Origin of the sequence: Pseudomonas sp. MG-9 (assembly GCF_018729515.1) — a bacterium.
GTDB classification, from domain to species: Bacteria; Pseudomonadota; Gammaproteobacteria; order Pseudomonadales; family Pseudomonadaceae; genus Aquipseudomonas; species Aquipseudomonas serboccidentalis.
Map to the genome: position 1 here is coordinate 454,119 of NZ_JAHHZH010000003.1, position 57,671 is coordinate 511,789.

The following is a 57,671-nucleotide window of genomic DNA, read 5'->3' on the forward strand; positions in this document are numbered from 1 at the left end:
AACAGGCGCACAGTCTCGGAATCGTAGCCGAAGAAGTAACCGTCCTTGCCGTAGCGGATGCCCGACAGCAGCTTGATCGCCTGCGCCCGCGCTTCGTTGTCACCGGGGGCGGCTGCGTCGTACAGCGGCTTGATCGCGGTCATGGCCACGGCAACGTAACTTTGCAGCGTGGCCTTGGCGTCGACGAGCAGGCGTTCGCGGGTCTGCTCGACCTCGGTGTGCGCCTGTTGCTGGAGGATGAACAGCGTGGTCAGGCTGATGACCAGCGCAAAGAGCAACACCGGCAGGACGGCAAGGGACAGGACTTTGGCCTTGAGACTCAAGCGCATTGGGGGGCTCACTCTTTTGGTTTTATTGGCGTGGTTAAAGGCGTTAACGGCACGCGCAAGCAAAAGTTGAACCCAAAAAAAGATCGCAGCCTTCGGCAGCGCCTACAGAGATTGGTGTAGGAGCTGCCGAAGGCTGCGATCTTTTGATCTTCAGCTTTTAATCAGAGGACCATCGCGGCCACCCAGCCGAACGCCAGCAGCGGCAGGTTGTAGTGCAGGAAGGTCGGCACCACGGTGTCCCAGATGTGGTGATGCTGGCCGTCGATGTTCAGGCCGGAGGTCGGGCCGAGGGTCGAGTCCGAGGCGGGCGAACCGGCATCGCCCAACGCCCCGGCGGTGCCGACAATGCAGACGATCGCCAGCGGGCTGAAGCCCAGTTGCACGCACAGCGGCACAAAAATCGCCGCCAGAATCGGCACGGTGGAGAACGACGAACCGATGCCCATGGTCACCAGCAGCCCCACCAGCAACATCAGCAGCGCGCCGACGCCTTTGCTGTGGTTGATCCACGACGCCGACGATTCGACCAGGGTCTGCACCTGCCCGGTGGCCTTCATCACTTCGGCGAAACCGGACGCGGCAATCATGATGAAACCGATCATCGCCATCATCTTCATGCCTTCGGTGAACAGGTCATCGGTCTCGCGCCACTTGACGATGCCGGACACCGAGAAGATCAGAAAACCGACCAGCGCCCCGATAATCATCGAGTCCAGCAACAGTTGCACGATGAACGCCGCCGCAATCGCCACACCGGCAATCATCAGGCTCAACGGGTTGTACTGCACCGCCACCTGCTCGACCTGCTCGATCTTCGCCAGGTCGTAGACGCGCTTCTTGCGATAGCTGATGAACGCCATCGCCAGGCCGAACACCATGCCCAGCGCCGGAATGCCCATGGCGTGGGTGACGTTGATGCCACTGATGTCGACGCCGCTGCGCGCGACGTTGGCCAGCAGGATTTCATTGAGGAAGATGTTACCGAAACCCACCGGCAGGAACATGTACGGGGTGATCAGGCCGAACGTCATGACGCAGGCGATCAGGCGGCGATCGAGTTGCAACTTGGTCAGCACATATAAAAGCGGCGGCACCAACAACGGAATGAACGCAATGTGGATCGGCAGGATGTTCTGCGAAGCAATCGCCACCACCCAGAGCAGGCCGATCAACAGCCATTTGACGTTACCGCCACCGGTCGCATGTTGCCGATCAACCATCGCCAGCGCCTTGTCGGCCAATGCATGGGCCAGGCCGGACTTGGCAATCGCCACGGCGAAAGCGCCGAGCAACGCGTAGGACAACGCCACGGTCGCCCCGCCGCCCAGGCCGCTGTTGAACGCCTTGAGCGTGGCGTCGATGCCCAGGCCACCGGTCAGGCCACCGACCAACGCACCGACGATCAGGGCGATCACCACGTGCACACGGGACAGGCTGAGGATCAGCATGACGCCGACCGCAGCAATCACTGCATTCATTTCACTACCTCAAAAACACGGCGATAAAACCATCACCGCCAGACAGAATGAGTCCGCCCACGGAGCACCGGCGGATTTGCAAAGAGGGTCTTATTAGAAGGGCGCGCACTGTGCCGCAGAGTGGCGGCGGTGTCAAAGCGAGCGGCTGAACTGAATGTAACTATCAACGCAGAACCCTGTGGCGAGGGGGCTTGCCCCGTTCGACTGCGCAGCAGTCGCAATACAAGTGAACTCGTTTTGGCTGCAGGAATTCGGGGCCGCTTTGCGACCCAACGGGGGCAAGCCCCCTCACCACAGGTATCTGATCGCCTGCATGAGTATCGCTGACATGCGGCAATCGGCCCTATTGCGCTGCCAACATAAAGAAAGCCGAAACGCAGCCGTTACAGTGCAAAGTCTCAGATATTTATCGAATAAGGACGTCGCCATGTCGCTCAGACAACTTTCCATTCAATGGAAAATCACCCTGCTCGCCGGCCTTTGCCTGGCGGGCATCGTGACCCTGCTGGTGGGTCTTTCGCTGTACCGCATGGAGCACAGCTCCGAGCTGGTGAAAGCTTCGAGCATGGAGATGCTGACCGAGTCGGCCCAGGCGCGCATTGAATCGCAAGGTGAAGTGCAGGCTGCCGGCATTCGCCAGCAGTTCATGGACGCCTATCAATACGGCCACGGGTTCTCGCGTCAGGTGCTGTTTTTGCGTGAACAGGCAGAAAAGCGCTTCCTCGATGCCTTCGACCTGCGCGAAGACATGACCCGTCAGGTCAAATCCGCGCTGCAGGCCAACCCGGAACTGCTCGGCCTGTCGCTGGTGTTCGAAGCCAACGCGCTGGACGGCAAGGATGAACTGTTCGCCGGTCAGGCCGAGCTGGGCAGCAACGACAAGGGCCGTTTCGCCCTGTACTGGTCGCAACCGACCCCGGGCAAAGTCACCTCGATGGCCCTGCCGGAAAGCGACATGGCCGACACCAGCACCGGCCCCAGCGGTCAGGCCGCCAACGCCTGGTTCACCTGCCCGCGCACCACGCTCAAGCCGTGCGTGATCGAACCGTACTTCTACGTGATCGACGGCCAGAACGTGCTGATGACCAGCATCGTCTTCCCGCTGATAGTCAATGGCAAAGTCATCGCCTCGCTGTCGGTGGACATCAACCTCAACAGCCTGCAAGCGATCAGCCAGGGCGCGAGCAAGAAGCTCTATGACGGCCAGACCGCCGTGAGCATCATCAGCCCCACCGGCCTGCTCGCCGGTTACAGCCCGGACGCCGGCAAGCTGAGCAAGCGTCTGGATGCCGTGGACACCGTCAGCGGCGCCGAACTGCTGCGTCAACTCACGGCCAGCAGCAGCGTCAGCAGCCTGCACAGCAACGGCCAGCTGAAAGTGCTGTCGCCGTTCCAGCCGATCCCCGGCGGCCCGTCGTGGGCCGTGTTGCTCGACGTGCCGGAAAAGGTTCTGGTCAGCCGCGCCGAAGCGCTCAAGCAGCAACTGGATGCGAGCAACCATTCAGGCACCCTGATCGAACTGAGCCTCGGCGTGCTCGCGGCATTGGTCGGCCTGCTGCTGGTGTGGCTGATGGCGCGCAGCGTGACCCGGCCGATCCTCGGCGTGGCCAACATGCTCGAAGACATTGCCAGCGGTGAAGGTGATCTGACCCGCCGCCTGGCCTACGACAAGCAGGACGAACTCGGTCAACTGGCCGGTTGGTTCAACAAGTTCCTCGACAAGTTGCAGCCGATCATCGCCGAAGTGAAACGCTCGGTGCAGGACGCGCGCAACACCGCCGACCAGTCCTCGGCCATCGCCACCCAGACCAGCGCCGGCATGGAGCAGCAATACCGCCAGGTCGATCAGGTCGCCACCGCGTCCCACGAAATGAGCGCCACCGCGCAAGACGTCGCCCGCAGCGCCGCGCAGGCTGCCGAGGCCGCCAAGGATGCTGATCGCGCCACGCGTCAGGGCCTGACCGTGATCGACCGCACCACCGCGAGCATCGACACCCTCGCCGCCGACATGAGCGCGGCGATGGTCCAGGTCGAAGGCCTGGCCGCCAACAGCGAGAAGATCGGCACCGTGCTGGAAACCATCCGCGCCATCGCCGAACAGACCAACCTGCTGGCGCTCAACGCGGCGATCGAAGCGGCGCGTGCCGGTGAAGCCGGGCGTGGTTTTGCCGTGGTCGCCGACGAAGTGCGCAACCTCGCCCGCCGCACGCAAGAGTCGGTGGAAGAAACCCGTCAGGTGATCGAACAACTGCAGACCGGTACCCAGGACGTGGTCGGTTCCATGGGCAATAGCCATCGCCAGGCTCAGGGCAGTGTCGAACAGGTCGGGCAAGCGGTGACCGCACTGCGCCAGATCGGCGATGCGGTGACGGTGATCAGCGACATGAACTTGCAGATCGCCAGCGCGGCGGAGGAACAGAGCGCAGTGGCCGAGGAGATCAACAACAACGTGGCGACCATTCGCGACGTGACTGAATCGCTGTCCGGGCAGGCCAACGAGTCGGCGCGGGTGAGCCAGTCGCTGAACAGCCTGGCGAATCAGCAGCAGAGTCTGATGGATCAGTTCCGCGTCTGACAGTTCCCCGCTATTTCACTGTAGGAGCTGCCGCAGGCTGCGATCTTTTGATCTTGTTTTTTAAAAATCCAAAGTCAAAAGATCGCAGCCTGCGGCAGCTCCTACAGGGATTAGCGGCGTGGCAACTCGATCACCACCTTCAACCCGCCCCACTCGCTCTCGCCCAACACCAGCAACCCGCCCCACGTCTCGACGATATCCCGGACAATCCCCAGCCCCAAGCCATGCCCGTGGGTTTGTTCATCCAGCCGCGTGCCCCGGCTGAACACCTGAGCGCGCTGCTCTTCGGGGATCCCCGGGCCGTCATCTTCCACGCTCAGGGCAAAGCCGTCGGTACGCTCGATCACACTCAAGCGCACCTCGGCGTCTGCCCATTTACAGGCGTTGTCCAGCAGGTTGCCGAGCAGCTCCAGCAGATCCTCACGATCCCACGGCAGTTGCAGCCCCGGTGGCGCGACGTAGCTCAAGCTCAAGTGCTCGCCGTGGATCATGTTCAGCGTCGCCAACAGTCCCGGCAGTTCCGCATCGCAATCGAACAGTGCACCGGGCAGCGCATCACCGGATAACCGCGCACGATTGAGTTCACGATTAAGCCGCTGCTGCACCTGTTCCAGCTGTTCCTTGAGGATCTTGCGTAACTCGGGATGGGCATCGAGTTTTTCGCTCGAAGCCAGACTCAACAGCACCGCCAATGGCGTTTTCAAGGCATGGCCCAGATTGCCCAGTGCATTGCGCGAGCGCTTGAGGCTGTCTTCGGTGTGCGCCAGCAAATGGTTGATCTGCGCCACCAGCGGTTCCAGCTCGACCGGCACCTGATCGTCGAGTTGCGAACGCTGGCCCTGCTGCAACTGGGCGATCTGCTCGCGGGCGCGTTCCAGCGGGCGCAAGGCGCGGCGCACGGTGATGCGCTGCAGCAGCAGGATCAGCAGCAAACCGGTCAGCCCGAGGCCGAGGCCGATCTGACGCATGCGCTGAAAACTCTCGCGCACCGGGGTGTAATCCTGGGCGACGCTGATCGAGATCGACTGCCCGAGGCGCCGGTAATCGGAACGCAACACCAGCAACTGCTGACCGTCCGGGCCCAGTTGCAGGTTGCTGTGCAGGCCAGGATGCTCAAGCAGCGGCAAGTCCTGATCCCACAGCGAACGCGAACGCCAATGGCTGTCGGCAAAATCGATGCGGAAGTAATGCCCGGAAAACGGTCGCTGATACGCCGGCGACAGGTGTCGCTCATCCAGCTGCAAACCTTGCGGGCCACGCACCAGCGCCACCAGCAGACTTTCGCTGTCGTTGCGCAGGCCGGCTTCCAGATAACGCTGCAGCCCCACTTCGAACAACCACAGGCTGGTTTGCGCCAGCACCAGGCCGACGATCACCATCACGCTGATCAACCCCAGGCTCAAACGGCGCTGGATCGACCTCACGAAGCTTGCCCGCCGAACAGGTAACCCTGGCCGCGACGGGTTTCGATCACGGCTTTGCCCAGCTTGCGCCGCAGGTGATTGACGTGGACTTCAAGGACGTTGGAATCACGCTCGGTCTCGCCGTCGTAAAGGTGCTCGGCGAGGTGGGTTTTCGACAGGATCTGTTCCGGGTGCAGCATGAAATAACGCAGCAGGCGGAATTCGGCGGCGGTCAGTTGAATCTCGCTGCCGTCGCGAATCACACACTGGCGACCCTCATCCAGATGCAGGCCGGCCGCCTTCAGCGTTGGCTGGTTGGCCTGGCCCTTGGAACGACGCAACAGCGATTGCACCCGCAGGTGCAGCTCTTCGGGGTGGAACGGTTTGGTCAGATAATCGTCGGCACCGGCCTTCAGGCCTTCGATGCGCTCGGCCCAGGAATCGCGGGCGGTGAGGATCAGCACCGGGGTCGACAGCCCACCGGCACGCCATTGCGCCAGCACCTCCAACCCGGGCACGCCGGGCAGGCCGAGGTCGAGAATGATCAGGTCATAGGGCTCGCTGCTACCCTGATAGACCGCATCGCGCCCGTCCGCCAGCCAGTCCACCGCATACCCCTGACGCTGCAGACCGGCGAGCAATTCGTCGGCCAGCGGCACGTGGTCTTCCACCAGAAGTAAACGCATCGTTCAATCTTCCTTGTCTTTCACTAATTCGCCGCTGTCGGCCTTCAGGTGCAGTTCGCGCGCGACGCCCTCGACGGTCAGCAGTTCGACTTCATAAACATAGACGTCGTGCTTTTCCTCCAGCTCGACTTCCAGCAGTTTGGCCCCCGGATAGCGATCCAGCGCCTTTTGCAGCACTTGCTCCAGCGGCAGGATCACACCCTGCTGCCGCAGGCGCAGGGCTTCGTCCTGGTCCAGGTCGCGGGCCACCGCCACCGAGCAGAATGCCAATAGCACCAGGGCCAGGCGGCTCCCGGTGCGTGGCTGTAACAAATACGGCTTCATTAAGTATCCTGATGATCCCTGAGCACTTGCCCACTGACCGCATCCAGTTCCAGGTCCCACTTCAGCCCTTGCGGGTCACGCATTTCGATCTGGTAGATGTACTTGCCGTACTGCTCTTCCAGCTCGGTATCGGTGATGGTCGAACCCGGGTGTCTGGCCAGCGCCGTGGCGTTGAGCTTCTCGAAGGAGACGATAGTACCAGCGTCGCGCAGGCGCAGGGCTTCATCGGGGCCAAGATCGCGGGCGTGGGCGAGGCTGGCGGTCAGGCCGATGATCGTGGCAATGGACAGGGCAGTCAGGGTTTTCATGGGTGTCTCCGTATTTTTATGTGCAGCTACGGTGGGCACCTTAGCGGGATGAACTTAACTGAAACTGAATTGCCATCATTGCCCTGGCTCAACACATTTTCCCCTGTAGGAGCTGCCGGAGGCTGCGATCTTTTGATCTTGCTTTTAAAAGTCAAAAGATCGCAGCCTCCGGCAGCTCCTACAAAAGCGGCAACATGTGCTTATAATTGTTCGCTTGCTAACGATCGAGACCGGTATGACCGCCATCCACATCAAGTTCCCCGCCCTCACCCTCAAGGCCGGCCCCCGGGCCATGGCGCGTATTCGTGCCCAGGGCCTGAACGCCGCTGACGTCGGCACACTGCCCGGTGCGGCAGGTGGTCCGAAGGCGTTGGGGATTCAGGGGCTGGATCTGGCGCTGTTCGGCGAATGGCTGCCGAGCGCGCCGCGTGAGCGCTCGCTGATCGGTGCGTCGGTCGGCTCCTGGCGCTTCGCCAGCGCCTGTCTGCCGGACGCCGCCGAAGGCATCCGCCGGCTCGGCCAGCTGTACGCCGAGCAGAATTTCAACAAGGGCGTGACCATGGCCGAGATCAGCCAGAGCTCGCAGCGCATGCTCAATGACCTGCTCGACGGCCGCGACGCCAGCATCCTCAACAACGCCGACTACCGCCTGAACATCATGGTGGTCAAAAGCCACGGGCGCCTGGCCGACGACCATCGCGGCCGCCTCGGTCTGGCGCTGGGTTCGGTGATTGCCGATAACCTGCGCGGCCGCGCACGGCTGTCGCGACACTTCGAACGCCTGATCATTCACGACCCGCGCCTCGCCCCGCCGGTCAATGCGCTGCATGACTTCCCGTCGCGCTTCGTCGCCCTCAATGCGAGCAACCTGCGTCAAGCGCTGCTGGCCTCCGGTTCGATCCCGATGGTCATGGAAGGCGTGCGCGACCTGCCGGGCGCCGGTGCCGGCACGTTCCGCGATGGCGGCCTGCTCGACTATCACCTCGACCTGCCCTACAGCGGCGACGGCATCGTGCTCTATCCGCACTTCACCGACCGGGTGATCCCCGGCTGGTTCGACAAGACCCTGCCCTGGCGCCGTGCCTCGGTCGAGCGCTTGCAGGACGTGCTGTTGCTCGCGCCGTCGAAGGAGTACCTGGCGCGCCTGCCCTACGGCAAACTGCCCGACCGCAACGACTTCAAGCGCTTCATGGGCGATGCGCCGAGCCGGCAGAAATACTGGCACGCGGCGATGGACGAGAGCCGGCGACTGGGCGACGAATTTCTCGAGCTGAGCGCCAACGGTCGCCTCGCCGAGCGCTTGCTGACCCTTTAGTCAGTGTTTTCCCGCATCGCCAAACACAAGCTGGTAAACTCGCCGCCTGCCCGAATCGCTGCGGCGAACGCCACCTGAACAGAGCCGAAAATACTGTGGAAATCTTCAAGGAATTTACATTCGAGTCCGCCCACCGCCTGCCGCACGTACCGGACGGCCACAAGTGCGGTCGCCTGCACGGTCACTCGTTCAAGGTAGCGATTCACCTGAGCGGCGACCTCGATCCGCACACCGGCTGGATCCGCGATTTCTCCGAGATCAAGGCGATCTTCAAGCCGCTGTACGAGCGTCTCGATCACAACTACCTGAACGATATTCCCGGCCTGGAAAACCCGACCAGCGAAGTGCTGGCCAAATTCATCTGGAATGAACTGAAGCCACTGCTGCCGGAACTGAGCGCGATCCGGATTCACGAGACGTGCACCAGCGGTTGCATTTATCGCGGTGAGTGATTCAACACCGATTCCCTTGTAGGAGCTGCCGCAGGCTGCGATCTTTTGATCTTGATTTTTAAGATCAAAAGATCGCAGCCTGCGGCAGCTCCTACAGGAAATGGTGTTGGTCAGGAAAATAGAGAACAGCCTTCACGGCTGTTTTTTTATGCCTATGCTTTTTGGCTCAAACCCGCCAAGAGGACAGGCCGATGACGGACTGGCTGCTGGATCAGGTCTTTGACTTCAACGGGCATCAAGTGCGCCATGCCGTGCGCGGTGACGGCCCGCCGCTGGTGTTCGTGCATGGCACACCGTTTTCGTCCTACGTGTGGCACCGCATCGCGCCGTATTTCTTTACCAGTCACCGGGTGCATTATTTCGACCTGCTGGGTTACGGGCGCTCCGCGCAACCGGAGGCCGATGTCTCGCTCGGCGTGCAGAATCAGCTACTGGCGCAGTTGCTCGATCACTGGAACCTCCAGCGCCCGGACGTCGTCGCCCATGACTTCGGCGGCGCCACCGCGTTGCGCACGCATTTGCTCAATGGCAAGGACTACCGCAGCCTCACGCTGATCGATCCGGTGGCGCTGACGCCGTGGGGTTCGCCGTTCGTGCAGCATGTGCGCCAGCATGAAGCGGCGTTCAGCGGGCTGCCGGATTACATCCAGCGCGCCATCGTCCCGACGTATATTCGCGGGGCGATTCACCGCGACATCCCCGACGCCGAACTGGCGCCCTACGTGCAACCGTGGCTCGGCGATCCGGGGCAAGCGGCGTTCTATCGGCAGATCGCGCAGATGGACGAGCGCTACACCCGTGAGGCCGAAGGTTTGTACCCAACGATTCGCTGCCCGGTGCAGATTCTTTGGGGCGAAGACGATCAGTGGATTCCCGTCGAGCGTGGCCGCGCGTTACAGCAGATGATCCCGGGGTCACGATTTCACCCGATCCCCGACGCCGGCCACCTCGTTCAGGAAGACGCCCCCGAAGCCATCGTCGCCGCCCTGCTGCGCTTCCTCTGACCCAACACCTATCCACCTGTAGGAGCTGCCGAAGGCTGCGATCTTTTGATTTTGCTTTTTAAAACAAGATCAAAAGATCGCAGCCTTCGGCAGCTCCTACATTGGGCCTCGGTCTGTTCAGGTGCACTGTTTTCGCGCCTGCCGACGCGACTCGTCTATACATAACCCGCGCCACCCGGCATTTGGCACGACCACTGCAACCCTCCCCCGCGTCTCCTCCCTTCCAGCAAGGACCGCCCCATGACGCAGAACGATCCTGGTAACGATTACCCGCTCAGCGAAGTCCCCATGCATGCCCGCAAAGGCCTGGCCTCCACGGCCATGGTCTTGCTCGGTTTCACGTTTTTCACCGCGACCATGTTTGCCGGCGGCAAGCTCGGTGTGGCGTTCAGTTTCAGCGAGATGCTTGTGGTGATCATCGTCGGCAATCTGCTGCTCGGGCTGTACGCGGCAGGCCTGGGGTACATCGCCTTCAAGAGCGGTCTCAACTCGGTGCTGATGGGGCGGTTCTGTTTCGGTGAGGTCGGCAGCAAGCTCAGCGACCTGATCCTCGGTTTCACCCAGATCGGCTGGTACGCCTGGGGCACCGCGACCGCTGCCGTGGTGATTGGCAAATACTTCGCCCTGGATCAAGGCACGGTGCTCGGCCTGATGGTGCTGTTCGGCCTGATGTTCTGCGCCACGGCGTATGTCGGTTATCGCGGCCTGGAGATCCTGTCGTACATCGCGGTGCCGGCAATGATGTTGCTGTTGATGCTGTCGATGTGGGTGGCAACGGTGAAAGTCGGCGGCCTCGAAGGTTTGCTCAGTGTGGTGCCGACGGGTTCGCTGGATTGGTCGACCGCCATCACCCTGGTGTTCGGCACCTTCGTCAGCGGCGCGACCCAGGCGACCAACTGGACACGCTTCTCGCGTTCGGCGCGGGTGGCGGTGCTGGCCAGTCTGATCGGTTTCTTCGTCGGCAACGGCCTGATGGTGCTGATCGGCGCCTACGGTGCGATCGTCTATCAACAGCCGGACGTGGTTGAAGTGTTGCTGCTGCAAGGGTTCGCCATGGCCGCGATGGCGATGCTGTTGCTCAATATCTGGAGCACTCAGGACAACACCATCTACAACTTCGCCGTCGCCGGTTGCAACCTGCTGCGCACCGGGCGACGCAAGACCGTGACTCTGGCGGGCGCGGTGATCGGCACCCTGCTCGCCTTGCTGGGCATGTACGACATGCTGGTGCCGTACCTGATTCTGCTGGGCACGGTGATCCCGCCGATTGGCGGAGTGATCATGGCCGACTTTTTCTTCCGTTGGCGCGGGCGCTATCCGCGTCTGGCCGACGCACGGCTGCCGGCGTTCAACTGGCCGGGGCTGGGGGCTTACGCGGTCGGCACGCTCGCTGCGTTCCACTCGCCGTGGGTCGCGCCGCTGGTAGGGATTGCCGCCGCCGCGCTAACGTATGTCATCGTCACCGGCCTGCTCGGCGCCCGTCGCGCCACTGCGCCACTACAAGACCTATAAGAAGGATTCGCCTGATGCACATCATCAACGCCCGACTGCGCAACCAGGACGGTTTGCACGAATTGCACCTGGAGGACGGTCTGATCCGCAGCATCGGTCGCCAGACCGAAGCCCCGACCCTCAACCCCGGCGACCTCGACGCCGGTGGCAATCTGGTGGTGCCGCCCTTCGTCGAACCGCACATCCACCTCGATGCCACCCTGACGGCCGGCGAGCCGCGCTGGAACATGAGCGGCACGCTGTTCGAGGGCATCGAGTGCTGGGGCGAGCGCAAGGTCACCATCACCGAAGAAGACACCAAAACCCGCGCCAAGAAGACCATTCAGGCGCTGGCCGCCCATGGCATCCAGCACGTGCGCACCCACGTCGACGTCACCGACCCGCAGCTCACAGCGCTCAAGGCGATGCTCGAAGTGCGCGAAGAAACCCGGCACTTGATCGACCTGCAAATCGTCGCGTTCCCGCAGGAGGGCATCGAGTCGTTCCGCAACGGTCGCGAGCTGATGGAGGAAGCGATTCGCTTGGGCGCCGATGTGGTCGGCGGCATCCCGCATTTCGAGTACACCCGTGATCAGGGCGTCAGCTCCGTGAAGTTTCTGATGGACCTGGCCGAGCGCACCGGGTGCCTGGTGGACGTGCACTGCGACGAAACCGACGACCCGCATTCGCGCTTTCTCGAAGTGCTCGCCGAAGAAGCGCGCAGCCGCGACATGGGCGCACGGGTTACCGCCAGCCACACCACGGCGATGGGCTCTTATGACAACGCCTATTGCGCTAAACTGTTCCGCCTGCTCGGGCATTCCGGGATCAGTTTTGTCTCGTGCCCGACCGAAAGCATTCACCTGCAGGGGCGCTTCGACAACTTCCCCAAACGCCGTGGCGTGACCCGGGTCAACGAGCTGCTCGAAGCCGGGATGAACGTGTGTTTCGGCCAGGACTCCATCGTCGATCCATGGTACCCGCTGGGCAACGGCAACATCCTGCGTGTGCTCGAGGCCGGGCTGCACATTTGCCACATGCTCGGCTACCGCAACCTGCAGAACGCGCTGGACCTGGTCACCGACAACAGCGCCAGGGCCATGCACCTGGGCGACCGTTACGGTCTGGAACAGGGCCGCCCGGCCAACCTGCTGATTCTGTCGGCAGACAGCGATTACGAAGTGATCCGCAGCCAGGGTCTGCCGTTGTATTCGATTCGCGGCGGCAAGGTGCTGATGAAGCGGCAGATGCCGGTGGTGGAGTTCAGCAGCCATGTGAATTGATAGAGCGCCCCTGTAGGAGCTGCCGCAGGCTGCGATCTTTTGATCTTGTTTTGAGAATCAAAGTCAAAAGATCGCAGCCTGCGGCAGCTCCTACAGACCTCGCGTCCACCACGCAACCCTGCTCGCGAAAACGATTACCGCTTCAACCCATCAATCGCGCCGTACCGAACAGTCTGACCCGCACCAATTCCCCCCGCTCTTCCTCAAGCAAAACAGGCGCCGTCCCGCCCGGCATGACCACGTGCACCTCACCGCTCACCACCCAGCCCACCGCCCATGCAGCACAGGCCACCGCACTGGCACTGGTGCCGGAAGACGCCGTCGGCCCTTCCCCGCGCTCGAACACCCGCGCGACGATACGTTGCGCTGATTCGCGCGCGGCCCATTGCAGATTGACGCCCGCCGGGCACGGCTGGCCGGCGCCGGTGGGCATGGCGTAGGCGATTCGGGTCAGGCCTTCTGCCCATGGCGATTGGCGCATTTGTGAGTTGTTCGGCAACGCGGCGACGTCGGTCAGCAACGTCACGCAATGCGGGTTGCCGAGGCGCACGAACTGGCTGTGCTGCCACGCGGGATCGAGCTGGGCCAATGGCGCAACGTGGCTGACTTCATGACCATTGAACTCACGGTTTTCAACAGTCTGTGCCCCCACCGCCGATGGCCCGAAACCCGGTTGACCGAGGTCCAGCCAGAAGCCGTTAACGCCTTCGACTTCGGCCAGTTTCACCGAGGTTTGCACGGCATCGCCCTTGTCGTGATGCACCCTTAGCAACGCGCCTTCCGCGGGCATCAGCCCCTGCTCAAGCAGGGATTGGGAAAAGATCGTCAGGCCATTGCCACTGCGCTCGGCCAGGGTGCCGTCGGTGTTGACGATCAGCACGTCGAATGGCGCTGCCGACTGAAACGGCCCAATCAATAAGCCATCGCTGCGGTGCGATTTGCTCCCCGCCGGACGCTGCCCCTCAGGCCAGTCGCAACACAGGGCAATGGTTGCCTGGCTCCACGCCTGTCTCGACAACGCACACTGCGCGGCACTGATCGGCAAATCGATCCCCGCCTCGCGAAGTGCCTCAGGCGAAATCACCCCGTAAATATTGCCCCGCGCGTCATAGAACTGCGTCATCACCGGCCTCACTCACCTTGTCAAAGCCATCACTGTAAACCGCGATCCCCTGTAGGCGTTCGCCTGCTCGCGAGAGCGCAGTATCAGGTTAGACAATGTCGCCTGAACCACCGCTTTCGCGAGCAGGCTCGCTCCCACATTTAATAGCGGGCGCTCACAAATCTGCTGTCATGCGCAGATCCCTGTGGGAGCGAGCTTGCTCGCGAAGGCGGCGTGTCAGTCGCCATATTCACTGCCTGATGCACTGCATTCGCGAGCAAGCTCGCTCCCACAGGTTAGGATGTCGGCTGCACTTCCCCGAGTCTTGCGATCGAACCTCGATGCGCGAGCATTGTCATTCGGGGACGCGACGTTTTTTGCCAAGGATCGATATGACCAGCCTCAACCCCCAAGACACCTTCGTCCCCGGACGCCTGCAACAGATGTCGACGCGCATCGCTTTTTTCATCGCCGGGCTGGGCATTGCCGCGTGGGCGCCGCTGGTGCCGTACGCCAAGGCCCGGGCCGGACTCGATGAAGGCACGTTGGGCCTGCTGTTGCTGTGTCTGGGGGTCGGTTCGATTCTGGCGATGCCGCTGGCGGGGATTCTCGCCACGCGGTTCGGCTGCCGCAAAGTGGCCACCGGCGGCACGCTGCTGATTTGCGCGGCGTTGCCGTTGCTGGCGACGGTGTCGTCGATTCCGGCGTTGATCGCCACCCTGTTCATGTTCGGCGCCGGGCTCGGCACAGTGGATTCGACGGTCAACCTGCAAGCGGTGATCGTCGAACGCGCCAGCGGCAAGCACATGATGTCGGGCTTTCACGGCTTGTTCAGCCTCGGCGGGATTGTCGGCGCGGCGGGTGTCAGTGCCCTGCTCGGCCTCGGGCTGACGCCGCTGGCGGCGATGCTAGTGGTGGTGGCGGTGTTGATCGGCGCGCTGTTCAAAGCGGTGCCGCACATGCTGCCGTACGGCAGTGAAAGCTCGGGACCGGCGTTCGCCATTCCCCACGGCATTGTGCTGTTCATCGGCGGCATGTGCTTCATCGTGTTCCTCACCGAAGGCGCGGCGCTGGACTGGAGCGCGGTGTTCCTGGCGCAGGAACGCGGAATCGACACGGCCTACGCGGGGTTGGGTTACGCCGCCTTCGCCCTGACCATGACGGCCGGACGCCTGATGGGTGACCGGATCGTGCGCAGTGTCGGTGCCACGCGGATCATTCTGTTCGGCGGTCTGTTAGCGGCGGCGGGCCTGTTTCTCGCGACCTTCGCCCCGAGCTGGGAGGCGGCGCTGGTGGGTTATGCGCTGGTCGGCGCTGGCTGCTCGAACATCGTGCCGGTGCTGTACACCGCCGTGGGCAAGCAAACGGTGATGCCGGAAAGCATCGCGGTGCCGGCGATCACCACGCTGGGTTACGCAGGGATTCTGGCGGGGCCGGCGGTGATCGGCTTCGTCGCCCATGCCAGCAGTTTGAGTTTTGCTTTCGGGTTGATGGCGGTGCTGTTGGTGGCAGTGGCGATCGGCGGCAAAACACTCAAAGTCTGAACCGCGTCGATTGTGGTGAGCTGAAATCAACGCCGCCGTACTGCCCGTCCACCTGGGGGTCATTGCCGTTGAAGTTGCCATCGGCATTGTGCCCTCATCCCGGGATCATCGTGATCTGGAAATCACCTCACTCATGTATTGATGCAGATCGCGAAAATCCTTAACACTCCAGGCATGCGGCGCGATCTTTACGCCGTTGTCCTGCAAGGTTTTGGGAATCAGGTTGCCGTTGGGGCGAAGGATTATCGAGGACACGATAACGCCCGGATAATCATTCAGGCGCTTCTTGAACGCGGAGGTTGTCAGGTCAGGTGTCGGCGGATTGCTTTTATTGGCCAATGGCCCTGTCGCCTTGATATCTGCGCCGTGGCACACGGCACAGCGCTGTGTATAGAGATTCTTGCCGTTGGCATTTTCCGCGAAGGACAGGGATGTTTGAGTGATTGATAAAAAAACGAGTAAAGCGATGAATGTTGTTTTCATTTTTAAAGGGGTCAGAGACTGAAACGAACGGCGTACAGCTAAGCACACATCTGGAAACGTTTCTTCATCTCGAGAAATTGCTGGCCGGCGCCACGCCGCGCCGAAACCGCGCCCGCGTTCCCCCCAAGCCCCCGCCTATTGTGTAAAATGCCGCCCGGGTGCCACCGCAACAACGCGGCAGGGCAGGTTTAATTCAGCGCAGGTCGGGCCGCCGCGCGGAGTTGCCGTGCCTATGAGCCACGATCCGTCACGCCTGCAATCTGCCCCTGCCCGCCAGGGCTCACCGTCTGCGATGGCCTTTCTCTCGCGTTTTTTCGCCGCCGAATCCGCCGGTGGCCTGATCCTGATGGCCGCTGCCCTCGCCGCACTGCTGATCGCCAACTCGCCGTGGGCAGCCACATACTTTTCGACCCTGCACATCAAGATCGCCGGCTTGTCGATCGAACATTGGGTGAATGATGGCCTGATGGCGATCTTCTTCATGCTGGTGGGCCTGGAGATCAAGCGCGAAATGCTTGCCGGCCAGTTGTCGACCTGGGGTCAGCGCGCGCTGCCAGGTTTCGCTGCCCTCGGCGGCATGCTGGTGCCGGCGCTGATCTATGTTGCGATCAACTGGGGTAATCCAGAAACCCTGAGCGGTTGGGCGATTCCCGCTGCCACCGACATTGCCTTTGCCTTGGGTGTGCTGTCGCTGCTGGGCAAACGGGTGCCCGTCTCGCTGAAAATCTTCCTTTCGGCCCTGGCCATTCTTGATGACCTGGGCGCGGTGGTGATCATCGCCATTTTCTACACCAGCGGCCTGTCGGTGAGCATGCTGCTGGCGTCGCTGGCGGTGATTGCGTTCCTGGTGATCCTCAACCGTTGCGGCGTCAAAAAGCTTTTGCCGTACCTGATCGCCGGCGCCCTGCTGTGGTTCTTCATGCTGCAATCGGGTATCCACGCGACCCTCGCCGGGGTGATTCTGGCGCTGTGCATTCCACTGGGTAACCCGGAAGACGAGCACAATTCGCCGCTGCTGTACCTCGAAGAAAAAATGCACCCGTGGGTGGCGTTCGCCGTGGTGCCGATTTTCGGCTTCGCCAACGCGGGCGTTTCGTTGACCGGCATTTCCCCGAGCAACCTGCTCGAACCGGTACCGCTGGGCGTCGCGCTGGGCCTGTTGTTCGGCAAGCAGATCGGCATCCTCGGCCTCGGTGCCCTGGCGATTCGCAGTGGTCTGGCGCAACTGCCGCAAGGCGCGAGCTGGCTGCAACTGTACGGCGTCGCCCTGCTCTGCGGGATCGGCTTCACCATGAGCCTGTTCATCGGCGCGCTGGCGTTCCCGGGCGCACCGCACCTGGTCGACTCGGTGAAGGTTGGCGTGTTGCTGGGTTCGATTCTGTCCGCACTGCTGGCGGTGGTCGTGCTGATAAATGCCGGCAAGGCGAAGGCTTCGAACTGACTTCAAGGGTCTAGTCGAGATAAAAATGTGGGAGCGAGCCTGCTCGCGAAATCGTTGATTCAGTCGACAAATTAGCTGACTGAATTGACGCCTTCGCGAGCAGGCTCGCTCCCACAATTGTGACAGCGGTGTGGATTAGCCTTTTTCGTCGATCCCGGCCTGCAAGGTCTGGCTGTCCAGATTCCCGCTCAGAGTCACCGGACCGACTTTCAGATTGCCGTTATCGAACGACACCTTCGGTGCGTTTTCCTCGGTTTTCTGCGGCAGGTCCAGCCCGGCTTTCACCCCGTAGTCACGGTTGACCAGATCGCTGCTACCCACCTTCGAACCGCCCAGGTCGACCTTGCCCTCAGTCGCCGAGATCCGTGCTCCGGTCAGCTGCGTTGCGCCGCTCACCGCAAGGTTCACACCTTGATTACCACTGATGCCGGAAGCCTGCGTCACGCTGCCCTTGTGCGTGTATTCGCCCTGCGCTTTCAGCGTCGGCTTGTAGTCGGTGCCGGCAAGTTTTTCCTTGTCGCTCGGTGGGTTCTTCTTCGCGGTCAGCCCCAGATCGACATCGACCCTGGCTTGCGTCTTCGCGTCCTGACGGCTGTCGACGGTCAGATCACCGACGACCTCGCCGCTGACAGTCTTCGCGTCAATTCGCGCCCCCGAGAGCTGTGCATCACCGGTACTGTTCAGCACCACGCTGTCAGCCTTGATCTGGCTGTTCTGCTGGGTGGTGCCTTGCAGGTAATCGACACCGACCTTGGCCCCGGCGTTGAAGCCGTGGTCGCTGCTGGCTTTTTCATCGGCAGCGGTCGGGGTCTTGCTGCTCAAGTTGCCGCCGGCATTCAGCGCGACGTTCCAGTTGTTGCGGCTCTCGGTGGACTGCGCCGACTCCTGGACGAAACCGCCCTTCTGCGCATCGATGTTGACGCTCGGCGCGCCGACTTGCGTGCCTTGCAGGTGCACCGCGTCACCGCTCAAAGCCACACCGCTCTGGCTGTTGATCTGGCCACCAGTCAGGGTTTGCGAGTGTTCGTTGACCCGACCGATGTTGAAGTTGCCGCTCAGATTACCGCCCTGATCACGACTCTTCTCGCTGCTGGATTTGCTGCCGCCGCCCTTCAAACCGCCGCCGAGATTGCTGCCGGTCGCGGTGTGCGTATCGACGGCCGCTTGCAGATCAAGCTTGCCGTCAGCGTGCAGATCGATGGCGCCGGTGCTGTCGATCTTCGTGCCTTGCTGGACCTGGTTGCCGCCGCTGCTCAGTTGCACCGCACCGTTGCCGCTGATGCTCGCAACATGGGCCTGACTGTCGCTGGTCTGCTTGCCGGTGTGGTCAAGCTGGAACCCGGCGCCGAGGTCGACGTTGGTGCCGTCAGTGCCCGGCAAGGTGCCGACCGTCAGTGAGCCGTTGCCGCGCAGGCTGGAGTCGCTGCTGCTCTGGCGGTCGTTGGCCTGATTCAGCGCCAGATCGCCGCTAGTCTTGACGCTCACACCGCCCTGCCCGCCGTCGAAACGGCTGCCGGCGAACTGCGCGTCACCGCCGACATTGATGTTCACGCCCTGATCGCCGGCATACCCGCCAACCACCGCCGTGCTGCTGTCCTTGCTGCTGTAGCTATTGCCACCGGCGCCGCTGCCGGCGACGTTAACGTCCTCACCAGTCTTGGTGTAGACCCGCACGTCGACCTTGGCGTCCACGGCGTTATCCGTGCTGCTGTGGGTATTGCTGGCGGCGTCGGCGAGCAGTTTGTCAGCGCTGAGGTTCACCTTGCCGGTGCTGGCGTTGTACTGGGTGCCCTGATCGTGCAGGGTGCCGGCGGTTTTCACCTCGACGCTGCCGCCGTCGAAACGGCTGACCACCGCGTGACTGCTCTGCTCGGTCTTGTCGGCGCTTGCGTGACCGATCGCCACGTCGATGCCGACGTTCGGCTGGCCGAGATTGCTCAGGCCGTCCTTGTCCGGCACCTTGCCGTTGAGCACATCCTTGACCGCACCGGCAATCGGGCGGGCGATGTCCTTGTACTCGACGTTGGCACCGATGTCCGCCGACCAGTTGCTCTGGCTGTGAGTGCTGCTGTCGGTGTTGCTGGCCGCGCGGTTGTCGATTTCGTTAGCCGCGACGTTCAAACCATTGCCGGCCTTGACCTGCGCGCCTTCGGTCAGCAGTTTGTCAGCGTTGATGGTCAGGCCGCCGCTGCTCTGCACGCTGGTGGTTTGCGCGGTGGTCTTGCTGCTGGTGTCTTGCGAAGTGCTGTGGGCGAAATCGACGCCACTGCCGGCGCGGTCGAGGCCACCGGTATAGTAGAAACCGCCGCCGGTGCTGGAGGTGTCGGTCGAGGTTTTATGGCTGTCCTGTTCGGCCAGCAACGACACGTTCTTGCCGCCCAGCGTGGTGTCGCCGGCAGTGGATTTGACCTCACCGCCCTTGATCGTCAGGTCGCCGCCCGCCTGCACCTGCACGCTGGCGCCGCTGAGGCTTGCGCCTTGCTGGTTGACGTCGTTGCGGGTGACGGTCTGCTGTTTGTCCTGGTAATGCACCCCGGCGCGGTATTGCTCCGGGGTGTTTTCTTTGGCGTAGGCGTCGAAGCCACGGGTCTCGGTGGTCGAGCGGCTGTCGTGGGTGTTCTGCGTGGAATGCACGTTCACATCCCCCGCGGCATCCGCCGTCAGCGCGCCGCCGGCCTTGACCGTGGAACCGGCAACTTCGATGTCCTTGGCGCTCTTGAGCTTGAGGTTGCTGTCCGAAACCAGCTCGCTGCGCACCGTGGTGCTGTCCTTGGCGTTCTGCCGCGACTCGTCCTTGGTGATGCCGAAGAACTTGCTGTCCTTGTCGTGGTTGTTGCTGTGCGAGGTGTCCTGCACGCCGTCGATCACCAGCGAACCCTGGTCGCTGACCACACTGGCCTCGGTGCCGCCACGCACCTGACTGCCGCTGATGCGCACGTCGTCAGCCTTGACGAGCAGTTTGCCGGCGGCGTTGATTTTGCTGCCCTGGTGCTGGGTCTGGCCCTTGTCGGCGTCACCGGTCTTGCCGAAGAAACCACCGCCGACCAGGTCGCCGGAGTAACTGTTGTTATTGCTGCGACTGGTGCGCGTGGCCGTGGTGACGTCCACTTGCTTGCCCGCCAGTTTCACATCGCCGGCGCTGTTCAGCTCGGCGCCTTCCGAGCGCAACAAGGCAGCAGTTTGCAGGGCGATATTGCCGCCCTTCAGCTGACTGCCGATGCTGCGCTGCTCTTCGCTGCTGGTGTTCCAGTCAGCCTTCCACAGATGCTTGCGGTGGTTGCCCTGATCGGTCTGGGTGTGGCTTTCGGTGGCCGCGGTCAGGCGCAGATCGCCGCCGCTCTGCACATCGAGGTTCTTCGCCGCTTCGACCTTGGCCGCTTTGAGCTCAGTGTCGTTGCCGGAGGACAATTTCGCATCACCGCTGGCGACGATCTGGCTGCCGTGCTGGCGCGAATCGCTGTCGGTCTGGGTGCGGTCGTAGGTTTCCCAGGTGATACCGATGGTGCTGTTGCTCCAGTTTTCGCGCTTTTCCTGGAGCTTGCGGCTTTCGACGGTGCTGAGGGTCAGGTTGCGTTTGGCATCGACGCTGACGTCGCGACCGCTGACATCGGCGGCGGCCAGGGTCAGGTCCTTGCCGCTGTGCAGGCCGACATCGCCCTGACTGCTGCGGATACCGGCACGGGTCACTTCAAGGCTGTTAGGGATCGCTTCGCCGCTGACGCTGAGGTCGCCGGCAGAACGAATCTGCACGCCGTCACGCCCCGCCACTTGCACCGCGCCCACGCGCACGCCCGCACCTTCGGCGGTGCTGACGATGTTGATGCGCCCGGCCTGCATCGCACCGAACAGGCTGGCGTCGATGCGTTGATCTGAGGTGTGGCCCGCCGGGTCTACGGCGTTGACCTGACCGCTGGCGTAATCCACCTGATTGCGCCCGACCGTGAGGTTCAGTTGATCGCGGGCATTGATCGCGCCCTGGCTGTCGATACGCGGCGCGATCAGGTTGATCGAGCCTTCGCCGTTGCGCAGGCCGCCGCTCTGAATCTGCAACTGGCCGCTGGCGTCGCGGGTGTTCAGCGCTTGCAGTTTGCCGTCGTTCAGTTCCGGACGACCGACCACCAGATTGGTGTTTGGCGTGTTGATGAAACTGCCGCCGTTCACCGAAATGCCGTTGGGGTTGGCCAGCACGTAATCGGCGGCGCGGCCGAAGATTTCCTGGGCGCCATTGATGGCTGACGGGTTGCGGCTGATCACCTCGTTGAGGATCACGCTGGCCGCCTGCCCCTGCAGTTGCGGGTTGGCCGCCAGTTGCCCGGCGAGCTGCGATTGCCCGGCCTGCAAGGCGTTGTTCAGCACCAGGCCCTGACGGTCGACGTTGTAGTCGAGGAACTGGTTGTGCGACAGGCCCGAGCCGTTGGGCGCGACGATATTGACGATGGGCACACCGCCCTGGGTCTGCAATTGCGCGGTGCCGCCGGGCCCGGGTGCGACCACCACACCGCCGGCGATGGCGCTGGGCAGGTGCACGGCGAAGAACAGGCTGGCGATCGCCCAGCGCAATTTGCCCCGAGGAGAAAGATGGAATGCAAAGGTATGTGCTGGCATAAAAACGTCTCCATGTAAGTACGGCATCACGGCGCGCGATTTAGTCTTGGCCGTGGCTGTCGCGCTCAGATCCGACGGCTGTTTGTTCACTGCTTGATGAGTCTCGGTGGTGCTCATATCTGCAACCCCACGCGCATCAGCCAGGTCTGCGGCTCATGTTGCAAACCGTTGGGGGTGTTGAGGGCGCGTTGGTAATCGACGTCCACTTGCAGATTCTTCCAGCCCAGATTCAGCCCGACGCTGGCGCCGCTCAGGCGTTGGCCTTGAGCGCCGTGGTCGGCCTTGAGCCAACCGTTGTCCAGGCCCACGCGCGGGGTGATCTGCACCGGCCAATCGCTGCGCAGTGGCAGGCGCAAGGTGTTGCGCCAGATCGCGCCGCTGGCGCCAGATGCGCTGCTGACCCGATAGCCGCGCACCGCCGAATCGTCGGTGCCGAGCAACTGTTCGATGGCCGGCAACGGGTCGGGGCTGTATTGCAGATTGAGCTGGCTCTGCCACTGCCAGGCCTGCGCGCCGAACTGGCCGTTGCGCCATTGGCTGAGGCCGGCGCGGTACTTGCGAAATTGCGCCTTGGGCAGGTTGTTGACTTGATGATCGCCATCGTCGTCGGCGCCCAGCCAGCGCAAACCTTGCGAGTAGGTGAAATCGAGGTTCCACACCGCACGGTCGAGCCAGAACAGATTGAGTCCGGCTTCGGCCACCGTCAGGGTCGGGCTCTGAATGCCCAGGCGGGCATTCTCCAGATAGCTGTCGACGTCTTTGTGCGCCAGCTGCAGGTTGGCGCTGAGCTGGCGGCTCTGGTCGCGCCACAACACGCGGTCGGCGCGCAGGCTCAGTTGATCGGTGATGCCGGTGCTGTGAAAGGTCACGCTGGGCAGTTTGAACGGCGCGCGGTATTCAGCGTGGCTGGCGAACACGCTGTAGGTCCAGTAGCCGTAGGGAATCGCGTAATACAGGCTCGCGTTGCGGTTGTAGCGGTCACCCTGATTCAACGTGTCGCTGGCACTGAGACTCAGCAGATCGTTGAGTTGCAGCGGGCTGTCGAGGCTCAGGCTGACGGTATCGCGATCACGCCCGGTGCTGGCGCTGCCGAGGTTGTCCATGCCCAATCCCAGGGCCCAGCGCGACTGCCCTGAGGTGCGCGAACGCAGGATGATCCGCGACGCGCCGGGCTGGCTGCCGGGGGCGATGTCGGCAGTCAGGTCAATCGAACGCAAGCGGTTCAACTGGTCCAGCCCCTGCTCCAGATCGCGCAGGTTCAACGGCTGGCCGAGCATATGCGGGAACGCGCCGCCCAGCGACACCGGCAGGCTCTGGTCGGCCAGCTCGATGGACTCGATGTAGCCCTCGTCGATCATGATGTCCAGCGACTGCCCCGCCGCAGGCGCACTCAACAGGTACGGGCGGCTGGCGATGTAACCCTGCTTGACGTAGATCGCAGTGATGGTCGCCAGCAGATGATTGATCTGGCCGACGCCCATGCACGGTGCCAGCAGCGGTTTGATCCGCGCGTTGAGTTTGGCGCTGTCGATCAAAGTGACGCCGCCGATGCGCGTGCCGCTTAGCGGCCAACAGCGCTCATCGGGGGCGACCGTCTGCGGGATCGCCGGGGTGGCAGGCGCCGGGCCGAACGCGCCGCGCTCCAGTTGGCGCTTGCGTTGTTCAATCTGAAGTTGTTGCAGATCGCGCTGTTGCTGTTGCTGCTGGCGCAGCACCTCCTGGCCCGGTGCGACAGGGTCAGCGGCTTGAAGCGAGGAGGCACACACACTCAACAACAAGGCCGACAACAGCGGGCAACGCGTGGAACGACGACGAAATACAGCGCGAAGCGAATACGGCACGCAACATCCTTGCAATCATAAAATGGCGTAATGCCACCTCATCAATGCGAGTGATAGTCAGAGCCTTCCTACACAAATGCAAGACGCTTCCTACAGCGCTTACATTTCTTAAACATTTGATTTTGCTGTGTTCAACATCACGCCCTCAGGGTTTCCCCGAGGGCGTTCATTGCGCTCTCCAATACCTGGCCTGTATTACGGGTGGCCGTCGTCCAGCGAAACCGCTCCAAACCCTGAGCCCCAGCGGGCAACTGACGATTGGCATGAAAATTCAATTGCCACAAAATATTACTCACGTCATATTACATCCGTAATAACGACCCGTTTCCACAGGTATGACGCCATGACCAGTATGCCCACCCTTGAGCCCGACCTGTCTGCTACGGTCACCCCTGCCAGACCACCGCTGCGCAAACGCCTGTTATTGCCCGGCGTCGGCCTGATTATCTTGGTAGTTGCCGGGGTGTACGCCGCTCACTGGTGGGGCACCGGGCGATTTCTGGAAGAGACCGACGATGCCTACATTGGTGGCGACGTCACGGTGATCGGGCCGAAGGTCGCCGGGTACATCGAAGAAGTGCTGGTCAGCGACAACCAGTCGGTGAAGGCCGGCGACGTGCTGATCCGCCTCGACGCGCGGGACTATCGCGCCAACCTCGCCAAAGCCGAAGGCGCAGTCGCCGCCGAACAAGCGCTGCTGGCCAACCTCGACGCCACCGAACAACTGCAGCAAGCGGTGATCGGCCAGGCCCGTGCCGGCATCGATGCGGCCGGTGCCGAAACCGCCCGCTCGCGGGACGACAACGCGCGCTACAAACGGCTGGTGAGCACCAATGCCGTGTCGGTGGAAAGCGCCCAGCGTGCCGACGCCACCTTCAAGACTGCCCAGGCCCTGAGTGCCCGCGCCCAGGCCGAACTGCTCGCCGCACAACGCCAACTGGCGGTGATCGATACCCAGAAACAACAGGCCCGCGCCGCCCTGCAACAAGCCCGGGCCGAGCGTGATCTGGCGCAGTTGAATCTCGGCTACACCGAACTGCGCGCGCCGGTCGATGGGGTGATCGGCAACCGCCGCGCGCGAGTCGGCGCCTACGCCCAGGCCGGTTCGCAGCAGTTGTCGGTGGTGCCGGCCAGTGGCCTGTGGGTCGATGCCAATTTCAAGGAAGACCAGCTTGCCAGAATGCGTCCCGGACAACGCGTGAGCATCCGCGCCGACGTGCTCTCCGGCCAGGAATTCCACGGCCACCTCGACAGCCTCGCCCCCGCCACCGGTTCGCAATTCAGCGTGCTGCCCCCGGAGAACGCCACCGGCAACTTCACCAAAATCGTCCAGCGGGTGCCGGTGCGGATCCTGCTCGACCCGGCCGACGGCGTGCTCGGCCATCTGCGGCCGGGGCTGTCGGTGACCGCTGAGGTCGACACTCGCGCGCCCACTGAAACCAGCGCCGTGGCCGTCGCGCCATGAGCACCAGCCTCGCCGCCCCGGCGCAACCGTTCAATGCGGCGGACATGGCGACCGCGACCAAGGTCTTCGCCTTCGCCACGATGTGCATCGGCATGTTCATCGCGCTGCTGGACATCCAGATCGTCTCGGCGTCGCTGCGTGACATCGGCGGCGGACTCTCGGCCGGCACCGACGAAACCGCGTGGGTGCAGACCAGTTACCTGATCGCCGAAATCATCGTGATCCCGCTGTCGGGCTGGCTGTCGCGGGTGTTCTCCACACGCTGGCTGTTCTGCGCCTCGGCGGTTGGCTTCACCCTGGCCAGCCTGCTCTGCGGGGTAGCCTGGAACATCCAGAGCATGATCGCCTTTCGTGCGCTGCAGGGCTTTCTCGGCGGTTCGATGATCCCGCTGGTGTTCACCACCGCGTTCTTTTTCTTCACCGGCAAACAACGGGTGATTGCCGCTGCAACCATCGGAGCGGTGGCGTCGCTGGCGCCGACATTGGGCCCGGTGATCGGCGGCTGGATCACTGATATTTCCTCGTGGCACTGGCTGTTCTACATCAACCTGGTGCCGGGCATTTTCGTCGCCGTGGCAGTGCCGATGCTGGTGAAGATCGACCAGCCGGAACTGTCGCTGCTCAAAGGCGCGGACTACCTGAGCATGGTGTTTCTCGCGCTGTTTCTCGGCTGCCTGGAATACACCCTCGAAGAAGGCCCGCGCTGGAACTGGTTCAGCGATCAAACGATTCTGACCACGGCGTGGATCAGCGGTCTGGCGGGGCTGGCCTTTATCGGGCGCACGTTGTCCGTGGCCAATCCGATCGTCGATCTGCGCGCCCTCAAGGATCGCAATTTTGCGCTGGGCTGCTTCTTTTCCTTTGTCACCGGGATTGGCCTGTTCGCGACGATTTACCTGACGCCGCTGTTTCTCGGACGGGTGCGCGGTTACAGCGCGCTGGATATTGGACTGGCGGTTTTTTCCACCGGGGTGTTCCAGATCATGGCGATTCCGCTGTACGCCTTTCTCGCCAATCGCATGGATTTGCGCTGGATCATGATGATCGGGCTCGGATTGTTTGCAGTGTCGATGTGGGAATTCAGTCCCATCACCCACGACTGGGGTGCCGGGCAGTTGATGCTGCCGCAAGCGCTGCGCGGGATTGCCCAGCAACTGGCGGTGCCGCCGGCAGTGACACTGACGCTGGGCGGGTTGGCACCGGCGCGACTGAAGCACGCCTCGGGCCTGTTCAACCTGATGCGCAACCTTGGAGGGGCCATCGGCATTGCCGCCTGCGCCACCATTCTCAATGACCGCACCAACCTGCACTTCACTCGTTTGGCCGAGCATCTGAACAGCCGTAACGAGGCGATGAACCAGTGGCTGGCGCAGGTCTCCGGCAACCTCGCGACGCTGGGCCAGAGCGGTGACGTCGGCGTCACCGCCGGCCTGCATCAACTGTGGCTGCTGACCTACCGCGAGGCGCAGACCCAGACCTACGGCGACACCTTCTTGATGATCATGCTGTGCTTCATCATCGCCACGGCGATGGTGCCCTTGATGCGCAAGGTGCAACCACCGGCTGCGCCGAGTGCGGATGCGCATTGATCCAGGTTTCCAAAACGACCCGCCCCTGTAGGAGCTGCCGCAGGCTGCGATCTTTTGACTTTGATTTTTAAAAACAAGATCAAAGGATCGCAGCCAGCGGCAGCTCCTACAGGGGTTATGTATGGCTTCAGAGTTGCGGGGTTTTACGGAAGCCCACCGCCAGGCGGTTCCAGCTGTTGATGGTGTTGATCGCCACGCTCAGGTCGACCATTTCCTTGGGCGTGAATTGCGCGGCGACGACTTCGTAATCTTCGTCCGGGGCGTGAGTCAGGCTCAATTGGGTCAACGATTCGGTCCACAACAGTGCCGCGCGTTCACGCTCGGTGAAGAACGGCGCTTCACGCCATGCGGTCACCGCGAACAGCCGGCGCGGGGTCTCGCCGCCCTTGATCGCATCGGCAGTGTGCATGTCGATGCAGAACGCGCAGCCGTTGATCTGCGAAGCACGCAGCTTGACCAGTTCGATCAGGGTCTTTTCCAGCGGCAGTTTCGAGACCGCGGTTTCCAGCGCGATCATCGCTTTCAGGGCGTCTGGGGAAGCGGTGTAGAAATCGGTACGAGCTTGCATGGTGAGTTTCCGGGGCCAGTGAATGTGTGATTAAGGTAGTCCCGCACCGGCCCCGGACAAATAGCCAATCTCCCGGAAGTCGAGTAGACCACCGCGTCACACCCGATTACGCAGCCACTGCAGAAACCCGGTTTTCGCCACCACGCTCGGCACGTCCTGAGTCAGCGTCTGGGCCTTGTGCAAGCGGTAATCGAGCAAGGCCTTCATCGCCTCGTTGATGTCGTGGCGGGCATCCAGGCATGGCTTGAGGTAGGTCTTCTCGATGCGGTACAGCGCACAGAAGGTTTTCGCGGCGAACATGGCCGGCACCGACGAGTCGGACAGAATGCCGGCCTCGCCGATCACCTCCCCCGGCCCCATGCGCCCGGACTCGAACGGGCTGCCATGGCGGGCCAGGGTCACGGTGACCACACCGGATTCGATGATGAACAAATGATCGCTGACCTCCCCGGCTTGCAGAATCGTCTCGCCGGCACGGAAGGTTTGCAGGGTCATGTTCTGGCTGAAGGTGTCTTTCTCTTCCTGGCGCAGGGTGGAGAAAATCGGCGAACTGTCGAGCAGCGCCCGTGGCCGTGACAGATCGCTCGGCACATTCGGCTCCACGCTCGACAACAGATTGACTCCGGACGCCTGCAAGTGCCGATAGGCCAGATCGAACAACTGATTGCGCACCGGACGTTTCTGGTCCATCGATGACACGAAGCCGCTGATTTCGTATTCGACGCCCGTGCTGCTGGAGCTTTTCAGTGCCACGCTCGGCGAGGGATTGTCCAGCAGCGGACGGCAACCCTGCATCGCCCTCTCCAGCGCCTCAAGCACGGTGGTCGGTCGCGCATGCGGGCTGACCTGCACACTGACAGCAAGGCCGAACATGTTGCTCGGTCGGCTGAAGTTGATGATCTTGGCCTTGGCCGCCAGCGAGTTGGGAATCACCGCCATGCTGCCCTGACTGGTTTGCAGCCGCGTGGCGCGCCAGTCGATGTCGATGACCCGGCCTTCGGTGCCGTCGATGGAGATCCAGTCATCGATCTGATACGGCTTGGTGGTGTTGAGCACGATCCCGGAGAACACATCGCTCAGGGTGCTCTGCAACGCCAGACCGACGATGATCGCCAAGGCCCCGGACGTCGCCAGCACGCCTTTGACCGGCAGATCCAGCACGTAAGCCAGCGCGGCAATGATCGCGATCAGGAAGATCACCGCCCCGAGCAGATCCTGCAACAGCCGCCCGGTGTGCCCGACCCGCTGCATCATCACCGCGCCGATCAGCACGGTCAGGGTGCGCGCGCCGAACAGCCACCAGCCGATCTGCAACCCGGTCGCCGCCAGGTGCAGCGGCACGTTGTCGGCCCACGGCGCTGGCTCCATCGGGTTGAGGCCTTCGTTGAACAGCACTGCGCTGAACAGGCTGAAAATCAGCACCCGCACCAACAGCTTCCACTCACTGCCACGGGAGCTGATCAGCCGCCACAGGCCCAGATCGAGGAGGATCAGGATCAACGCGCAAAACAACGGATGTTCGGTCAAGAAAGACAACATCAAACCACTCCGACACGGGCCAATCGCGAGAAGATCGCACAGATTGGGCAAGTGTAGGAGCAATTGATTTCAGAGGGTGGACGCGCGCACAAAAACACGAAAAAACCCCTGTGGGAGTGAGCTTGCTCGCGAAAGCGGTGTGTCAGTCAAAGCAGCTTCGACTGTTACTCCGCCATCGCGAGCAAGCCCGTTCCCACAGGGGTAGGTTTTAGCCGTGCATCTGGCCAAAACGGCCGGACTGGAAGTCGGCGAAGGCCTGATGGATTTCCTGCTCGGTGTTCATCACGAACGGGCCGTGACCGACGATCGGTTCGTCGATCGGCTCGCCGCTGAGCAGCAACACCACCGCGTCTGCGCTGGCCTCAAGTGTCAACTGACGACCGTCGCGTTCGAACAGCACCAGTTGCCCTTGCTGCGCGGTTTCCCCACCGTTGATCCTGACCGAACCTTTCAGCAGTACCAGGGCGGTATTGCGACCTTCGTGCAGATCCAGCGTCAGCGATTTGCCGGCATTCAGCCGCAGGTCCCAGACATCGATCGGGGTGAACGTGCGCGACGGGCCTTTATGGCCATCGAACTCACCGGCGATCAGGCGCAGATGGCCCGCATCGTCCTTCAGCGCAATATTCGGGATGTCGCCATCCAGAATGGTCTGATAACCGGGCGCGGCCATTTTGTCCTTGGCTGGCAGGTTGACCCACAACTGCACCATTTCCAGTTTGCCGCCGGTTCTGGCGAAATCATCCGAGTGAAACTCTTCGTGCAGGATGCCGGACGCAGCGGTCATCCACTGCACATCGCCGGGGCCGATGGTGCCGCCACTGCCGGTGGAATCACGGTGCTGCACCTCGCCGTCGTAGACGATGGTCACGGTTTCAAAACCACGATGCGGATGCTGGCCGACACCACGACGCTCGGTGGTCGGGGTGAACTCGGCAGGTCCGGCGTGATCGAGCAGCAGGAACGGACTGATGTATTTACCCAGGTTGTCGTAGGAAAACAGGGTGCGAACCGGGAACCCATCGCCGACCCAATGGCCGCGAGGGCTGGTGTAGATACCGATGATGTTTTTCATGGTTGCCTCCAAAAAGGTGGGTGACGCAATGGATTAAGCTTAAATCCATGACGGTCGGAGGACTAGACGGCAAAAATCGGCTTGAGTGTTCCATATTTAGAACAGTGGTACGCCCTTCGCGAGCGATCCACAACCCCTGTAGGAGCTGCCGCAGGCTGCGATCTTTTGGCTTTATAAAACAAGATCAAAAGATCGCAGCGTTCCGCAGCTCCTACAAGATTCATGACTTCTGCTCAACAGTGCTTTGTCCCACCCACGGTTTTTCTCAAGGCAGCAGACACGGATACTCCTGCCCATTCTCACTGCAACCCTGGAGTCATCAATGTCTGTTCCCGCTTTTGGTCTGGGTACGTTTCGCCTGCAAGGTCAGGTGGTCATCGATTCGGTGAGCACCGCGCTTGAGCTCGGGTACCGGGTCATCGACACCGCGCAGATCTACGAGAACGAAGCCGAGGTCGGCCAGGCCATCGCCGCCAGCGGCATCGCCCGTGACGAGCTGTTCATCACCAGCAAGATCTGGGTCGCCAACTTCGCCAAAGAGCGCCTGATCGAGAGCCTCAAGGAAAGCCTGCACAAGCTGCAAACCGATTACCTGGACCTGACGCTGATCCACTGGCCGTCGCCGGAAGACCAGGTGCCGGTCGCCGAATTCATGGGCGCGCTGCTCGAAGCCAAGCGCCTGGGCCTGACCCGGCAGATCGGTGTGTCCAACTTCACCATCGAGCTGATGCAACAGGCGATCGCAGCGGTCGGCGCCGACAACATCGCCACCCACCAGATCGAACTGCACCCGTACCTGCAGAACCGCAAAGTGGTCGAGTTCGCCCAAAGCCAGGGCATCCAGATCACCTCGTACATGACCCTCGCCTACGGCGAAGTGCTCAAGGATCCGCTGATCCAGCAGATCGCCGCACGCCTGCAGGCCACCCCGGCGCAAGTCACCCTGGCCTGGGCGATGCAACTGGGCTACGCGGTGATTCCGTCGTCGACCAAACGCGCCAACCTGCAAAGCAACCTCGGCGCGACCGCGCTGACCCTGAGCGATGCCGACATGGCGCTGATCGCCACGCTGGAACGCGGCCAGCGCCTGACCAGCCCGAAAGGCATCGCCCCACAGTGGGATTGAGCAATCAGGCCCGAAGTCGCTGCGCGAGGCCGAGCATGGCCTCGCGCAGCGCATCGACCGAGCGTTCGACCGCTTGGGTTTCAGCATCTGCGCAGGCCTGTTCGAGACCCGCACAGGCTGCTGCCAATCGCGCGGCACCGACCATCTGCGCGCCACCCTTGATGTGATGCGCCAGCGTGCGCAATCCGCTCAGGTCCTGCGGATGGCGCACATCCTCCAGCCGTTGCAGATCGTCCTGCAGACTGCGCAACACTTGCTCTCGCAATCCTTGAATCACTGCGTGATTGCCAGCGGCCATTTGCTCCAGCGCGCTCAGGTCGAGTTCCGTCAGCGCCCGTGTCTGGTCTGGCTCGTGTTCATGTTCGCGGTGACTGGCGCCTTGTAACGCCAGCGCCAGATCAGCCAGGCGGATCGGTTTGAACAGGCAATCATCCATGCCGGCCTCAAGACAGCGGGCCTTCTCTTCGATCTGCGCATTGGCGGTAAAACCGAGGATCAGGCAACGCGCCCGGCCGCTCGCGGCCTCGGCGTCACGGATTGCCCGAGCCAGCTCGTAGCCGTTGCGACGTGGCATGTTGCAGTCGGTGATGAGCACATCGAACGGTTGTGCCCGCCAGCGCTCCAGGCCCTGCTCACCGTCGTCAAGGTCGACCGTGCGGTGGCCCAGTTCACTCAGTTGCCAGCACAGCAGCAGACGGTTGACCGGATTATCGTCCACCACCAGCACGCTCAGCGAGCGCGCGGGTTTATCCGCGATCTCGGGGCCTGCCGCCTCGGGCTCGAGCGCAGCCAGTCGCGGCACCTGCAGCGTGAGTTCAACCCGGGTTCCGTGTCCGGGCGTGCTGTCCAGGTGCAACGTGCCGCCCATCATTTCGCAGAGGCTGCGGCTGATTACCAGCCCCAGTCCCGAGCCGCTGCGCGCTGACGGGCCAGGGTTACCGGCCTGGACAAACGGGTTGAACAGGCGCTGCCGGTCTTCGGCGCTGATGCCAATGCCGCTGTCGGCAATCACCAGCGTCACGGCCAACTGCCCGAGCGGCGTTGCAGCCACCGACAATTGCAGGCTCACCTGGCCGTGCTCGGTGAACTTGATCGCGTTGCTCAACAGATTCGACAGCACTTGCTTGAAGCGGGTCGGGTCGATCAGCACGTCGACGTCACTGTGCTCATCCAGATCGATGTGCCACGCCAAGTGTTTCTGGCGCGCCAGCCCTTCGAACACCCGGCACACCGTATTCACCAGTTCCCGCAGGTTGGCCCGCTGCGGCACAAGGGAAAGATGGCCTGACTCGATGCGCGCGATGTCGAGAATGTCGCCGATCAGCGCGAGCAATTGCTGGCCGGCGCTGGACGCGACCTGAATCGCCAGGCGATCGGTCACGCCCTCCTCGGCACGTTTGAGCGCCAGTTCAAGCATGCCGATCAATGCGTTCATCGGCGTGCGGATTTCATGGCTCATGGTCGCCAGAAAGGTGGTCTTGGCCCGATTGGCATCGTCAGCCGCGTCCTTGGCTTGCTGCAACTGGCGCAGCCATTGCTGACGCTGACGCAACTGCCAGCGCTGAAAACCGATCCAGGCCAATGCCAGCACCAGCAACCCCGCCGCCACGGCAAAACCCAGGAGAATCTCGCGGCGGTGGCGCAACCAATAGCTCTGCTCCACCACCACATCATGACTCCAGCGCTCGACCAGTTCGTCCATTTGCTGTGGCGCGACGCTCAGCAGTGCCTTGTTCAGGATTGTGTGCAGCGCCGTGGCCTGCGGTGCGGTAGCCAGAGCGATGCGAGCCGGTTGATCGCCGACGGTGTTGGTGATGCGCAAGCGCTCGCGGAACTGACGGGCAATCAGAAAGCGCGCCACCAGCAGCGAGCTGACCGTCGCATCAGCCTGGCCTTTGACGATCATTTCCATGCCCTCGGCGGGGCTGCTGACCTCCACCAGACGCACCCCAGGCACGCGCTGCAGCATGTAGTCGCGCAACGGATGACCGCGATAGATCGCCAGCCGTCTGCCCGCCAGATCGTCGAGGCGGCGCGGGCTGCGGGGCGCTGTCGCACTGATCAGCACAAACGGATTATTCAGGTACGCGCGGGTGAATTGCAGCTCGGCTTCACGCTCGCTGCTGGGCGTCACCACCGGCAACAGGTCGAGTTCGCCGGCCTTGAGCTGTTCGATCTGGCGGTCCAGCGAATGCCCCCGGACCACTTCGAAATGCAGCCCGGTGCGCTGACTGATCAGGCTGAGCAGTTGTGCCGACAGCCCGTTGAAGCGCCCCTCGGCATCAAAGAAACTCAGTGGCGCGAAATCCTCGATCACCCCCACCCGCACCAGCGGATGCCGCTCCAGCCAGTCCTGCTCGCTGGCACTGAGGCGCACTCGCGACTGCGTAGCCATTTGTGCGCGCCCCGCGCTCCAGCGTTGTTCGATCAGTTGACGACGCTCCATCGGAATCGCCGTCAGCGCCTTGTCGATGATGCGTTTGAGGCGCACCTCGCTGCGCAGCAGGGCGAAACCGAAGGGGTTGGCGTCCAGGCCCGATGGCCCGGCCAGTTGCAGGTCATTGCGGTAATTGGTGTTGATCAGGTAATTGGCGCTGATCAAGTCACCCAGGTAACCATCCTCGAGCCCAAATGCTACCGCCCCGAGTGCATCCATCGCCGAGGGATAACGCTGCACATTGGCCAGGGGATAGAACGCCTGCACGCCGGCCAGCGGCAGATAGTCCTCGACCATGGCGATGCGTTTGCCCGTCAGATCCGCCGGCAACGTTTCGTCAAGCCGGGTCACCAGCATCGGCTGATCTTCGGCGTAGGGACGCGACAGGACGAAGTCCGGATCGGCCAGTTCAAAGCTGTTGGAGGTCCCCAGCAGGTCGAGTTCGCCGCGTTTGAGCGCGGCCATCACCTCTTCGCGGTTGGCGTAGCGTTGCACGTCGATGCGCACACCGAGCAGTTGCGCCAGCAGGTCGGCGTAATCGGCGGTGAGCCCTTCCAGCTCGTGCTGGTTGCGGGTGATTTCGAACGGCGGGTAATCCGCGCCGGAAATGCCCATGCGCAATGGCGGATGCTGACGTAGCCATTGCCGGTCGCGCTCGTCGAGCGCGATGTGGATATTGTCCAGTCCGGCCTGGGTCAACAGCTCCAGGCGTTGTGGCGGCTCACTGGCCCGGCAGGTGAGCGTGACGATCAACCACAACGCACACCACCAGCCTCGCGGATTCATCAGCTCGCTCAGATCAGATGATTACGTTTGGCGAATTCGCGCAAATGCACGGACGATTTCACGTTGAGCTTTTTCATCAAGCGGGTTTTGTAGGTGCTGACGGTTTTATGGCTCAGGTGCATGTCTTCGGCGATCAACTTGTTGGCCTTGCCCTGCGCCAATTGTTCAAAGATGTTCAGCTCCCGATTGGAGAGTGCGTCGATCATTTGTTTTTCGCTGCGGTGCAACGGGTTCGACGAATAGTCCTTGTCAGACGGCGCCGCAAAATAGGAATAGCCCGACATCAGCGCCTGGATTGCCTTGTGCAATTGCACCAGCTGGTTGGTTTTGGCCACGTAGCCCATGGCGCCGGCACGCAGACAGCGGTCCTGATAATACTGCGGTTCCTGGGAGGTGAAGATCAGCACCTTGCACCTGGGGTCGTTGGCCTTGAGCCGTTCCAGCACTTCCAGGCCGCTGATCCCCGGCAACTTGAGGTCGAGCACCACCAGTTTTGGTTTGTGCTCACGGTTCAGCGCCATGGCTTCGCTGGCGTTCGCCGCCTCGTGAATCTCCTTGAATCGTTCGCTTTCGAGTACGAGTTTCACGGCAGCGCGCACCACCGGATGATCGTCGATGACCAGCGCTGACTTCATGACGGCTCCCAGGGCAAAAAACATGTCGAAGGCACCACCGGCGTCGGCTGCTCATGACACCGTGGCTGCGCAATGACTGTTACACGGGAACCCGGCGGGATCTACCTGTCAGATCTGACAGTTGCGGCAAAGGCCAAACCGTGCTTATGCCCGGCACTGCAGGGCGGAGGCCGGGTTCCAGACGTTCGCTGCGCACACCGGTGGAACATCGACGCGGGCCATCAGGTGCTTGATCGCTGCCAGGTTGGGCAATACGGCATGGCTGATCTGCACGTTTTCCTGAGCGAAGCCTGCCGGGGTCTGCACCGGGGCCGAAGGCTCGTTGTAGATCAGGACATGACGCACATGCGGGTTGTTCAGGAAAAAGCCCGGCAGGTCCAGTGAGCCGGCCGCCAGTTCGGCATTGATGACCACCGCGTCGAACGGCTCACAGCCGTAATCCACCAGGGTTAGCAACTCCAGCAGGCTCTGCACCGGGGCGATGCGAAAATATTCGAGGTGGTTGAACAGGCGCTCGACCTTCATCCGGTGAAAATGCTGCGGATCGGCAATCAGGATGCGCAGGGTTTTATTGATCATGCTCGATCTCCCGAAGGTCAGGGGTGGATGGGCCAAGATTACGCATGGCGCTGGAACAACTCTGTAGGACCTTTCCTAAAAATCCGCTCATTCATCTGTTCCTTTGCCATGGTTGCGCCGTTGCAGCCACGTCAACAAATCGACCCCGGCCATTGGCCGTGCATACCAGTAGCCCTGCCCTTGGGTGCAGCCCAGTGCCAGCAACTCACGGCGCTGCGCATCGGTTTCGATGCCTTCGATCACCACCGCCATGCCCAGCGTCTCGCCCAGCGCCAGGGTGCTGCTGATCGCCGCCCGGCAACGTGGCTCGTGCTCAAGGCTGCGGATGAACTCGGCGTCGAGTTTGATTTCGTTGAACGGCAACTGACACAGACGTTGCAATGAGGAAAACCCTGCACCGAAGTCATCGATGGACAAGCGGCAGCCCATCATCCGCAGCCGTACCAGCGTCTCCAGGCTGGTGGCCGGCGCTTCGAGCAGGCCACTTTCGGTCAATTCGAAGGTCAGGCTCGAACCCGCCACGGCATGCCGCGCCAGCGTGGTTTTAAGGGTGTTGGCCAGCCCTGGATTGGCCAACTGTACGGTTTGCAGATTGAACGCCATGTTCAGGGCAAAGCCCTGGGCCCGGGCACTCTGGTGCAAGTTCAGCGCCTGCTCCAGCTGGGAAAACAGCAAATCATCGAGCAAGCCGCAGCGCTCCAGCACTGGCATGAACTGCGCCGGAGCAATAATCCCCCGGGTCGGGTGCAGCCAGCGGCAGAGCACCTCGACCCCGCAGACTTCTCCCGTGCGCAGGTTGAATTTGGGTTGATACCAGGCCTGTAATTGCTGCGCGGCCAACGCCTGACGCACCGAGTCCTCACTGGCCAGCACCACCGCCCCGGCCGGGCTGCCGGTGACGGCCGGCCTGTCGATAAACGTGTCCAACAGCCCGGCCAACACTTGCGCGTGCATCGGTTTGCCGACATCGCCCAACAGCTCCAGGCCGAGCAAGGTCACCATCTGATGCACCGCGCGACGCAGATCCGCCGACAACGAACTGCAGATGATCACAGCCTTCACTTGCCCCGAGGCCCCTACCCGTTGCAGGAATTCCAGGCCGTCCATGCCGTCCATCTGCAAGTCGCACAGGGCGATATCCACCGTGCCGACCTCATCAAGCAGCGCCAGCGCCCGCGCGCCGTCACTGGCTTCGAACACCTGGTGGCCACCCAGGTTCTGCAGCATGCTCACTGCCACCGAACGCTGGAACGGGTGGTCTTCAAGCACCAGGATACGAAGCGGCGGATTGGACATGGTGGTGGGCTCGTTGTGGGTGAAAGGCATCTGAGTGTCCGCTGCCTGAGCGTTTAACTCGCGAGGAAAGGTCTGAAGTTGCGTGGGAAATTTCCTAAACATCGAGGTGCTTCAGCACTGCGCCAAGGCTCTGGCGATCCGGCGTACGCAGCATCAACAGCTGCCGTCGACCGGTGGCGAATATCGCCTCGGCCCGGAGCTGACCATGTCGGGCATCGTGGATCACGCCGTGGCGGATCTGCGGATTGCCTTGAAAGAACCGCACCGGATCAATCCCCGCTGCGGCAATCAGTTCACCATTGATGATCATCAGATCGTATTGCTCGAACGGGTCATGGGCGTAATGCGTCAACGCCAGCAGTTCACGAAACGAACGAATCGGCGTGAGATTGCGATAGCCCAGCTCGTGGCAAACTCTGGCGATTCGGGACTGCAGAGCGGGCTGCTCTTCGACGATCACGATTCGCCTGCATTTGTAGGACATGGAAATTAACGGTGTGGGAAATGTGCTGAACACGCTAACCAGAACCCATCAGAATCTATGTAGGACAAGTCCTAAAGTCAGGCAGAAACCTCTGGAATACAGACAAGAACGCCGCACAGGTTTGGCCCGTGCGGCGATTTTCTTATCAGAGATGGCGAAAACCCGGGGGCACGCCAAAGGACGGTTGAATTGACGGCTCGATGCGTTTGCCTTACTCCGTGGTGCTCGGACTCCAGAACGCCTGCACCACCAGCGCCGACGTGGAGATCCGCGCCACCAGCGCGTCCAGTTCGTCACCGTCCACGGAAGTGGTCGCCAGGGTGGCTTCGATCTCGATCTCATCGGCGCCGAAGGCATGCACGTCGACGTCGCTGGCCGGGTAGTTGCTGCGCTCCAGTTCGGCTTCGAGCAGGGCAAACACGGCTTTCTGCTGCGAACGCCGGGCGATCACGTAAACGATGTTGGTGACTTCGGCCGACACCACGTCCAGTGGCTGGCGGTTGATGTTGTTGACGATCGGTCGCAGCAGGGTGTTGGCGGCCAGAATGAACAGCGTGCCGAGCACCGCTTCGGCCAGCAGGTCGGCACCGGCGCAGGCGCCGACGGCGGCTGAAGTCCACAGGGTGGCGGCGGTGTTGAGGCCGCGCACGTTGCCCTCTTCGCGCATGATCACCCCGGCGCCGAGAAAGCCGATGCCGGAGACCACGTAGGCAACCACCCGCACCGCGCCTTCAGCACCGCCGAGACGGTTGGCCATGTCGACAAAAATTGCCGCGCCGACCGCCACCAGCACGTTGGTGCGCAGGCCGGCCGTGCGTTGCCGGTACTGGCGCTCGAAACCGATCAGGCCACCGAGGATGAACGCCGCGCTGAGGCTGACCAGAGTGTCGAGCAGCGAGGTGAGGTTGAGGTTGTTGATGGCTTGCATGATGAAGCTCCTTGAATAGACACAGTCCGTTTGTTGGGGCTTGCTGCCAATTCACTTGAAACACACGATCCCTGTAGGAGCTGCCGCAGGCTGCGATCTTTTGATTTTGTTTTTTAAAGACAAGATCAAAAGATCGCAGCCTTCGGCAGCTCCTACAGGGGCAGCATTATTGCCAGCCGAACCGACGGATGTAGAAGCCTTTCACCGCCTGGGTCAGCGCCATGTACGCCAGCAGGATCATCGGCAGGAACACGAAGTACATCGACGGCAGCGCCTGCAGTTTGAAGTAGTTCGCCAGCGGCCCCATCGGCAGGAAGATCCCGACCGCCATGATGATCCCGGTCATCACCAGCAGCGGCATGGCTGCGCGGCTTTGCAGGAACGGAATCTTCGGCGTGCGGATCATGTGCACGATCAGCGTCTGGGTCAGCAGCCCCACCACGAACCAGCCGGACTGGAACAGGGTCTGGTGATCCGGGGTGTTGGCATCGAACACATACCACATCAAGGCGAACGTCAGAATGTCAAAGATCGAACTGATCGGGCCGAAGAACAGCATGAACCGACCGACGTCACCCGGCTGCCAGCGCTGTGGCTTTTTCAGCATTTCCTCATCGACGTTGTCGAACGGAATCGCGATCTGCGAAATGTCGTAGAGCAGGTTCTGTACCAGCAGGTGCATCGGCAGCATCGGCAGGAACGGGATAAACGCACTGGCCACCAGCACCGAGAACACGTTGCCGAAGTTGGAACTGGCGGTCATCTTGATGTACTTGAGCATGTTGGCGAAGGTCCGACGCCCTTCGAGTACGCCCTCCTCCAGCACCATCAGGCTCTTTTCCAGCAGGATGATGTCGGCGGCTTCCTTGGCGATGTCCACCGCGCTGTCCACCGAAATACCGATGTCGGCCGTGCGCAGCGCCGGGGCGTCGTTGATGCCGTCGCCCATGAAACCGACCACGTGCCCGTTGCCCTTGAGGATGCGCACGATGCGTTCCTTGTGCGACGGCGTGAGCTTGGCGAACACGTTGGTTTTCTCTACCGCCACGGCCAGTTCGGCATCGCTCATGCGCTCGACATCATTACCCAGCAGCAAGCCCTGTTGCGCGAGGCCGACTTCGCGGCAGATCTTCGCGGTCACCAGCTCGTTGTCGCCGGTCAGCACTTTGACCGCCACGCCATGCTCGGCCAGGGCCTTGAGCGCCGGGGCGGTGCTTTCCTTCGGTGGATCGAGGAATGCCACGTAACCGATCAGCGTCAACTCCTGCTCATCCGCCAGGCTGTAAGTGTCGCGACCTTCGGGCATCGAACGGGCCGCCACCGCCACCACGCGCAAGCCTTCAGCGTTGAATGCTGCGGTGACCTGACGAATCCGGGTCAGCAATTCATCGCTCAAGGCTTCCTCGACGTCACCGTGCTGCACACGGCTGCACACCGCCAGCACTTCTTCCACCGCGCCTTTGCAGATCAGCAGATGCGGTTCGCCACGCCCTTCGACCACCACCGACATGCGCCGACGATTGAAGTCGAACGGGATCTCGTCGACCTTGCGAAACGCCGTGCCGACTTTCAGTTCACGGTGGATTTCCACGTGTTCCAGCACTGCCACATCGAGCAGGTTTTTCAGGCCGGTCTGGTAGTAGCTGTTGAGGTAGGCCTTTTCCAGCACGTCGTCGGAGTCTTCACCCCAGACATCGACATTGCGCGCGAGGAAGATCTTGTCCTGGGTCAGCGTACCGGTCTTATCGGTGCACAGCACGTCCATCGCGCCGAAGTTCTGGATCGCATCCAGACGCTTGACGATGACTTTCTTGCGCGACAGGAACACCGCACCTTTGGCCAGCGTCGAGGTGACGATCATCGGCAGCATTTCCGGGGTCAGGCCGACGGCGATCGACAGCGCGAACAGCAGCGCTTCGGTCCAGTCGCCCTTGGTGAACCCGTTGATGAACAGCACCAGCGGCGCCATCACGAACATGAAGCGGATCAGCAGCCAGCTGACTTTGTTCACGCCCATCTGGAACGACGTCACGGCCCGGTCAGTCGCACCGACACGCTGCGCCAGTGCGCCGAAATAGGTGCTGTTGCCGGTGGTAAGAATCACCGCCACGGCCGTGCCGGACACGACGTTGGTGCCCATGAACAGGATGTTTTCCAGCTCCAGCGGATTGCGTGTGTCGCGGTCGGCCTGACGCGGGAATTTCTCCACCGGCATCGATTCACCGGTCATCGCTGCCTGGCTGACGAACAGGTCTTTGGCGCTGAGCACCCGGCAGTCGGCGGGAATCATGTCGCCGGCCGACAGCACGATCAAGTCGCCCGGTACCAGTTGCTTGATCGGCAGTTCGATCCGCGGCTCATCGCGGCGCATCACCGTGGCGGTGTTGCTGACCATCGCCTTGAGTGCGTCGGCGGCCTGGTTGGATTTGCTTTCCTGCCAGAAGCGCAGCAGCGTCGACAGCACCACCATCGAGAAGATCACGATGGCGGCTTTGAGGTCTTCGGTCAGCCAGGAGATCACCGCCAACAAGGTCAGCAGCAGGTTGAACGGGTTTTTGTAGCAGTGCCACAGGTGCGTCCACCATGGTAGCGGCTGCTCGTGTTCGACTTCATTGAGGCCGTACTGCGCACGCAGTGCATCGACTTCAAAATCGGTCAGACCATCGGTGTGGGTGCCCAGCGACGACAGCAGTTCGCCGTTGTCGCGATGGGCCGCATCGACCAGGGTGTTGGCCAGGGTGGGCGGCACTTCACGGCTGACCGTGGTGTCGGTGATCGACTCCAGCAACGCCAGACGGCGGAAGTGCCGGGCGATGTGGCGTGTACGCAGGAAGCCTGCGAAAAATTCCTTGAGCGTAAGTTTCATGGCTGTTGCCCCTATGGTCAGCCGGGAAACCGTCGAGCAGGTACGGCCGCGCCTCGTGCGCCGGAAAAACCGGCACGGCAAGGCTTGGCGCGCCGGTCAGAAAAGACAGGCGTGTCGATAGAGTTGCGATCACGACCCTAGGGTCGAAAGCACACTATTTCAGTGTCGATGAGAAGGACGTCGGGACATGGCCTCAATTGACCATGATCGGGATGCCGCTGCTCGCTTTTCGGCGAGACAACGGCAGAGAAAGGCTGCGCGTTATCTTGCCGAGAATCTGCCGGTTACCGAGACCGGCCGACAACTGTCACTCGAACAAGTACCCACTGTGGGTCTCCGCTATTGATGAAAACGCGCGAAGCTTACGCCTCGATGATTTGAGAGTAAACCCGGAAAAGGAGGTGTGTCGGGGAATGTCGGGGGATGTTCAGGAAGGGTTCAGGATTCAGATTTTTAGCATGCCTGATGGCCCCATCGCGAGCAGGCTCACGCCTACGTTTGTCCTGCGTGCACAGAACATTGTAGGCGTGCGCCTGCTCGCGATAACGGTTTTACAGGCAACCCAGATTCAGCTGGCAGTCGCCAACAACAAATCCGCCATCGAACGATGCCCACGATGCTTGCCATGCTCATACAACGAGCCGGCAATCTCGTCGGCACGCACCGGCAACACCGACAGCAGCGTGTCGCTCAGGCCGTGGCTGGCCTGGCAAAAACCCTGCATATACAGGCCGGCCTTGCAACGCTCGTCGGTGATCAGTTTGTAGTTGCGATCAACCTCGAAGTCGCCCAGGTATTCTTCCAGCGGTGCCAGCAGTTTGCGGTGCATCTGGCGCTCGTAACCGGTGGCCAGCACCACGGCGTCGTAGAGACGCACGGTGACTTCGCCGGTGGCGTTGTTGCGCACCGCCAGTTCGATGCCGCGCTCGGTGGCGGTGGCGCTCTCGACGGTGGTCAGGGTGCGGAACGCATGACGGGCAATGCCCGAAACTTTCTGGCGATAGAAGATGCCGTAGATGCGTTCGATCAGGTCGATGTCCACCACCGAGTAGTTGGTGTTGTGGTACTCGTTGACCAGGCGCTCACGCTCGGCGCTGTTTTGCTGGAACACCAGATCGGTGAACTCCGGCGAGAACACTTCGTTGACGAACGGGCTGTCGTCCGCAGGCTTGAGGGCCGAGCCGCGCAGGATCATGTCGACCTGCACCGACGGGAACGAATCGTTCAGGTCGATGAACGCTTCCGCCGCGCTCTGCCCGCCGCCGATGATCGCGATGCTCATCGGTTGATTGTTCACACACGGCTGTTTGGCCATCTGCGACAGGTACTGCGAGTGGTGGAACACGCGGCTGTCACCCTTGAGCGCCTTGAACGCTTCGGGAATACGCGGCGTGCCGCCGGCGCTGACCACCACCGAACGCGCGGTGCGCACGAACTGCTGGCCGTCGGTATCACGGGAGATCACACGCAGCGCTTCAACCTGATGGTTGTGCAGCACCGGCTCGATGGTCAGCACTTCTTCGCCGTAGCGGCTCTGCTCGGTGAACTGCCCGGCGACCCAGCGCAGGTAGTCGTTGTACTCCATGCGGCACGGGTAGAAGGTGCCGAGGTTGATGAAGTCGACCAGGCGGCCGTGGGCCTTCAGGTAGTTGACGAACGAGTACGGGCTGGTCGGGTTGCGCAGGGTCACCAGGTCCTTGAGGAAGGAAATCTGCAATTCGCTTTGGGTCGACAGGGTGTTGCCGTGCCAGCTGTAGTCGGCCTGCTTGTCGAGGAACAGCACATCCAGCTCGCCGTGGGTCGGGCCGCGCTCTTGCAGAGCGATGGCCAGCGCCAGGTTCGAAGGGCCGAAACCGACGCCGATCAGGTCGTGAACGATGGGCGATGCAATTGCCTGAGTCATTTCCAGTGTCCTCTGGATGAACCCCTCAACAAGGGGCAAGGAGAGCCTAAGTGACCTGACCGGCCTTGAGCAGGACAGCAGGTCGTCTGTTGAGTAGGAACGAGGACAGTGAATTAAAATTTAACGCAGCCGGCTCAATGGGCATCCCATTGTTTGATGCGCAGGCGGCAATGTTTCATCGCATTGACGATGTGTTTTTCCACCAGCGCCTTGGAAATGCCCAGGTGTTCGGCGATCTGCGGGTGCGACAGGCCTTCGATCTTGCGCAGCAGAAAACTGTCGCGACACAGCGGCGCCAGTTCTGCCAATGCGCGCTGGAGCATCTCCAGGCGCTGGCCGTGATCGAGGGTGCCGTGGGGCGACGGGGTGAAATAGCGCTCTTCGCTGTCGAGCACTTCCAGCGGTTCAACCTGACGCAAGGCGTTACGCCGATGATCGTCGATGACCAGATTCAACGCCGTGCGATAGAGAAAGGCCCGGGGTTGCTCGATGGGTGTGTCGCTGGAGCGTTCCAGCACCCGCACATAAGCGTCATGCACCACATCTTCGGCGACCTGACGGTTGCCCAGCTTGGCGTTCAGGAAACACACCAGCTCGCGATAGTAGTTTTCCAACATGACTCCCGGCCGCTTCGATGCGGATTCGATCCTTGAGCACACTGATCGACGGCCCCGCAAACACGGGTAGCAAGATAGTGGCAACTTGAGGTGCGTAATTTATAGTAATTCTCATATAGATTTAAAGTGGCGTTTGTCGTTGCCTGCCAAATAGTGCCGTTCTATACCTGTAACATCCTGTGTCTTCGCTTAAATTCCCTTCCGCGCTCATCGTTTACAGGACAGCTCCCCGTGTCTGTCGCGCCCTGCGACAGCGTTCAGCGGCTGTCCGCTTGTGCGCGCAGCCGAACGACGGGCCGAATTTCACTGGCCGGAACCCTGCATGAAACGTCCCCGCCCCGCCCGACGCGCGCTGCTCGTAGTCCTTTGTCTGATTCCCGTTGTTGCCTACGCCGCGTGGCAAATCATGCCGCCGGGCCGCGACCGCTTCGCCACCGTGCAAGTCACCCGTGGCGACATCGAAAGCAGCGTCACCGCGCTGGGCACCCTGCAACCGCGACGTTACGTGGATGTTGGGGCGCAGGCTTCCGGGCAGATCCGGAAGATCCACGTGGAAGTCGGCGATGTGGTCAAGGAAGGCCAGTTGCTGGTGGAAATCGATCCGTCCACGCAAAAGGCCAAACTCGACGCTGGGCGTTTCTCCATCGAAAACCTCAAGGCGCAACTGCAGGAACAACGTGCCCAGCATGAACTGGCGCAACAGAAGTATCAGCGCCAGCAGCATCTGGCCGCCGGCGGCGCCACCCGCGAAGAAGACGTGCAGACCGCCCGCGCCGAATTGAAAGCCACCCAGGCGCGCATCGACATGTTCCAGGCGCAGATCCGCCAGGCCGAGGCCAGCCTGCGCAGCGATCAGGCCGAACTCGGTTACACGCGGATCTACGCGCCGATGGCCGGCACCGTGGTTGCCCTCGACGCCCGCGAAGGCCAGACCCTAAACGCGCAACAGCAGACACCGCTGATCCTGCGCATCGCCAAACTGTCGCCGATGACGGTGTGGGCTGAGGTTTCCGAGGCCGACATCGGCCACGTCAAACCGGGCATGACCGCCTACTTCACCACCCTCAGCGGCGGCCAGCGACGCTGGAGCAGCACCGTGCGGCAGATTCTGCCGGTGCCGCCCAAGCCACTGGACCAGACCAGTCAGGGCGGTGGCAGCCCTGCCAGCACCAGCAAAAGCGGGAGCGCGCGGGTGGTGTTGTACACCGTGCTGCTCGACGTCGATAACGCCGACAACGCCTTGATGGCGGAGATGACCACCCAGGTATTTTTCGTCGCCGACCAGGCCAAGGATGTGCTCACCGCACCAGTCGCCGCCTTGCAGGGCAGCACCACGGCCAACCTGCAGACCGCGCAGGTGGTCGCGGCCAACGGCGCCATCCAGCAGCGCGAGGTGCGCACCGGGATCAGCGATCGGCTCAAGGTGCAGATTGTCGACGGCCTCAATGAAGGCGATCACCTGCTGATCGGCCCGGCCGACGGCAACGGAGGCTGAATGCAAACGCCTCTGATCGACCTGCAAGACATCCGCAAATCCTACGGTGGCGGCGACGCCCCCGAGGTTCATGTGCTGCGCGGCATCGACCTGTCGATCCACGCCGGCGAATTCGTGGCGATTGTCGGTGCTTCCGGCTCCGGCAAATCGACCCTGATGAACATCCTCGGCTGCCTTGACCGGCCGACGTCCGGCGAGTACCGCTTTGCCGGGGAAAACGTCGCCGGCCTCGACAGCGACGAACTGGCCTGGCTGCGCCGCGAAGCCTTCGGTTTCGTGTTTCAGGGCTATCACCTGATTCCGTCCGGCTCAGCCCAGGAAAACGTCGAGATGCCGGCGATCTATGCCGGCACCCCGGCCGCCGAACGCCACGCCCGCGCCGCCGCCCTGCTCGACCGTCTCGGTCTGGCCTCGCGTACCGGCAACCGCCCGCATCAGTTGTCCGGCGGCCAGCAGCAACGGGTGTCGATTGCCCGGGCCTTGATGAACGGCGGCCACATCATTCTCGCCGACGAACCCACTGGCGCCCTCGACAGCCACAGCGGCAAAGAGGTGATGGCGCTGCTCGACGAACTGGCAAGCCAGGGCCACGTGGTGATCCTCATCACCCACGACCGCGAAGTCGCGGCCCGGGCCAAACGCATCATCGAAATTCGCGACGGCCTGATCATCAGCGACAGTGCCCGGGACAATCCCGCAGCACAAACCAGCGCCAACCCCGGCGCCCTGCAAGCGGTCGACCTGCGCAAGCGTCTGGCCGAGGGCGCCGAAGCCACCGGCGCATGGAAAGGCGAATTGGTCGACGCCTTGCACGCGGCATGGCGCGTGATGTGGATCAACCGTTTTCGCACCGCGCTGACCCTGCTCGGGATCATCATCGGCGTGGCGTCGGTGGTGGTAATGCTGGCCGTCGGCGAAGGCAGCAAACGCCAGGTGATGGCGCAAATGGGCGCGTTCGGTTCGAACATCATTTACCTCAGCGGCGCTTCCCCGCATCCACGTGCGCCCCAGGGCATTGTTACCCTGGACGATCTGGCCGTGCTCGCGACCCTGCCGCTGATCAAGCAGATCATGCCGGTCAACGGTGCCGAAGCGGTGGTGCGTTTCGGCAACCTCGACCACAACAGTTATGTCGGCGGCAACGACACCCATTTCCCGAAAATCTTCAACTGGCCGGTGGCCGAAGGCAGCTACTTCACGGCCGCCGATGAAGCCGCCGGCGCCGCCGTGGCGGTGATCGGGCACAAGGTCCGGACCAAGCTGCTCAAGGATATCGCCAACCCCATCGGCCAGTACATCCTGATCGAGAACGTGCCGTTTCAAGTGGTCGGCGTGCTCGCCGAAAAAGGCGCCAGCTCCGGCGACTCCGACAGTGACGACCGCATCGCCGTGCCCTACTCCGCCGCCAGCACGCGCCTCTTCGGCACTTACAACCCCGAGTACGTGGCCATCGCCGCCGCCGACGCACGCAAGGTCAAGGAGACCGAGCAGGCCATCGAACGCATGATGCTGCGCCTGCACAATGGCAAGAAAGATTTCGAACTGACCAACAACGCCGCGATGATCCAGGCCGAGGCGCGCACCCAGAACACCCTGTCGCTGATGCTCGGTTCGATCGCCGCGATTTCGCTGCTGGTCGGCGGCATCGGCGTGATGAACATCATGCTCATGACCGTGCGCGAACGGACCCGCGAAATCGGCATTCGCATGGCCACCGGCGCCCGCCAGCGCGACATCCTGCGTCAGTTCCTCACCGAAGCGGTGATGCTTTCGGTGGTCGGCGGGATTGCCGGCATCGCCCTGGCGCTGATCGTCGGCGGCGTGCTGATCCTCAGCGAAGTCGCCGTGGCGTTCTCGCTGATGGCGGTGCTCGGTGCGTTCGGTTGCGCCCTGGTGACCGGTGTTGTCTTCGGCTTCATGCCTGCCCGCAAAGCTGCCCGGCTCGACCCGGTCACGGCCCTTACCAGTGAATGATCGATCTATGAAACCGCGCCTCAGCCTGTTGACCGTGTGCCTGCTCCTCAGCGCCTGCGCCAATCCCGTTCAGCGTCCGGACAGTGGCGTGCAAGCGCCGGCCACCTGGCAATCACCCCATGCGGCGAGCGTCGCACGCATCGATCCGCAGTGGTGGACGCAGTTCGGCAGCCCCGAACTCGATCGCCTGATCGAACAGGCGCGCCTGAGCAGTTTCGACCTCGCCGCCGCCGTCGCCCGCGTGCGTCAGGCACAGGCCAGTACGGTGATTGCCGGCGGCTCGCAACTGCCGGAGGTCAAGGCCGGCTTCAACGCCAATCGGCAGAAACTGCTGCGCGGCAGCGGCTATAGCCAACTGGACGCCGACAGCAGCAATCAGGCGGTGGACTATTTCGACACCAGCCTGAGCGCCAGCTACGAAGTCGACTTCTGGGGCGGCAAACGCGCATCGCGCGACAGTGCGCAATTTGCCCTGCAGGCCAGCGAATTCGATCGCGCCACCGTCGAGCTGACGTTGCTCAGCGGGGTCGCCAGCACTTATGCACAAACCCTGTCGCTGCGTGAGCAGGCGCGCATTGCCGCGTTGAATCTGGGCAACGCGCAAAGCGTGCTGCAACTGGTGCAAACGCGTTACGACGCCGGCTCGGCCACCGCTCTGGAACTGGCCCAGCAGAAAAGTCTGGTGGCCGCGCAGCAACGGCAATTGCCGCTGGTGCAGCAACAGGCCCAGGAAGCGCTGATCAGCCTTGCTGCCCTGCTCGGTCGACCGGTGCAGCAACTGTCGGTCAGCCAGGAAGCGTTCGATCGGTTGCAGTGGCCACAGATTGCCAGCGGCGTGCCCAGCGACCTGCTCAGCCGCCGCCCGGACATCGCCCGCGCCGAAGCGCAACTGGCAGCGGCCGAGGCCGACGTCAAAGTCGCCCGCGCGGCGATGCTGCCGAACCTGACCCTCACCGCCCAACTCGGCTCGGGCGCCGACCAGTTCGACCAGTTGCTCCGCAGCCCGTTCTACAACCTCACGGCCGGCCTGGTCGCACCGATCTTCAACAATGGTCGCCTGAGTGCCGAGCGCGACAAGGCCTCCGCGCGCCAGCAGGAACTGCTGGAGAACTATCGCGGGACGATCATCAATGGTTTCGCCGATGTGGAAAAAGCCCTGAACAGTATTCGCGGCCTCGACGCGCAACGGCAATGGCAAAGCGAAGAGCTGAATCAGGCCCAGACCGCATTCGACATTGCCCAGAGCCGTTACCAGGCTGGTGCCGAAGACCTGCTGACCGTACTGGAAACCCAGCGCACCCTGTATGCCGCGCAGGACCTCAACGTGCAACTGCGCCTGTCGCGACTGCAAGCGAGCATCGCCCTGTACAAGGCCCTTGGTGGTGGTTGGCAGACCGCGAGCCGGTAATCACTTGCCAACGATTGGGCCGTGTCAGGCGAAGCATCTTTGAATGAGCCACCGCTTTCGCGAGCAAGCTCCACACATTTGATCTGTGTTGTTCACACATCCACCGTGGGAGCTTGCTCGCGAATGAACGATGACGCGGTCTCAGGCCGGTGTCCGTTTGGCCTTCAGGTGCCGCGCATACCATGGTCGTTTCGGCACTTTTCGCAACAGCTCCGAGAGCTTGTTCTCGTCATCGCTGAAGGTGATGCGCAGCGCCAGTTTCATGGTCTCCGGGTCCATCTCCACCGACTTGCCCACCTGCAACCCCGGCACGGTGCTGCAGCCATGGGTGATCGGCCCGAGCCACGGGTCATTCACCTCGACCCAGCGCCCCGGGGCAAACCACGGCACGCCATTGACCTGCAGGCGCGTGACCTCTCCCGGATGGAACCGCTCGTGGGCGCGGAACCAGTCTTCCAGACGATCATCGATCCAGCCATGGAACGCCCAGAACACCGGGTTGACGTGCGAAGAAAACGGGTCGCCGAGAAAGTCGTTTTCAGCGGCGTACCAGCGTGCGGCAAAGTCCGCCGGATCGCGGGCAAACGGCACCGGCTCCCCGTTGGACGGATCGCGTGGCACCGACGCCCAGCGCATGTGCAGCCAGTCGTGCAGCCCCAGCTCGACCTCGGAACCGAACTGCCCCAATGTCAGCTTCGCCAGATAGCGCGGGTCGCGGTAACGCGATTCCCAGACCAGGAAGTTGCTGTGATAGGTCTCGGCGGTCTTGATGTCGCTGACCCATTGCGAGTACTCGTCATCCTCTTCGGCCAGCCAGGTCGGCGGCAGCGAAGTGCCGTCGTGGTTGTCGAAATAGGCGGCAAAGCCCTGACGATCACGGATCAGCTCCGGCTGCGGCAACGGGAAGTGCTGCCACGACGGCAAGTCCTGCATCGACCGCGCCGTGCCTAGCATGTGCCGGTGCATGAAAAAGAAATCGATCCCGGATCCGTTGCGGTCCTTTTTCGGGCCGCGAGCGTCACGCTCCTTGTCGCGGGGGCCGGGCTGCCAGCCGATGCCGCGCAGGGCGCCGCGCTTGTCCTCGGACAAGGTGTGCCACTTGTCCCGCGAGGCGTGCCAGAGCTGGTGGAACAATCGGTGCTCTGGGGAGATCAGCCACGCCAGCAGCGTCGGGTTGAGGCCGATGCGCTCGCGGGCTTCGGGGAACACCCGCTTGACCGCGACAAAGCGATTGTCCTGGGCCGGCAACATCAATGACCGATCCAGATTCAACACCCGCCCGCTGAGGCTGCCGCTGCCGGCATTGCCGAAACCGGCCCAGACCTCATCCAGGCGCAGGCTGAATTCATAGTCGGGAGCGCCATCGGCCGCCGTGCTGCTGACCAGCCGCCAGCTCAGTTGCGCGGCGCTGACATCGGCCAGATCGGCGAGCACCCGGTAGCGCGGCGGCTCAGGCGAGCGCAGGCGTTCGGCGGTGTCGAGAAACCCGATCACCCCGCGACCTTTGTGGGCGATGTCGAGAAACACTTCCAGGCCGTCTTTCGGCAACCCGGCAATGCCCGCATCACGCCCCTCGAAACGGATCTGCCAGACACCCCGCAGAGTATCGGCCAGACGCTGACCGGCCACATCCGCGACGTCGAACGAGGCTTCGCCGGGGGTGATCGTCGGGTCCGGCTTCGTCCATTCACGATGCCCAAAATACGCTGCAGGCACGGCGGCGCCGGTCAGTGCCAGCCCCGCCATGAACCATCGTCGAGAAATCGTCATTGCCCTACCTGTGTCAGCCATGAAGCAGGCTTTATCCAAGCTAGAACGTTTATCAGGACGGCAAATTTATGCGCGCCGGAAAAGATCGCAGCCTTCGGCAGCGCCTACAGGGGTCGGCGTGTAACGGCAGGCTGCGATCTTTTCCCGTGCAGCTAAATTCCACGGCTGCCCAGTCGTTCCACCCAGATAGCGAAGGCCCTCGTGCCTGCACCTCGACGGCGAACCTGACTGAGATGGCAATGACAAAACCACGTTCGAAAAAGGCTCTTTACATCGGCCTGCCGCTGGCCCTGGCGATCAGCGCCGCCGCAGGCTTTGCGGTCTGGGAGCACTGGTTCAAGGACAACCCCGGCTACCCGGCCAACGTCATGAAGCAGGCCGACGAGTTGCAGGAGCGGATTATTTCCTTCGACAGCCACATCACCGTGCCGCTGGATTTCGGCACCGCCGGCAACGAGGCCGACAAGGACGGCAGCGGCCAGTTCGACCTGGTCAAGGCCGCCCGGGGCCGGCTTTCCGGTGCAGCGCTGACGATCTTCGGCTGGCCGGAAATCTGGAACGGCGCCAACGCCCCGCACCGGCCCACCGCCGGCTTCGTCGAAGAAGCGCGCTTCGAACAGGAAACCCGCTACAAGATCATCACCACGCTGGTGCGCGATTTTCCCAATCAGGTGGCCATCGCCTATACCCCGGACGACTTCCGGCGTCTGCACGGCGAAGGCAAGTTCGCGATCTTCATGAGCATGCTCAACGCCTACCCGCTGGGCAACGACCTCAACGCCCTCGATCAGTGGGCCGCACGCGGCATGCGCATGTTCGGCTTCAGCTACGTGGGCAACAACGCCTGGGCCGACTCGTCGCGACCGCTGCCGTTTTTCAATGACACCCGCGACGCCCTCGGCGGGCTGTCGGAGATCGGCAAGCAGGCGGTGCACCGGCTCAACGACCTGGGGGTGATCATCGACGTGTCGCAGATGTCGACCAAAGCCCTGGAACAAGTCGCGCAACTGAGCCGCGCGCCGATCATCGCCTCGCATTCGGCACCTCGGGCCTTGGTGGACATTCCGCGCAACATCAGCGATCAGGAAATGCAGTTGATCAAGAACAGCGGCGGCGTGGTGCAGATTGTCGGCTTCCCGACCTACCTGCGACCGCTGAGCCAGCCCACCCAGGACAAGCTCAACGCCCTGCGCGCGAAATTCGACCTGCAACCGCTGCAAGGTCTGGAGATGGCGCTGATGCCCGGCGATCCGGTCATTACCGTGTGGCCCGAGCAGCGTTTTGGCGAGTACGCCAGTCAGCTCTACGGGATTGTCGACGAAGAACCGAAAGCCACCCTCAAGGACCTGGGCGACGCCATCGATTACGCCGTGAAGAAAATCGGTATCGACCACGTCGGCATCAGCTCCGACTTCAACGACGGCGGCGGCATCGACGGCTGGAAGGACGTCAGCGAGACCCGCAACGTGACCGCCGAACTGATCTCCCGTGGCTACAGCGAAGCCGACATCGCGAAATTGTGGGGCGGCAACTTCCTGCGGGTCTGGGAACAGGTGCAGCAGTCGTCAAAACCCGTAGCCAGCCACTGACGCCCTTTTGAACAAGCGAACCGACTTCATGACCAACCGCCGTTCTTTCCTCAAGCAGGCCGGGATTCTGGCCGCCGGCCTGCCATTGGGCGCCGCCGTGAACCTGCCGACGCGGGCCGCCAGCCCGCAACCGGTCTCGGCAGACAAATGGGTGCAACTGCGCCAGTTGTTCGACCAGGATCCGGACTACCTGCACTTCGCCAACTTCCTCGTGACCTCGCACCCAAGACCGGTGCGCGAAGCCATCGAGCGCCATCGCGCCACGCTGGATCGCAACCCCGGCCGGGCGATGGACTGGGACCTGGGCGAGACCGAAAAGCGTGAACAGATCGTGCGCGAGTGGGCCGGTCGCTACCTCAAGGCCAGACCCGAACAGATCGCCCTGACCGGCAGCACCACCGAAGGCCTGGCGCTGATCTACGGCGGCATTCACGTGCGTCCGGGACAGGAAATCCTCACCACCGAACACGAGCACTATTCGACCCACTACACCCTCGGCTACCGCCAGCAGCGCGACGGGGTCAAGGTGCGCAAGCTCAAGCTGTTCGAGAACAGCGCAAAAATTTCGGTCGACGAAGTGCTGAGCGGCATTGATCGCGGCATCCGCCCCGAAACCCGCGTGCTGGGCATGACCTGGGTACAGTCCGGCAGCGGCGTGAAACTGCCGATCGGCGAGATCGGCAAACTGGTCGAGCAACACAACCGCCAGCGTGACGACAAGGACCGCATCCTCTACGTGGTCGACGGTGTGCACGGCTTTGGCGTCGAAGACCTCGACTTCCCCGACATGCATTGCGATTTCTTTATTGCCGGCACCCACAAATGGATGTTCGGCCCGCGTGGCACCGGGATCATCTGCGCGCGCTCCAGCGAGCTCAAGGACGTCACCCCGATCATCCCGACCTTTTCTGAAGCCACCACGTTCTCGACCACCATGACCCCGGGCGGTTACCACAGCTTCGAACACCGCTGGGCGCTGGACGAAGCGTTCAAGCTGCACCTGGAGCTGGGCAAGAACGAGGTGCAATCGCGCATCCACAGCCTCAACACCTACGCGAAAAACCGCTTGCTGGAACAGCCCGCCATCGAGTTGGTGACACCACGTAGCGCGGCACTGTCATCCGGTTTCACCTTCTTCCGGATCAAGGGCCGCGACTGCGATCAGGTCGCCGCGCAACTGATGGCCGACCGCGTGGTGTGCGATGCGGTAGACCGCGATGTCGGCCCGGTAATCCGCATCGCCCCGGGCCTGCTCAACAGTGAAAACGACATCGAGCGTTTCATGGCTGTGCTGCACAAGCACCTGTGAAGCGCCCCGCTTTCCTTTAATCGAGATGACTCATGAAACGTGATCTGTTGTCCCCCACCACTGGCGCCGGTGCACTCAAGGCCCTGGCCCTCACGGCCCTGCTCGGCAGCCTGCTGCCGAGTGCCGCGCTGGCCGCCACACCGCCCACGCCGGGCAAAGTGTTCAAGGACTGCAAGGACTGCCCGGAAATGGTCGTGTTACCGGCCGGCACCTTCAGCATGGGCACCCCGGACGATGAAGTCGGTCGCGAACCCGATGAAGGCCCGATGCATGACGTGACCTTCGCCAAACCGTTCGCCATGAGCCGCTTCCAGATCACCGCCGGTGAATGGGACAACTACGTGCGCGAAAGCGGCGTGACCATCGCCAATGGCGATACCCGCCCCGGTCGCGAATGCGTCGCCAGCAAGCCGCGCTACCCGCAGGGGCCTCGGCAACCGGCGGTGTGCATGAACTACTACGACGTGAAGAACTACGTCACCTGGCTGTCGAAAAAAACCGGGCAGAACTACCACATGGTCAGCGAGGCCCAGCGCGAATATGCCGCGCGTGGCGGCACCCAGGGTCCGTTCCCCTTCCCGTTCGACGAGGGCAAGGCCTACAGCATCGCCAAGCACGCCAACACTTACGGCCCGGCGGACGGTTTCAGCTACAGCTCGCCTGTGGGCAGCTACCCGCCCAATGCCTTTGGCATGTACGACATGCACGGCAACGTCTACGAATGGGTCGAAGACTGCGAACACCCGGACTACGTCGGCGCACCTGCCGATGGCAGCGCGTGGCTGGAAGCCAATTGCGAAGCCGTGCGCATTCGCGGCAACGACTGGGGCGAAGCGCCGGTGTTCTCGCGCTCCGGCAACCGCAACAGCCAGTATCCGAACGAGCGTGGCGACTGGATGGGCTTTCGCGTAGTGCGCGAGCTCTGAGGCAATTTTTTCAAACACCGACATCCCCCTGTGGGAGCGAGCTTGCTCGCGAATACGGCCTGTCAGTCACCAACACTGTCGACTGACCCAACGCTTTCGCGAGCAAGCTCGCACACAGGTTTTTACCGGGTCGCCGCCAGTCGGCACCCGGCTAAATTAAGCCGGCCGCCAGACGTTCTACTGGGTATCTGCCTTTATACCCAAGGAACTGTCTTCCATGACCCAGCCTGCCCGTGGCGCCATCGGCGAACTGTTCGCCCTGTTGAAACCGTTTCGGCTCATCGTTGCCGCGTCCATTTTTCTGGGCATGGTCGGCGGCCTCAGCGTCACGGTATTGCTGGCGACCATCAACAACGCCCTGCATTCGCCAAGCGGCCTGACCCAAGGCGTGGTCGCACTGTTCGCCGGCCTGTGCCTGCTGGCCCTGGCCAGTTCGATCTGCTCGGACATCGGCACCAATTACGTCGGCCAGCACATCATCGCCAAACTGCGTAAACAGCTGGGCGAGAAAGTCCTCTCGGCGCCAATCGAACAGATCGAGCGCTACCGCAGCCATCGGCTGATCCCGGTGCTGACCCACGACGTCGACACCATCAGCGACTTCGCCTTCGCTTTCGCACCGCTGGCGATTTCCGTCACCGTGACCCTGGGGTGCATGGGCTACCTGGCGCTGCTGTCGTGGCCGATGTTCCTGATCATGGTCGCGGCGATCCTCATCGGCACGGCGATCCAGGCCTACGCCCAGAGCAAGGGCGTGCAGGGTTTCATGGCCGCGCGCGATGCCGAAGACGAATTGCAGAAGCACTACAACGCGATTGCCGAGGGCGCCAAGGAACTGCGCATTCACCGCCCGCGCCGTCAGCGCATGTTCGTGTCGGGGATCAAGGCCACCGCCGAATTCATCTGCAACACCCAGGTGCGCTCGATCAACACCTTCGTGATCGCCAAGACCTTCGGTTCGATGCTGTTCTTCGTGGTCATCGGCCTGGCCCTGGCGCTGCAAACCTTCTGGCCCAGCGCCGACAAGACCGTCATGAGCGGTTTCGTCCTGGTGCTGCTGTACATGAAAGGCCCGCTGGAACATCTGATCAGCACCCTGCCGATTGTCAGCCGCGCGCAGATTGCCTTTCGCCGCATCGCTGAACTGTCCGAGCAATTCTCCACGCCCGAAGCGCACCTGTTGCTCAGCGATCAGAGCCAGACCAACAAGACCGTGCACAGCCTGGAACTGGCCGACGTGCGTTACGCCTTCCCGGCCGTCGACGGCGCTGCGCCGTTTCAACTGGGGCCGGTCAACCTGACGATCAAACAGGGCGACATCACGTTCATCGTCGGCGAAAACGGCTGCGGCAAAACCACCCTGATCAAATTGCTGCTGGGCCTCTACACCCCGCAACAGGGCGAGATTCGCGTCAACGGCGTGGGTATCGATGCGCACAATCGCGATGACTACCGCCAGTTGTTCACGACGATTTTTGCCGACTACTACCTGTTCGATGACGTGGTCCAGGGCGACATGCAGATCCCGGCAGACGCCAACAAATACCTGCAACGGCTGGAGATCGCGCACAAGGTCAGCGTCAAGGACGGCAGTTTCACCACCACCGACCTGTCCACCGGCCAGCGTAAGCGCCTGGCGCTGGTCAATGCCTGGCTGGAGGAGCGTCCGGTGCTGGTGTTCGACGAGTGGGCGGCCGATCAGGACCCGACCTTCCGCCGCATCTTCTATACCGAGCTGTTGCCGGACCTCAAGCGCCTGGGCAAAACCATCATCGTGATCTCCCACGACGACCGCTATTTCGATGTGGCCGATCAACTGGTGCGCATGGAGCGCGGCCGGGTGCTCAGCGAACTGACCCCGGCCTGATACACCCGCCGTACGCCTTCGCGGCTTGATCCGCAGGGCGCCCCCCCTGTTTCAGCGCACAGAACCGACCCGAAAGCGATTTATTTGTCGGGTTTGTTTCCGGTTTTTTGCCATCGCTCCGTCTTAATAATAATTCCTATTAACAAAAACTCTGCACAACACGTTCAGGAGCTCAGGCAAGTCATGCACCCTCTTCCACGCCGCACACCTCTCGCGCTGGCCGTACAGCGCCCGAATTTGCATACAACCCTGCTGACCCGTGTGCTGCTGACCGCCACCTTGCTGGGGAGCTCGATGGCCAACGCGGCACCGGTCAAGGTCAATATTGCGGTGCAGCCGCTGTCCAGCGCGCTGACCGAACTGGGCCTGCAGACCAACCTGCAGATCCTCTACAGCCCGGACCAGGTGGCCGGGATCAAATCCCGCGCAGTGTCCGGTTCGCTGGAGCCGTCCGACGCTCTGGCCGCGATGCTCAAGGACAGCGGAATTTCCTTCCAGATCAATGGCAGCAGCGTGACGCTGGTATCCGGTGGCGCGGGTTCGACCCTGCAACTGGGCGCGACCACCATTTCCGGTCAGACGCTGGGCCTGACCACTGAAGACACTGGCGCCTACACCACCGGCGCCACCACCACCGCCACCAAGCTGCCGCTGACCATTCGCGAAACGCCGCAATCGGTGACCGTAGTCACCCGTCAACAGATGGACGACCGTGGCGAAAAGAACATTGGCGACGTGTTGCGCAACACTCCCGGCATTTCCGTGCAGCAATATGACAGCGACCGCACCGAGTACTCGACTCGCGGGTTTGCCATCACCAACTTCCAGTACGACGGCGTCAACAACGTCTACGACGGCGTGTACGACGAGGGGGCGACCCATGTCGACATGGCCACCTACGACCGCGTCGAAATCATCAAGGGCGCCACGGGCCTGATGACCGGCTCGGGCGACCCGTCGGCCACCGTCAACCTGGTGCGCAAAAAGCCGACCAAGGAATTCAAGGCGTCGATCACCGGCACGGCCGGCTCGTGGGACAACTACCGCACCGAAGGCGATATCTCCGGCCCGCTCAATGACAGCGGTTCGGTGCGCGGGCGTTTCGTCGGCGCCTATCAGGACAAGAACTCCTACATCGATCACTACACGCAGAAAAAGGATGTGTACTACGGCATCCTCGAAGCCGACCTCAGCGAAGACACCCTGCTGACCTTCGGCATCGACAGACAGAGCGTGACCCCGCGTGGTTCGTCCTGGACCGGCAACCCGGTGTACTTCGCCGACGGCGGGCGTACCGACTTCCCGCGCAGCTTCAACCCGGGCGCCGACTGGAGCCGTCGCGACTTCGACTCCGTGACCTACTTCACCGCGCTGGAGCAGGCCCTGGCCAACGACTGGAAACTCAAAGTCAGCCTCAACGAGAAAATCAGCGACCACGACACCCAACTGGCCTCGGCCAGCGGCGGCAACCCGGATCGCGCCACCGGCGAAGGCATGTTCCTCTACTGGGGTCGCTGGGAAGGTCACCGCGTGCAGGATTCGGCGGACATCAACCTCTCCGGCCCGTTCACCCTGGGCGGGCGCGAGCATGAACTGGTGGCCGGTTTCATGGCCTCGCACTCGCGCCAGACCGGTGCGACGTTCGACACCAGCGCCTTCAGCCAGGTGCCGGGCAGCATCTATGACTGGAACAGCCATCTGCCGAAACAGGATTTCCCGAAGAACGGCAAATACGAGCGCACCCAGAGCCAGAACGGTATCTACCTCGCCACGCGC

At 62.3% G+C, this 57,671-nt stretch carries 42 protein-coding genes and 1 pseudogene (2 of these 43 cut by a window edge); 20 read left to right on the top strand and 23 right to left on the bottom strand.

What is annotated here, in order from left to right; genetic code table 11:
- Positions 1–329, bottom strand: partial view of a methyl-accepting chemotaxis protein CtpM gene (gene ctpM, locus KKQ10_RS10305; RefSeq protein WP_215501019.1) — the beginning only. Its footprint begins 1,354 nt before the window's first position; 329 of the gene's 1,683 nt are visible here — the first part of the coding sequence; its start codon is at positions 327–329; its stop codon lies off the left edge, out of view.
- A 161-nt stretch (positions 330–490) separates the two neighbouring features.
- Positions 491–1,807 (bottom strand): Na+/H+ antiporter family protein, encoded by a 1,317-nt coding sequence (locus tag KKQ10_RS10310; protein ID WP_215501020.1) that lies wholly within the window; start codon positions 1,805–1,807, stop codon positions 491–493.
- A 1,570-nt stretch (positions 1,808–3,377) separates the two neighbouring features.
- Between KKQ10_RS10310 and KKQ10_RS28705 the strand changes: the two are divergent.
- A pseudogene (locus KKQ10_RS28705) lies at positions 3,378–3,524 on the top strand (HAMP domain-containing protein); the annotation flags it as partial.
- A gap of 102 nt (positions 3,525–3,626) precedes the next feature.
- Entirely contained in the window at positions 3,627–4,382 is a 756-nt protein-coding gene (locus KKQ10_RS28710; RefSeq protein WP_371262551.1) for a methyl-accepting chemotaxis protein, read from the top strand.
- A 110-nt stretch (positions 4,383–4,492) separates the two neighbouring features.
- Here the strand turns inward: KKQ10_RS28710 and KKQ10_RS10320 are convergent, their stop codons facing one another.
- The 4 genes from KKQ10_RS10320 to KKQ10_RS10335 are packed head-to-tail and all read right to left on the bottom strand — an operon-like array spanning position 4,493 to position 7,103.
- Positions 4,493–5,806, bottom strand: coding sequence for a sensor histidine kinase (locus tag KKQ10_RS10320; protein ID WP_215501022.1), 1,314 nt, complete (start codon positions 5,804–5,806; stop codon positions 4,493–4,495).
- The gene (locus KKQ10_RS10325) at positions 5,803–6,471 is read right to left on the bottom strand and encodes a response regulator transcription factor (RefSeq protein ID WP_127652218.1); all 669 of its coding nucleotides are present in this window, start codon (positions 6,469–6,471) and stop codon (positions 5,803–5,805) included. The genes KKQ10_RS10320 and KKQ10_RS10325 overlap by 4 nt, the downstream gene beginning before the upstream one ends.
- A gap of 3 nt (positions 6,472–6,474) precedes the next feature.
- Positions 6,475–6,795: a PepSY domain-containing protein gene (locus KKQ10_RS10330; RefSeq protein WP_127652219.1), complete on the bottom strand. Its 321-nt coding sequence runs from the start codon at positions 6,793–6,795 to the stop codon at positions 6,475–6,477.
- A complete protein-coding gene (locus KKQ10_RS10335; RefSeq protein WP_127652220.1) occupies positions 6,795–7,103 on the bottom strand; it encodes a PepSY domain-containing protein in 309 nt (102 codons plus the stop codon). Before KKQ10_RS10335 ends, KKQ10_RS10330 begins: the two co-directional genes overlap by 1 nt.
- 235 nt (positions 7,104–7,338) lie before the next feature.
- Between KKQ10_RS10335 and KKQ10_RS10340 the strand changes: the two genes are divergently transcribed.
- The 5 genes from KKQ10_RS10340 to codA all read left to right on the top strand — a co-directional run bounded on the left by KKQ10_RS10340 (position 7,339) and on the right by codA (position 12,648).
- A complete protein-coding gene (locus KKQ10_RS10340) occupies positions 7,339–8,418 on the top strand; it encodes a patatin-like phospholipase family protein (RefSeq protein WP_127652221.1) in 1,080 nt (359 codons plus the stop codon).
- Between the two features lie 95 nt (positions 8,419–8,513).
- Positions 8,514–8,870, top strand: a complete 357-nt coding sequence (gene queD, locus KKQ10_RS10345) for a 6-carboxytetrahydropterin synthase QueD (protein WP_007955941.1) — start codon at positions 8,514–8,516, stop codon at positions 8,868–8,870.
- 191 nt (positions 8,871–9,061) lie between these two features.
- A complete protein-coding gene (locus tag KKQ10_RS10350) occupies positions 9,062–9,874 on the top strand; it encodes an alpha/beta fold hydrolase (RefSeq protein ID WP_215501023.1) in 813 nt (270 codons plus the stop codon).
- A 240-nt stretch (positions 9,875–10,114) separates the two neighbouring features.
- Positions 10,115–11,386, top strand: a complete 1,272-nt coding sequence (gene codB, locus KKQ10_RS10355; protein ID WP_215501024.1) for a cytosine permease — start codon at positions 10,115–10,117, stop codon at positions 11,384–11,386.
- A 14-nt stretch (positions 11,387–11,400) separates the two neighbouring features.
- Entirely contained in the window at positions 11,401–12,648 is a 1,248-nt protein-coding gene (gene codA / locus KKQ10_RS10360) for a cytosine deaminase (RefSeq protein ID WP_215501025.1), read from the top strand.
- Between the two features lie 142 nt (positions 12,649–12,790).
- Here the strand turns inward: codA and KKQ10_RS10365 are convergent, their stop codons facing one another.
- Positions 12,791–13,771 (bottom strand): diaminopimelate epimerase, encoded by a 981-nt coding sequence (locus tag KKQ10_RS10365; protein ID WP_215501026.1) that lies wholly within the window; start codon positions 13,769–13,771, stop codon positions 12,791–12,793.
- A 371-nt stretch (positions 13,772–14,142) separates the two neighbouring features.
- Here KKQ10_RS10365 and KKQ10_RS10370 point away from each other — a divergent pair, with 371 nt between their 5' ends.
- Positions 14,143–15,294 (top strand): MFS transporter, encoded by a 1,152-nt coding sequence (locus KKQ10_RS10370; protein WP_215501027.1) that lies wholly within the window; start codon positions 14,143–14,145, stop codon positions 15,292–15,294.
- Positions 15,295–15,399: 105 nt separating this feature from the next.
- On the opposite strand, the gene KKQ10_RS10375 is transcribed toward KKQ10_RS10370, so the two are convergent.
- Positions 15,400–15,777: a c-type cytochrome gene (locus tag KKQ10_RS10375; RefSeq protein ID WP_127652126.1), complete on the bottom strand. Its 378-nt coding sequence runs from the start codon at positions 15,775–15,777 to the stop codon at positions 15,400–15,402.
- A 232-nt stretch (positions 15,778–16,009) separates the two neighbouring features.
- Between KKQ10_RS10375 and nhaA the strand changes: the two genes are divergently transcribed.
- On the top strand, positions 16,010–17,218 hold the full coding sequence (gene nhaA / locus KKQ10_RS10380; RefSeq protein ID WP_215501100.1) for a Na+/H+ antiporter NhaA: 1,209 nt from the start codon (positions 16,010–16,012) through the stop codon (positions 17,216–17,218).
- A gap of 135 nt (positions 17,219–17,353) precedes the next feature.
- Here nhaA and KKQ10_RS10385 read toward each other — a convergent pair whose 3' ends face one another.
- Positions 17,354–21,823: a hemagglutinin repeat-containing protein gene (locus KKQ10_RS10385; RefSeq protein ID WP_215501028.1), complete on the bottom strand. Its 4,470-nt coding sequence runs from the start codon at positions 21,821–21,823 to the stop codon at positions 17,354–17,356.
- A 113-nt stretch (positions 21,824–21,936) separates the two neighbouring features.
- Positions 21,937–23,664, bottom strand: a complete 1,728-nt coding sequence (locus tag KKQ10_RS10390) for a ShlB/FhaC/HecB family hemolysin secretion/activation protein (RefSeq protein WP_215501029.1) — start codon at positions 23,662–23,664, stop codon at positions 21,937–21,939.
- A 343-nt stretch (positions 23,665–24,007) separates the two neighbouring features.
- Between KKQ10_RS10390 and KKQ10_RS10395 the strand changes: the two genes are divergently transcribed.
- The gene (locus KKQ10_RS10395; RefSeq protein WP_215501030.1) at positions 24,008–25,129 is read left to right on the top strand and encodes an HlyD family secretion protein; all 1,122 of its coding nucleotides are present in this window, start codon (positions 24,008–24,010) and stop codon (positions 25,127–25,129) included.
- A complete protein-coding gene (locus KKQ10_RS10400) occupies positions 25,126–26,718 on the top strand; it encodes a DHA2 family efflux MFS transporter permease subunit (protein ID WP_215501031.1) in 1,593 nt (530 codons plus the stop codon). The genes KKQ10_RS10395 and KKQ10_RS10400 overlap by 4 nt, the downstream gene beginning before the upstream one ends.
- A 127-nt stretch (positions 26,719–26,845) precedes the next feature.
- Here KKQ10_RS10400 and KKQ10_RS10405 read toward each other — a convergent pair whose 3' ends face one another.
- From KKQ10_RS10405 to KKQ10_RS10415, 3 genes are all read right to left on the bottom strand, one after another.
- Complete coding sequence (locus KKQ10_RS10405; RefSeq protein ID WP_127652131.1) at positions 26,846–27,286, bottom strand: carboxymuconolactone decarboxylase family protein; 441 nt, start codon at positions 27,284–27,286, stop codon at positions 26,846–26,848.
- A gap of 96 nt (positions 27,287–27,382) precedes the next feature.
- Complete coding sequence (locus tag KKQ10_RS10410; RefSeq protein ID WP_215501032.1) at positions 27,383–28,825, bottom strand: mechanosensitive ion channel domain-containing protein; 1,443 nt, start codon at positions 28,823–28,825, stop codon at positions 27,383–27,385.
- A gap of 208 nt (positions 28,826–29,033) precedes the next feature.
- Positions 29,034–29,900 carry a pirin family protein gene (locus tag KKQ10_RS10415; protein ID WP_127652133.1) on the bottom strand — a complete coding sequence of 289 codons (867 nt, stop codon included), beginning with the start codon at positions 29,898–29,900 and terminating at the stop codon, positions 29,034–29,036.
- 322 nt (positions 29,901–30,222) lie between these two features.
- Between KKQ10_RS10415 and dkgB the strand changes: the two genes are divergently transcribed.
- Complete coding sequence (gene dkgB / locus KKQ10_RS10420; RefSeq protein ID WP_215501033.1) at positions 30,223–31,026, top strand: 2,5-didehydrogluconate reductase DkgB; 804 nt, start codon at positions 30,223–30,225, stop codon at positions 31,024–31,026.
- A gap of 4 nt (positions 31,027–31,030) precedes the next feature.
- Here dkgB and KKQ10_RS10425 read toward each other — a convergent pair whose 3' ends face one another.
- The 9 genes from KKQ10_RS10425 to KKQ10_RS10465 form a co-directional block, all read right to left on the bottom strand.
- Positions 31,031–34,249 carry a transporter substrate-binding domain-containing protein gene (locus tag KKQ10_RS10425; protein ID WP_215501034.1) on the bottom strand — a complete coding sequence of 1,073 codons (3,219 nt, stop codon included), beginning with the start codon at positions 34,247–34,249 and terminating at the stop codon, positions 31,031–31,033.
- Positions 34,250–34,257: 8 nt separating this feature from the next.
- Positions 34,258–34,884 (bottom strand): response regulator transcription factor, encoded by a 627-nt coding sequence (locus KKQ10_RS10430; RefSeq protein ID WP_215501035.1) that lies wholly within the window; start codon positions 34,882–34,884, stop codon positions 34,258–34,260.
- 144 nt (positions 34,885–35,028) lie between these two features.
- Positions 35,029–35,463 carry a chemotaxis protein CheY gene (locus KKQ10_RS10435; RefSeq protein WP_215501036.1) on the bottom strand — a complete coding sequence of 145 codons (435 nt, stop codon included), beginning with the start codon at positions 35,461–35,463 and terminating at the stop codon, positions 35,029–35,031.
- Positions 35,464–35,550: 87 nt separating this feature from the next.
- Positions 35,551–36,789: an EAL domain-containing response regulator gene (locus tag KKQ10_RS10440; RefSeq protein WP_252191554.1), complete on the bottom strand. Its 1,239-nt coding sequence runs from the start codon at positions 36,787–36,789 to the stop codon at positions 35,551–35,553.
- Between the two features lie 64 nt (positions 36,790–36,853).
- Entirely contained in the window at positions 36,854–37,219 is a 366-nt protein-coding gene (locus KKQ10_RS10445) for a hypothetical protein (protein ID WP_215501037.1), read from the bottom strand.
- Between the two features lie 235 nt (positions 37,220–37,454).
- Positions 37,455–38,171, bottom strand: coding sequence for an MgtC/SapB family protein (locus KKQ10_RS10450; RefSeq protein ID WP_007968289.1), 717 nt, complete (start codon positions 38,169–38,171; stop codon positions 37,455–37,457).
- 166 nt (positions 38,172–38,337) lie between these two features.
- On the bottom strand, positions 38,338–41,037 hold the full coding sequence (mgtA, locus tag KKQ10_RS10455; protein ID WP_127652139.1) for a magnesium-translocating P-type ATPase: 2,700 nt from the start codon (positions 41,035–41,037) through the stop codon (positions 38,338–38,340).
- 568 nt (positions 41,038–41,605) lie between these two features.
- Positions 41,606–42,940, bottom strand: coding sequence for a lysine N(6)-hydroxylase/L-ornithine N(5)-oxygenase family protein (locus KKQ10_RS10460; RefSeq protein WP_127652140.1), 1,335 nt, complete (start codon positions 42,938–42,940; stop codon positions 41,606–41,608).
- A 134-nt stretch (positions 42,941–43,074) separates the two neighbouring features.
- Positions 43,075–43,557 carry a sigma-70 family RNA polymerase sigma factor gene (locus KKQ10_RS10465; protein ID WP_127652141.1) on the bottom strand — a complete coding sequence of 161 codons (483 nt, stop codon included), beginning with the start codon at positions 43,555–43,557 and terminating at the stop codon, positions 43,075–43,077.
- Positions 43,558–43,879: 322 nt separating this feature from the next.
- Here KKQ10_RS10465 and KKQ10_RS10470 point away from each other — a divergent pair, with 322 nt between their 5' ends.
- From KKQ10_RS10470 to KKQ10_RS10480, 3 genes are read left to right on the top strand one after another with little or no spacing between them, the layout of a single operon-like run.
- Positions 43,880–45,052: an efflux RND transporter periplasmic adaptor subunit gene (locus KKQ10_RS10470; protein WP_215501039.1), complete on the top strand. Its 1,173-nt coding sequence runs from the start codon at positions 43,880–43,882 to the stop codon at positions 45,050–45,052.
- Entirely contained in the window at positions 45,053–47,026 is a 1,974-nt protein-coding gene (locus KKQ10_RS10475) for a MacB family efflux pump subunit (protein WP_215501040.1), read from the top strand.
- A 7-nt stretch (positions 47,027–47,033) separates the two neighbouring features.
- Positions 47,034–48,434 (top strand): efflux transporter outer membrane subunit, encoded by a 1,401-nt coding sequence (locus KKQ10_RS10480; protein ID WP_215501041.1) that lies wholly within the window; start codon positions 47,034–47,036, stop codon positions 48,432–48,434.
- A 141-nt stretch (positions 48,435–48,575) separates the two neighbouring features.
- On the opposite strand, the gene pvdP is transcribed toward KKQ10_RS10480, so the two are convergent.
- Positions 48,576–50,204 (bottom strand): pyoverdine maturation tyrosinase PvdP, encoded by a 1,629-nt coding sequence (gene pvdP / locus KKQ10_RS10485; RefSeq protein ID WP_215501042.1) that lies wholly within the window; start codon positions 50,202–50,204, stop codon positions 48,576–48,578.
- A gap of 239 nt (positions 50,205–50,443) precedes the next feature.
- Here pvdP and pvdM point away from each other — a divergent pair, with 239 nt between their 5' ends.
- The 5 genes from pvdM to KKQ10_RS10510 form a co-directional block, all read left to right on the top strand.
- Entirely contained in the window at positions 50,444–51,793 is a 1,350-nt protein-coding gene (gene pvdM, locus KKQ10_RS10490; protein WP_215501043.1) for a pyoverdine-tailoring dipeptidase-like protein PvdM, read from the top strand.
- A 28-nt stretch (positions 51,794–51,821) separates the two neighbouring features.
- Complete coding sequence (gene pvdN, locus KKQ10_RS10495) at positions 51,822–53,102, top strand: pyoverdine-tailoring periplasmic protein PvdN (RefSeq protein WP_215501102.1); 1,281 nt, start codon at positions 51,822–51,824, stop codon at positions 53,100–53,102.
- 32 nt (positions 53,103–53,134) lie between these two features.
- The gene (gene pvdO / locus KKQ10_RS10500) at positions 53,135–54,028 is read left to right on the top strand and encodes a dihydropyoverdine dehydrogenase (RefSeq protein WP_215501044.1); all 894 of its coding nucleotides are present in this window, start codon (positions 53,135–53,137) and stop codon (positions 54,026–54,028) included.
- A gap of 217 nt (positions 54,029–54,245) precedes the next feature.
- A complete protein-coding gene (locus KKQ10_RS10505) occupies positions 54,246–55,895 on the top strand; it encodes a cyclic peptide export ABC transporter (protein WP_215501045.1) in 1,650 nt (549 codons plus the stop codon).
- A gap of 183 nt (positions 55,896–56,078) precedes the next feature.
- Positions 56,079–57,671, top strand: partial view of a TonB-dependent siderophore receptor gene (locus KKQ10_RS10510; protein ID WP_127652149.1) — the 5' portion only. It continues 873 nt past the right edge of the window; the window shows 1,593 of its 2,466 coding nt (coding positions 1–1,593); its start codon is at positions 56,079–56,081; its stop codon lies beyond the right edge, outside the window.

Coding starts and splice junctions, on each gene's coding strand:
- KKQ10_RS10410 (WP_215501032.1), bottom strand. CDS start 28,825: ATGTTGTCTTTCTTGACCGAACATCCGTTGTTTTGCGCGTTGATCCTG.
- KKQ10_RS10385 (WP_215501028.1), bottom strand. CDS start 21,823: ATGCCAGCACATACCTTTGCATTCCATCTTTCTCCTCGGGGCAAATTG.
- KKQ10_RS10330 (WP_127652219.1), bottom strand. CDS start 6,795: ATGAAGCCGTATTTGTTACAGCCACGCACCGGGAGCCGCCTGGCCCTG.
- KKQ10_RS10475 (WP_215501040.1), top strand. CDS start 45,053: ATGCAAACGCCTCTGATCGACCTGCAAGACATCCGCAAATCCTACGGT.
- mgtA (WP_127652139.1), bottom strand. CDS start 41,037: ATGAAACTTACGCTCAAGGAATTTTTCGCAGGCTTCCTGCGTACACGC.
- KKQ10_RS10335 (WP_127652220.1), bottom strand. CDS start 7,103: ATGAAAACCCTGACTGCCCTGTCCATTGCCACGATCATCGGCCTGACC.
- codB (WP_215501024.1), top strand. CDS start 10,115: ATGACGCAGAACGATCCTGGTAACGATTACCCGCTCAGCGAAGTCCCC.
- KKQ10_RS10425 (WP_215501034.1), bottom strand. CDS start 34,249: ATGAATCCGCGAGGCTGGTGGTGTGCGTTGTGGTTGATCGTCACGCTC.
- KKQ10_RS10395 (WP_215501030.1), top strand. CDS start 24,008: ATGACCAGTATGCCCACCCTTGAGCCCGACCTGTCTGCTACGGTCACC.
- pvdM (WP_215501043.1), top strand. CDS start 50,444: ATGACAAAACCACGTTCGAAAAAGGCTCTTTACATCGGCCTGCCGCTG.
- KKQ10_RS10405 (WP_127652131.1), bottom strand. CDS start 27,286: ATGCAAGCTCGTACCGATTTCTACACCGCTTCCCCAGACGCCCTGAAA.
- KKQ10_RS10480 (WP_215501041.1), top strand. CDS start 47,034: ATGAAACCGCGCCTCAGCCTGTTGACCGTGTGCCTGCTCCTCAGCGCC.
- KKQ10_RS10450 (WP_007968289.1), bottom strand. CDS start 38,171: ATGCAAGCCATCAACAACCTCAACCTCACCTCGCTGCTCGACACTCTG.
- dkgB (WP_215501033.1), top strand. CDS start 30,223: ATGTCTGTTCCCGCTTTTGGTCTGGGTACGTTTCGCCTGCAAGGTCAG.
- KKQ10_RS10350 (WP_215501023.1), top strand. CDS start 9,062: ATGACGGACTGGCTGCTGGATCAGGTCTTTGACTTCAACGGGCATCAA.
- KKQ10_RS10440 (WP_252191554.1), bottom strand. CDS start 36,789: ATGCCTTTCACCCACAACGAGCCCACCACCATGTCCAATCCGCCGCTT.
- codA (WP_215501025.1), top strand. CDS start 11,401: ATGCACATCATCAACGCCCGACTGCGCAACCAGGACGGTTTGCACGAA.
- KKQ10_RS10505 (WP_215501045.1), top strand. CDS start 54,246: ATGACCCAGCCTGCCCGTGGCGCCATCGGCGAACTGTTCGCCCTGTTG.
- nhaA (WP_215501100.1), top strand. CDS start 16,010: ATGAGCCACGATCCGTCACGCCTGCAATCTGCCCCTGCCCGCCAGGGC.
- KKQ10_RS10430 (WP_215501035.1), bottom strand. CDS start 34,884: ATGAAGTCAGCGCTGGTCATCGACGATCATCCGGTGGTGCGCGCTGCC.
- pvdP (WP_215501042.1), bottom strand. CDS start 50,204: ATGACGATTTCTCGACGATGGTTCATGGCGGGGCTGGCACTGACCGGC.
- KKQ10_RS10415 (WP_127652133.1), bottom strand. CDS start 29,900: ATGAAAAACATCATCGGTATCTACACCAGCCCTCGCGGCCATTGGGTC.
- KKQ10_RS10370 (WP_215501027.1), top strand. CDS start 14,143: ATGACCAGCCTCAACCCCCAAGACACCTTCGTCCCCGGACGCCTGCAA.
- KKQ10_RS28710 (WP_371262551.1), top strand. CDS start 3,627: ATGGAGCAGCAATACCGCCAGGTCGATCAGGTCGCCACCGCGTCCCAC.
- KKQ10_RS10400 (WP_215501031.1), top strand. CDS start 25,126: ATGAGCACCAGCCTCGCCGCCCCGGCGCAACCGTTCAATGCGGCGGAC.
- KKQ10_RS10460 (WP_127652140.1), bottom strand. CDS start 42,940: ATGACTCAGGCAATTGCATCGCCCATCGTTCACGACCTGATCGGCGTC.
- KKQ10_RS10340 (WP_127652221.1), top strand. CDS start 7,339: ATGACCGCCATCCACATCAAGTTCCCCGCCCTCACCCTCAAGGCCGGC.
- KKQ10_RS10325 (WP_127652218.1), bottom strand. CDS start 6,471: ATGCGTTTACTTCTGGTGGAAGACCACGTGCCGCTGGCCGACGAATTG.
- KKQ10_RS10365 (WP_215501026.1), bottom strand. CDS start 13,771: ATGACGCAGTTCTATGACGCGCGGGGCAATATTTACGGGGTGATTTCG.
- KKQ10_RS10465 (WP_127652141.1), bottom strand. CDS start 43,557: ATGTTGGAAAACTACTATCGCGAGCTGGTGTGTTTCCTGAACGCCAAG.
- pvdN (WP_215501102.1), top strand. CDS start 51,822: ATGACCAACCGCCGTTCTTTCCTCAAGCAGGCCGGGATTCTGGCCGCC.
- KKQ10_RS10310 (WP_215501020.1), bottom strand. CDS start 1,807: ATGAATGCAGTGATTGCTGCGGTCGGCGTCATGCTGATCCTCAGCCTG.
- KKQ10_RS10375 (WP_127652126.1), bottom strand. CDS start 15,777: ATGAAAACAACATTCATCGCTTTACTCGTTTTTTTATCAATCACTCAA.
- KKQ10_RS10470 (WP_215501039.1), top strand. CDS start 43,880: ATGAAACGTCCCCGCCCCGCCCGACGCGCGCTGCTCGTAGTCCTTTGT.
- pvdO (WP_215501044.1), top strand. CDS start 53,135: ATGAAACGTGATCTGTTGTCCCCCACCACTGGCGCCGGTGCACTCAAG.
- KKQ10_RS10435 (WP_215501036.1), bottom strand. CDS start 35,463: ATGATCAATAAAACCCTGCGCATCCTGATTGCCGATCCGCAGCATTTT.